At 59.1% G+C, this 55,119-nt stretch carries 59 protein-coding genes and 1 tRNA gene (2 of these 60 running past the window's edge); 26 read left to right on the top strand and 34 right to left on the bottom strand.

Annotated elements, in window-relative coordinates; translation table 11 throughout:
* On the top strand, positions 1-1,616 hold the 3' portion of the coding sequence (gene aspS, locus ACR0L1_RS02985) for an aspartate--tRNA ligase (protein WP_480857059.1). Its footprint begins 160 nt before the window's first position; the window shows 1,616 of its 1,776 coding nt (coding positions 161-1,776); the start codon falls outside the window, past its left edge; the stop codon is at positions 1,614-1,616.
* 63 nt (positions 1,617-1,679) lie between these two features.
* Here the strand turns inward: aspS and ACR0L1_RS02980 are convergent, their stop codons facing one another.
* Positions 1,680-1,814, bottom strand: a complete 135-nt coding sequence (locus ACR0L1_RS02980) for a hypothetical protein (RefSeq protein ID WP_269149750.1) — start codon at positions 1,812-1,814, stop codon at positions 1,680-1,682.
* A gap of 1 nt (position 1,815) precedes the next feature.
* Entirely contained in the window at positions 1,816-2,532 is a 717-nt protein-coding gene (locus ACR0L1_RS02975; RefSeq protein ID WP_480857057.1) for a response regulator, read from the bottom strand.
* Between the two features lie 134 nt (positions 2,533-2,666).
* Here ACR0L1_RS02975 and mce point away from each other — a divergent pair, with 134 nt between their 5' ends.
* Together mce and ACR0L1_RS02965 are read left to right on the top strand one after the other, a co-directional pair.
* Positions 2,667-3,071: a methylmalonyl-CoA epimerase gene (mce, locus tag ACR0L1_RS02970; RefSeq protein ID WP_170352375.1), complete on the top strand. Its 405-nt coding sequence runs from the start codon at positions 2,667-2,669 to the stop codon at positions 3,069-3,071.
* Between the two features lie 16 nt (positions 3,072-3,087).
* Entirely contained in the window at positions 3,088-3,363 is a 276-nt protein-coding gene (locus ACR0L1_RS02965; protein WP_170769058.1) for a DUF1467 family protein, read from the top strand.
* A 3-nt stretch (positions 3,364-3,366) separates the two neighbouring features.
* Here the strand turns inward: ACR0L1_RS02965 and ACR0L1_RS02960 are convergent, their stop codons facing one another.
* Together ACR0L1_RS02960 and ACR0L1_RS02955 are read right to left on the bottom strand one after the other, a co-directional pair.
* Positions 3,367-4,056: an EI24 domain-containing protein gene (locus ACR0L1_RS02960; protein ID WP_480857054.1), complete on the bottom strand. Its 690-nt coding sequence runs from the start codon at positions 4,054-4,056 to the stop codon at positions 3,367-3,369.
* Positions 4,053-4,631, bottom strand: coding sequence for a nitroreductase family protein (locus ACR0L1_RS02955; protein ID WP_480503274.1), 579 nt, complete (start codon positions 4,629-4,631; stop codon positions 4,053-4,055). The genes ACR0L1_RS02960 and ACR0L1_RS02955 overlap by 4 nt, the downstream gene beginning before the upstream one ends.
* Before the next feature lie 136 nt (positions 4,632-4,767).
* Here ACR0L1_RS02955 and ACR0L1_RS02950 point away from each other — a divergent pair, with 136 nt between their 5' ends.
* On the top strand, positions 4,768-5,043 hold the full coding sequence (locus ACR0L1_RS02950; protein ID WP_480857052.1) for a DUF167 domain-containing protein: 276 nt from the start codon (positions 4,768-4,770) through the stop codon (positions 5,041-5,043).
* Here ACR0L1_RS02950 and ACR0L1_RS02945 read toward each other — a convergent pair.
* A complete protein-coding gene (locus ACR0L1_RS02945; RefSeq protein WP_170769820.1) occupies positions 5,040-5,279 on the bottom strand; it encodes a hypothetical protein in 240 nt (79 codons plus the stop codon). The two genes, ACR0L1_RS02950 and ACR0L1_RS02945, sit on opposite strands and share 4 nt — an antisense overlap.
* 122 nt (positions 5,280-5,401) lie before the next feature.
* Here ACR0L1_RS02945 and ACR0L1_RS02940 point away from each other — a divergent pair, with 122 nt between their 5' ends.
* From ACR0L1_RS02940 to ACR0L1_RS02920, 5 genes are all read left to right on the top strand, one after another.
* The gene (locus tag ACR0L1_RS02940) at positions 5,402-6,109 is read left to right on the top strand and encodes a M48 family metallopeptidase (RefSeq protein WP_170788198.1); all 708 of its coding nucleotides are present in this window, start codon (positions 5,402-5,404) and stop codon (positions 6,107-6,109) included.
* Positions 6,106-6,474 (top strand): YigZ family protein, encoded by a 369-nt coding sequence (locus tag ACR0L1_RS02935; protein ID WP_170783879.1) that lies wholly within the window; start codon positions 6,106-6,108, stop codon positions 6,472-6,474. Before ACR0L1_RS02940 ends, ACR0L1_RS02935 begins: the two co-directional genes overlap by 4 nt.
* A 68-nt stretch (positions 6,475-6,542) precedes the next feature.
* On the top strand, positions 6,543-6,806 hold the full coding sequence (locus tag ACR0L1_RS02930) for a DUF6455 family protein (protein ID WP_170769064.1): 264 nt from the start codon (positions 6,543-6,545) through the stop codon (positions 6,804-6,806).
* Positions 6,806-7,075, top strand: a complete 270-nt coding sequence (locus tag ACR0L1_RS02925) for a DUF6455 family protein (RefSeq protein WP_269149751.1) — start codon at positions 6,806-6,808, stop codon at positions 7,073-7,075. Before ACR0L1_RS02930 ends, ACR0L1_RS02925 begins: the two co-directional genes overlap by 1 nt.
* Before the next feature lie 2 nt (positions 7,076-7,077).
* Positions 7,078-7,335 carry a DUF6455 family protein gene (locus tag ACR0L1_RS02920; protein WP_170788199.1) on the top strand — a complete coding sequence of 86 codons (258 nt, stop codon included), beginning with the start codon at positions 7,078-7,080 and terminating at the stop codon, positions 7,333-7,335.
* Here ACR0L1_RS02920 and ACR0L1_RS02915 read toward each other — a convergent pair.
* The gene (locus tag ACR0L1_RS02915) at positions 7,332-7,574 is read right to left on the bottom strand and encodes a CDGSH iron-sulfur domain-containing protein (protein WP_170769066.1); all 243 of its coding nucleotides are present in this window, start codon (positions 7,572-7,574) and stop codon (positions 7,332-7,334) included. The two genes, ACR0L1_RS02920 and ACR0L1_RS02915, sit on opposite strands and share 4 nt — an antisense overlap.
* Positions 7,575-7,772: 198 nt before the next feature.
* Between ACR0L1_RS02915 and ACR0L1_RS02910 the strand changes: the two genes are divergently transcribed.
* A complete protein-coding gene (locus ACR0L1_RS02910) occupies positions 7,773-7,961 on the top strand; it encodes a hypothetical protein (RefSeq protein WP_170769067.1) in 189 nt (62 codons plus the stop codon).
* Between the two features lie 126 nt (positions 7,962-8,087).
* Entirely contained in the window at positions 8,088-8,444 is a 357-nt protein-coding gene (locus tag ACR0L1_RS02905) for a diacylglycerol kinase (RefSeq protein WP_170769068.1), read from the top strand.
* A 9-nt stretch (positions 8,445-8,453) separates the two neighbouring features.
* Here ACR0L1_RS02905 and ACR0L1_RS02900 read toward each other — a convergent pair whose 3' ends face one another.
* Together ACR0L1_RS02900 and rimO are read right to left on the bottom strand one after the other, a co-directional pair.
* Positions 8,454-8,858 (bottom strand): hypothetical protein, encoded by a 405-nt coding sequence (locus ACR0L1_RS02900; RefSeq protein WP_480503270.1) that lies wholly within the window; start codon positions 8,856-8,858, stop codon positions 8,454-8,456.
* Between the two features lie 109 nt (positions 8,859-8,967).
* The gene (rimO, locus tag ACR0L1_RS02895; RefSeq protein ID WP_480857048.1) at positions 8,968-10,356 is read right to left on the bottom strand and encodes a 30S ribosomal protein S12 methylthiotransferase RimO; all 1,389 of its coding nucleotides are present in this window, start codon (positions 10,354-10,356) and stop codon (positions 8,968-8,970) included.
* 95 nt (positions 10,357-10,451) lie between these two features.
* Here rimO and ACR0L1_RS02890 point away from each other — a divergent pair, with 95 nt between their 5' ends.
* On the top strand, positions 10,452-12,410 hold the full coding sequence (locus tag ACR0L1_RS02890) for an AsmA family protein (RefSeq protein ID WP_480503268.1): 1,959 nt from the start codon (positions 10,452-10,454) through the stop codon (positions 12,408-12,410).
* Between the two features lie 30 nt (positions 12,411-12,440).
* On the opposite strand, the gene ACR0L1_RS02885 is transcribed toward ACR0L1_RS02890, so the two are convergent.
* Genes ACR0L1_RS02885 through ACR0L1_RS02870 form a run of 4 tightly spaced genes read right to left on the bottom strand, consistent with a single transcriptional unit; the run spans position 12,441 to position 17,000 of the window.
* Entirely contained in the window at positions 12,441-13,937 is a 1,497-nt protein-coding gene (locus ACR0L1_RS02885; protein ID WP_480857046.1) for a phosphomannomutase/phosphoglucomutase, read from the bottom strand.
* A 15-nt stretch (positions 13,938-13,952) separates the two neighbouring features.
* Positions 13,953-14,786: a 3-deoxy-8-phosphooctulonate synthase gene (gene kdsA / locus ACR0L1_RS02880; RefSeq protein ID WP_170788204.1), complete on the bottom strand. Its 834-nt coding sequence runs from the start codon at positions 14,784-14,786 to the stop codon at positions 13,953-13,955.
* A gap of 5 nt (positions 14,787-14,791) precedes the next feature.
* Positions 14,792-16,363, bottom strand: coding sequence for a KpsE/RkpR family capsule polysaccharide export protein (locus ACR0L1_RS02875; protein WP_170788205.1), 1,572 nt, complete (start codon positions 16,361-16,363; stop codon positions 14,792-14,794).
* A complete protein-coding gene (locus ACR0L1_RS02870; protein WP_480503264.1) occupies positions 16,341-17,000 on the bottom strand; it encodes an ABC transporter ATP-binding protein in 660 nt (219 codons plus the stop codon). The genes ACR0L1_RS02875 and ACR0L1_RS02870 overlap by 23 nt, the downstream gene beginning before the upstream one ends.
* A 223-nt stretch (positions 17,001-17,223) precedes the next feature.
* Here ACR0L1_RS02870 and ACR0L1_RS02865 point away from each other — a divergent pair, with 223 nt between their 5' ends.
* Both ACR0L1_RS02865 and ACR0L1_RS02860 read left to right on the top strand, forming a co-directional pair.
* Positions 17,224-17,811, top strand: a complete 588-nt coding sequence (locus tag ACR0L1_RS02865) for a uracil-DNA glycosylase family protein (protein ID WP_480503263.1) — start codon at positions 17,224-17,226, stop codon at positions 17,809-17,811.
* On the top strand, positions 17,804-18,592 hold the full coding sequence (locus ACR0L1_RS02860; RefSeq protein ID WP_480857043.1) for an SseB family protein: 789 nt from the start codon (positions 17,804-17,806) through the stop codon (positions 18,590-18,592). Before ACR0L1_RS02865 ends, ACR0L1_RS02860 begins: the two co-directional genes overlap by 8 nt.
* 37 nt (positions 18,593-18,629) lie before the next feature.
* Here the strand turns inward: ACR0L1_RS02860 and yghU are convergent, their stop codons facing one another.
* Positions 18,630-19,508, bottom strand: coding sequence for a glutathione-dependent disulfide-bond oxidoreductase (gene yghU / locus ACR0L1_RS02855; protein ID WP_480857041.1), 879 nt, complete (start codon positions 19,506-19,508; stop codon positions 18,630-18,632).
* Positions 19,509-19,755: 247 nt separating this feature from the next.
* Between yghU and ACR0L1_RS02850 the strand changes: the two genes are divergently transcribed.
* The gene (locus tag ACR0L1_RS02850; protein WP_480857039.1) at positions 19,756-20,274 is read left to right on the top strand and encodes a YHS domain-containing (seleno)protein; all 519 of its coding nucleotides are present in this window, start codon (positions 19,756-19,758) and stop codon (positions 20,272-20,274) included.
* A gap of 54 nt (positions 20,275-20,328) precedes the next feature.
* On the opposite strand, the gene ACR0L1_RS02845 is transcribed toward ACR0L1_RS02850, so the two are convergent.
* Complete coding sequence (locus ACR0L1_RS02845; protein WP_480857037.1) at positions 20,329-20,982, bottom strand: J domain-containing protein; 654 nt, start codon at positions 20,980-20,982, stop codon at positions 20,329-20,331.
* Between the two features lie 156 nt (positions 20,983-21,138).
* The gene (gene metF / locus ACR0L1_RS02840) at positions 21,139-22,005 is read right to left on the bottom strand and encodes a methylenetetrahydrofolate reductase [NAD(P)H] (RefSeq protein ID WP_170769821.1); all 867 of its coding nucleotides are present in this window, start codon (positions 22,003-22,005) and stop codon (positions 21,139-21,141) included.
* 93 nt (positions 22,006-22,098) lie between these two features.
* Here metF and ACR0L1_RS02835 point away from each other — a divergent pair, with 93 nt between their 5' ends.
* Both ACR0L1_RS02835 and ACR0L1_RS02830 read left to right on the top strand, forming a co-directional pair.
* Positions 22,099-23,004, top strand: coding sequence for a LysR family transcriptional regulator (locus ACR0L1_RS02835; protein ID WP_480503258.1), 906 nt, complete (start codon positions 22,099-22,101; stop codon positions 23,002-23,004).
* A gap of 96 nt (positions 23,005-23,100) precedes the next feature.
* Positions 23,101-23,886 (top strand): inositol monophosphatase family protein, encoded by a 786-nt coding sequence (locus ACR0L1_RS02830; RefSeq protein ID WP_170788212.1) that lies wholly within the window; start codon positions 23,101-23,103, stop codon positions 23,884-23,886.
* 105 nt (positions 23,887-23,991) lie between these two features.
* Here ACR0L1_RS02830 and ACR0L1_RS02825 read toward each other — a convergent pair whose 3' ends face one another.
* Complete coding sequence (locus tag ACR0L1_RS02825; RefSeq protein WP_170783911.1) at positions 23,992-24,735, bottom strand: rhomboid family intramembrane serine protease; 744 nt, start codon at positions 24,733-24,735, stop codon at positions 23,992-23,994.
* 135 nt (positions 24,736-24,870) lie between these two features.
* Here ACR0L1_RS02825 and ACR0L1_RS02820 point away from each other — a divergent pair, with 135 nt between their 5' ends.
* A complete protein-coding gene (locus tag ACR0L1_RS02820; RefSeq protein ID WP_480857034.1) occupies positions 24,871-25,437 on the top strand; it encodes a tetratricopeptide repeat protein in 567 nt (188 codons plus the stop codon).
* Between the two features lie 48 nt (positions 25,438-25,485).
* On the opposite strand, the gene ACR0L1_RS02815 is transcribed toward ACR0L1_RS02820, so the two are convergent.
* From ACR0L1_RS02815 to ACR0L1_RS02785, 7 genes are all read right to left on the bottom strand, one after another.
* Positions 25,486-27,375, bottom strand: coding sequence for a PhoX family protein (locus tag ACR0L1_RS02815; protein ID WP_480857032.1), 1,890 nt, complete (start codon positions 27,373-27,375; stop codon positions 25,486-25,488).
* 207 nt (positions 27,376-27,582) lie between these two features.
* Entirely contained in the window at positions 27,583-28,575 is a 993-nt protein-coding gene (locus tag ACR0L1_RS02810; protein WP_170783917.1) for an ABC transporter ATP-binding protein, read from the bottom strand.
* Positions 28,572-29,606 (bottom strand): Gfo/Idh/MocA family protein, encoded by a 1,035-nt coding sequence (locus tag ACR0L1_RS02805; protein ID WP_480857030.1) that lies wholly within the window; start codon positions 29,604-29,606, stop codon positions 28,572-28,574. Before ACR0L1_RS02805 ends, ACR0L1_RS02810 begins: the two co-directional genes overlap by 4 nt.
* The gene (locus ACR0L1_RS02800) at positions 29,603-30,442 is read right to left on the bottom strand and encodes a carbohydrate ABC transporter permease (RefSeq protein WP_170352414.1); all 840 of its coding nucleotides are present in this window, start codon (positions 30,440-30,442) and stop codon (positions 29,603-29,605) included. Before ACR0L1_RS02800 ends, ACR0L1_RS02805 begins: the two co-directional genes overlap by 4 nt.
* Positions 30,443-30,452: 10 nt before the next feature.
* Positions 30,453-31,367 (bottom strand): carbohydrate ABC transporter permease, encoded by a 915-nt coding sequence (locus tag ACR0L1_RS02795; RefSeq protein WP_170352415.1) that lies wholly within the window; start codon positions 31,365-31,367, stop codon positions 30,453-30,455.
* Positions 31,368-31,433: 66 nt separating this feature from the next.
* A complete protein-coding gene (locus tag ACR0L1_RS02790; protein ID WP_480503253.1) occupies positions 31,434-32,687 on the bottom strand; it encodes an ABC transporter substrate-binding protein in 1,254 nt (417 codons plus the stop codon).
* A gap of 17 nt (positions 32,688-32,704) precedes the next feature.
* Positions 32,705-33,598 carry an N-acetylmuramic acid 6-phosphate etherase gene (locus tag ACR0L1_RS02785; protein ID WP_480857027.1) on the bottom strand — a complete coding sequence of 298 codons (894 nt, stop codon included), beginning with the start codon at positions 33,596-33,598 and terminating at the stop codon, positions 32,705-32,707.
* Between the two features lie 167 nt (positions 33,599-33,765).
* Between ACR0L1_RS02785 and ACR0L1_RS02780 the strand changes: the two genes are divergently transcribed.
* The 8 genes from ACR0L1_RS02780 to ACR0L1_RS02745 all read left to right on the top strand — a co-directional run bounded on the left by ACR0L1_RS02780 (position 33,766) and on the right by ACR0L1_RS02745 (position 42,665).
* Positions 33,766-34,641, top strand: coding sequence for a glucosamine kinase nucleotide-binding domain-containing protein (locus tag ACR0L1_RS02780; RefSeq protein ID WP_480857025.1), 876 nt, complete (start codon positions 33,766-33,768; stop codon positions 34,639-34,641).
* Positions 34,628-35,377, top strand: coding sequence for a GntR family transcriptional regulator (locus tag ACR0L1_RS02775; protein WP_170769091.1), 750 nt, complete (start codon positions 34,628-34,630; stop codon positions 35,375-35,377). The genes ACR0L1_RS02780 and ACR0L1_RS02775 overlap by 14 nt, the downstream gene beginning before the upstream one ends.
* Positions 35,378-35,396: 19 nt before the next feature.
* Positions 35,397-36,425 (top strand): SIS domain-containing protein, encoded by a 1,029-nt coding sequence (locus ACR0L1_RS02770; RefSeq protein ID WP_480857023.1) that lies wholly within the window; start codon positions 35,397-35,399, stop codon positions 36,423-36,425.
* Positions 36,422-37,543, top strand: a complete 1,122-nt coding sequence (nagA, locus tag ACR0L1_RS02765) for an N-acetylglucosamine-6-phosphate deacetylase (protein ID WP_480857021.1) — start codon at positions 36,422-36,424, stop codon at positions 37,541-37,543. The genes ACR0L1_RS02770 and nagA overlap by 4 nt, the downstream gene beginning before the upstream one ends.
* Before the next feature lie 121 nt (positions 37,544-37,664).
* A tRNA-Gly gene (locus ACR0L1_RS02760) sits at positions 37,665-37,739 on the top strand.
* A gap of 127 nt (positions 37,740-37,866) precedes the next feature.
* On the top strand, positions 37,867-39,687 hold the full coding sequence (locus ACR0L1_RS02755; protein ID WP_170788223.1) for an ABC transporter transmembrane domain-containing protein: 1,821 nt from the start codon (positions 37,867-37,869) through the stop codon (positions 39,685-39,687).
* Between the two features lie 151 nt (positions 39,688-39,838).
* Positions 39,839-41,728 carry an acyl-CoA synthetase gene (locus tag ACR0L1_RS02750; RefSeq protein ID WP_480857018.1) on the top strand — a complete coding sequence of 630 codons (1,890 nt, stop codon included), beginning with the start codon at positions 39,839-39,841 and terminating at the stop codon, positions 41,726-41,728.
* A 13-nt stretch (positions 41,729-41,741) separates the two neighbouring features.
* Positions 41,742-42,665 carry an alpha/beta hydrolase gene (locus tag ACR0L1_RS02745; RefSeq protein WP_170783932.1) on the top strand — a complete coding sequence of 308 codons (924 nt, stop codon included), beginning with the start codon at positions 41,742-41,744 and terminating at the stop codon, positions 42,663-42,665.
* Here ACR0L1_RS02745 and ACR0L1_RS02740 read toward each other — a convergent pair whose 3' ends face one another.
* The 11 genes from ACR0L1_RS02740 to ACR0L1_RS02690 form a co-directional block, all read right to left on the bottom strand.
* Positions 42,666-43,502, bottom strand: a complete 837-nt coding sequence (locus tag ACR0L1_RS02740) for an alkaline phosphatase family protein (RefSeq protein WP_480857016.1) — start codon at positions 43,500-43,502, stop codon at positions 42,666-42,668.
* 138 nt (positions 43,503-43,640) lie between these two features.
* The gene (locus ACR0L1_RS02735; protein WP_170788227.1) at positions 43,641-45,278 is read right to left on the bottom strand and encodes an ABC transporter ATP-binding protein; all 1,638 of its coding nucleotides are present in this window, start codon (positions 45,276-45,278) and stop codon (positions 43,641-43,643) included.
* Positions 45,275-46,090, bottom strand: a complete 816-nt coding sequence (locus ACR0L1_RS02730; RefSeq protein ID WP_480503367.1) for an ABC transporter permease — start codon at positions 46,088-46,090, stop codon at positions 45,275-45,277. Before ACR0L1_RS02730 ends, ACR0L1_RS02735 begins: the two co-directional genes overlap by 4 nt.
* Positions 46,090-47,046 (bottom strand): ABC transporter permease, encoded by a 957-nt coding sequence (locus tag ACR0L1_RS02725; RefSeq protein WP_480503247.1) that lies wholly within the window; start codon positions 47,044-47,046, stop codon positions 46,090-46,092. The genes ACR0L1_RS02730 and ACR0L1_RS02725 overlap by 1 nt, the downstream gene beginning before the upstream one ends.
* Positions 47,047-47,061: 15 nt before the next feature.
* On the bottom strand, positions 47,062-48,648 hold the full coding sequence (locus ACR0L1_RS02720) for an ABC transporter substrate-binding protein (protein WP_480503246.1): 1,587 nt from the start codon (positions 48,646-48,648) through the stop codon (positions 47,062-47,064).
* Positions 48,649-48,766: 118 nt separating this feature from the next.
* Positions 48,767-50,758, bottom strand: coding sequence for a CocE/NonD family hydrolase (locus ACR0L1_RS02715; protein ID WP_480857013.1), 1,992 nt, complete (start codon positions 50,756-50,758; stop codon positions 48,767-48,769).
* A gap of 51 nt (positions 50,759-50,809) precedes the next feature.
* A complete protein-coding gene (locus ACR0L1_RS02710) occupies positions 50,810-51,913 on the bottom strand; it encodes a glycerate kinase type-2 family protein (protein ID WP_480857011.1) in 1,104 nt (367 codons plus the stop codon).
* Entirely contained in the window at positions 51,913-52,350 is a 438-nt protein-coding gene (dtd, locus tag ACR0L1_RS02705) for a D-aminoacyl-tRNA deacylase (RefSeq protein WP_480857009.1), read from the bottom strand. The genes ACR0L1_RS02710 and dtd overlap by 1 nt, the downstream gene beginning before the upstream one ends.
* A gap of 30 nt (positions 52,351-52,380) precedes the next feature.
* Entirely contained in the window at positions 52,381-53,049 is a 669-nt protein-coding gene (locus ACR0L1_RS02700) for a nitroreductase (protein WP_170788232.1), read from the bottom strand.
* Positions 53,050-53,137: 88 nt separating this feature from the next.
* A complete protein-coding gene (locus tag ACR0L1_RS02695; protein ID WP_480503240.1) occupies positions 53,138-54,226 on the bottom strand; it encodes a TFIIB-type zinc finger domain-containing protein in 1,089 nt (362 codons plus the stop codon).
* 20 nt (positions 54,227-54,246) lie between these two features.
* A protein-coding gene (locus tag ACR0L1_RS02690) for an SPFH domain-containing protein (protein WP_170788234.1) crosses the window boundary here: on the bottom strand, positions 54,247-55,119 show its 3' portion. Its footprint extends 276 nt past the window's final position; 873 of the gene's 1,149 nt are visible here — the last part of the coding sequence; its start codon lies off the right edge, out of view — the gene reads right to left on this strand; its stop codon occupies positions 54,247-54,249.

Here is a 55,119-nt window from a genome sequence, read left to right as displayed (position 1 = left end):
GCGACAGCGCCGCCTTTGCCGAGCTGGAAAAAGTACGCTCCGAATGGTGTATCCGCATCGACGGTACCGTCAAAGCGCGCGACCCGGAACTGGTGAATCCGAAACTGCCCACCGGTGAGGTCGAGGTTTACGTGCGCGAGCTAGAAGTGCTGGGCGCAGCCGACGAACTTCCGTTGATGGTGTTCGGTGATCAGGAATATCCTGAGGAAACCCGCCTGCGCTATCGCTATCTGGACCTGCGCCGCGAGGCGATGCAGCAGAACATGACCCTGCGCTCGGACGTTGTCGCCTCGATGCGCCGCCGCATGTGGGATCAGGGCTTCCGCGAATACCAGACGCCGATCATCACGGCGTCCTCTCCCGAAGGCGCGCGCGACTTTTTGGTGCCCTCGCGCCTGCATCCGGGCAAGTTCTATGCTCTGCCGCAGGCCCCGCAGCAGTTCAAACAGCTGATCATGGTGTCGGGCTTTGACAAGTATTTCCAGATCGCGCCGTGCTTCCGCGACGAAGACCCGCGCGCCGACCGCTCGCCCACCGATTTCTACCAGCTTGACCTTGAGATGTCCTTTGTCGAGCAGCAGGACGTGTTTGACACGATCCAACCGGTTCTGACTGGTGTGTTCGAAGAATTCGGCGGTGGCCGCAAAGTGGATCAGGAATGGCCGCAGATATCCTACAAGGACGCGGCCCTGTGGTACGGCAGCGACAAGCCCGACCTGCGGAACCCTATTAAAATGCAAGTGGTCTCCGACCACTTCCGCGGGTCTGGCTTTGCGATTTTCGCAAAGCTGTTGGAGCAGGAGGGTACCGAAATTCGCGCTATCCCGGCGCCGACCGGCGGCAGCCGCAAGTTCTGTGACCGTATGAATGCGTTTGCGCAGAAAGAGGGTCTGCCGGGAATGGGCTACATCTTCTGGCGCAATCAGGGCGATGGGATGGAAGCCGCAGGTCCACTGGCCAAAAACATAGGCCCCGAGCGCACCGAGGCGATCCGTCAGCAACTGGGCCTGGGTGTCGGGGACGCGGCGTTCTTCCTGGGTGGCAAGCCGAAGGCCTTTGAAAAGGTGGCTGGTAAAGCTCGTGACGTGATCGGTGATGAGCTGGGTCTTACCGAAAAAGACCGCTTTGCCTTCGCCTGGATCGTCGATTTCCCGATCTATGAGCAGGACGAAGAAACCGGCGCGATCGACTTTGAACATAACCCGTTCTCGATGCCGCAGGGCGGTATGGAGGCGCTAAACGGCAACCCTCTGGACGTGCGCGGCTATCAGTACGATCTGGCCTGTAACGGGTATGAGTTGGTCTCGGGCGCGATCCGGAATCATAAGCCCGAGATCATGCTGAAAGCTTTTGAGCTGGCAGGCTATGGCGCGGATGAGGTGAAATCTCGCTTTGGTGCTTTGTTCAATGCGTTCCACTATGGCGCGCCGCCGCACGGTGGCTGTGCCGCGGGTATCGACCGGATCGTGATGCTGTTGGCTGATGAGGCCAACATCCGCGAGGTCATGATGTTCCCGATGAACCAGCGCGCCGAAGATCTGATGATGGACGCACCGTCCGACCCTAGCTCGGATCAGTTGATGGAGCTGGGATTGCGGATCATCCCGCAGGAATGACAAGAAAACCCGTCGCAACGCTTGCGGCGGGTTTTTTCTTTGGTCGGATGTTTCGCGAAGAGGTCAAAGCTGTCCGGTTTGCTCCAGTGGATCGTTGACCAAGGCTCGGGCGGCGCGAATGTTGCGGGCCGCCGCGCGGGTCTGGCAATAGATCCAAAGGCTCAGCAGCGTAGCCGTCGCGAAATAGGCTGTTGCCATCTCAGATCGCCTCACGCTGTTCCAGGCGAGCTTGAACGATCCCGGCGACCTGAGCGGCCAATGCGGTGACGGGCGTCCCTTCGGCGCGGGACGCGGCCAAGCGTTTGGCCGCGTCTGCCAGCACTTTGTCATCGGCATCGCGGGTAACCCCCCGCAGGAACTGGGCGGCATAGTCCAGCGTGCGGTGATCATTCGGGCCAGCCAGCACATCGGCGATATGGGCCATGTCATCCTGATAGGCCAGCGGATCGGGGTTAATGACCTGATCCCGGACAGCGTTCAAGCTGCTGGGGCGGCGATCCTCGGGTAGGTGCTGCAGCACCATGGATTGAAAGTAAGAAAGCGATTTCAGCGGCTTGGCCAGAAAACCGTCAGCCCCGGCCTGCGTGGCTGCGTTTTCGGTATAGGTGTCGCCGGACATCGCCAGAATGGCCCCGATACGCGGCGATGCTTCGGTCAATTCGGCAATCAGCTCGGCCCCTGAGCCATCCGGCAGCCCCATATCGACCAAGATGACCGAGGGACGGTAGATCTGCAAATGCCGCCTTGCCGATTTCAGGCAATCCGCGCGTCGGATCCGGGCACCGGAATGCAGGCACATCAGTCGGATCGCGTCGCAAGCATAGCGGCTGTCTTCGACAACCAGAATGGTTTGTCCCAGCAAAGGCCGCATCGCCGTTGGCTGTGCGGCTGAGGTGAAGGGGCTCGAATCGTCCATGGCAGAACTCCTAGTCAGCAGATGCCTCACGCTAGGAACTTCTGGCTAACACGACGTTAACGGCAATTTGGCGCACTTGTTCTTTGATTGAACTGCCCCCATAACCGCTGCAACGCAGAATAGAGGAGAGTTCTATGATCGGTCGCCTGAACCATGTTGCCATCGCCGTGCCTGACCTTGAGGCCGCGTCCGCGCAATATCGCAATGCATTGGGAGCCAAGGTCGGCGCGCCTCAGGACGAACCCGATCACGGCGTAACCGTGGTGTTCATCGAACTGCCAAACACCAAGATCGAACTGTTGTACCCATTGGGCGATGATAGCCCGATCAACGGGTTTCTGGAAAAGAACCCGGCTGGTGGCATTCACCATGTCTGCTATGAGGTCGAAGATATCATCGCGGCCCGTGACCATCTGAAGGAAACCGGTGCGCGCGTGCTGGGCTCGGGTGAACCCAAGATTGGGGCTCATGGCAAGCCAGTGCTGTTTTTGCACCCCAAAGACTTTAACGGCTGTCTGGTCGAGCTAGAACAGGTCTAACCCAAGCGAGGCTGCCATGACGATCACCGCTGCATTGGTTCTGTTTGCCGTTATCTGGTTTCTGACATTGCTGGTCGTATTGCCGATCCGCATCAAGACGCAGGGCGATCTGGGCGAGATCGTTCCGGGCACCCATGCGGGTGCGCCGGAAGTGCATCATATGAAGAAAAAGCTGTGGATCACCACCGGGTTGACGGTGGTGCTTTGGGCGATCATCGCGGGGATCATCATTTCGGGCGTCATCTCAGTGCGGGATTTCGACTGGTTGAACCAGCTTGAGCCGCGCGGTTGAGCCTCAGACGGACAGCCTGTGGTAGATATGGGTGAACGTGGCCACTCCGACAATCGGGATGACAAGGTTCACCAGCGGCACGGTCAGAGGAATGGCCATCAAAGTGCCCGCCAGCCAGATCGTGACCATATGTTTGCCCCGTAGCTTGCGCGCGCCTTCGCGCCCGATCCGCCGCATCGCGACCAAAGTGAAATATTCCCGACCCAGTAGAAACCCGTTCATGCCCCAAAAGATGAACGGGGCCAGCGGCGTGAAGATTACATAGAGGATCAGTGCCAGCAAGTTGGCGACGATCAACACCCCCATAAAGCTGAGCGCATCGCGCAACCCGTCACTGATGGCAATTCCGTGCACCTTTGGCAGGGTGGGATAGTGTTTGTCCTCGACCGCCTGCGCGACCTCTTCCAGAAACAGAGAGATGATGGCCGAGGCGACCGGCATCATCAGGAAGACCGGCAGAATCACCACCGCAAAAATACCGGAATAATTCAACACGTCGTTCAGCCACGGAACGGCTCCGACGAAGGGCAAGGTGATTTCATCGCTGGACAGCCAGTTGATCAACCAGATCGCGCCTGCGCAGGCCGCGATCAGCAACACGATCGTCAGGCCCACGCCCCGGAACAGAACCGAACGGAATCTGGGATCTCCGATCTGTCCGATTGCCGCAAAAAATGCGTTGAGGATGATCATTCAGGAACCCATTCGGTCAGTGCGGCCACGTCCGGGCGGGGACGTTCTGGCGGGGCTGCGGATTCGGTGGCAATGTGGATCAGACCAGCGATCCGTTCATTGTCTTTCAGTCCAAAGGCGGTGCGGCAAAACTCGGCGTCATGTGACTGCCAACCCGACAGCCAGTTCGCGCCCCAGCCCGCCACTAAGGCTGCGTTCAGCAACGCCAGACACACCGCACCGGCGGAATAGGTCTGTTCAATCGCGGGGACTTTTTCGGATGGTTTTTGAACCTCGACCACTGCTACGGCCAGATGACCCATGTCGAACTGGCTGCATGCTTTGGCGATCTCTTCAGGCGACTTACCCAGCCGTTCGCCGCATTCCTGCGTCAGCGCTGACAAACGGGGCATCGCGCCGCTTTCCAGCACTATGAATCGCCACGGCTCCAGCTTGCCGTGATCGGGACTGCGGGCGGCGGCGGTCAGCAATGGGGTCAGTTCATCCCGCGTCGGGGCAGGAGCGATCAGTGTTTTCGCAGGGCGGGACCGGCGGGACAGCAGAAACTCAAATGCGGCCGGATTCTTCAAGGACATATGTTAACTTCCTTTACATGGGCTTTCTGTATCTGGTTGAGCCTCTGGCGGGTTTCAAGTGCAAAGGGCTGGGCTTGGTGGATCAATTCCATCCCGGGGCCAGCCGTGCAACAGTGTTTTGGGATCGGAGGATGAGATGGCTAAACCTAAACTGCGCAATCTGCCGGATCTGAGCGATCTGACCGACGCGGGGGCCGAGATTGCGGTTAAGGTGACGCCTAAGGCAGCTTCGGACCGGATCACGCGGGATGGGAGCGTAGTGCGCATCCATGTGACCACTGCGCCCGAAGACGGCAAGGCGAACGAGGCTGTGCGCCACATCCTCGCTGCGGCCATGGGGGTGGCCACGTCTTCGCTGACCCTGAAGCGCGGACATACGGCGCGGGACAAGGTCTTTGTCTACGATCCTTAATCCGGTGTTTCGTGGATTTGGTACACCCCCTCGGGCAAATCCAGCGCAGCGGCCAGATCGCGGACCTGTTCCGGCGACAGCGTGATTTTCTGGACCTGATCGGTTCGAGGATCAAACTGCTCTAGCGTCACGCATTCTGCGAAATTGTTGATCACCACATCCTCTTGCAAAGGCTTTTCGCCTTCGTCCACCAGCGTAATGACCGTCGAGTCGAATTCATGCTCAATCGAAAACATGATGGCAGAGTGCAGGGCGATGTTCCGCTTGGCAACCCGTACTATCGCATTCAACCGGTGGCAGTCCCAAGGGGTCTGCGCTATGGTCAGCCAAACGGCGTGACCGTTTCAAAGGATGATCCATGCACCGTTTGATGTACCTGTTATTTCCCGTGTTTCTGGCCGCCTGCGACGCCAATGCGCTGCGGGTTCAACCTGCCGAGGACTGGATACAGGGCGAGGGGGATTTCAGGGTCGAAGCCGCCACTTTCCAGCAGATCAGCCAAAGGGTCGGCGAACAGGCCAGGGTCGAATGTTTGCGACGTGCCAATGTCAAGAATTGCGACTTTACCACATTGGTCGATCTGGACCCGAAAGCCCCTGCCAACGCATTTCAAACACTGGATAAAAACGACCAGCCGGTGATCATTTTTACCCGCGCGATGATCGAATCCGCTCAGAACGCGGATGAGTTGGCCTTTGTGATGGGGCACGAAGCCTCCCATCACATCCTGCGTCATATTCCGCGCCAATCGGTGAATGCACGCGAAAGTGCCGAGATTTTCGGCGATCTGGCGCGATTGGCCGGTGCCGAAGGGGCCGCCGTGGAAGAGGCGCAGAAACTGGGCGCGCGGGTGGGGACGCAGGTCTATGTGCGTGACTTTGAACTTGAAGCTGATGAGCTTGGAACGATCATAACCTTTCGCGCCGGGTATAACCCTTTGATCGGTGCGAAATATTTCGACCGCCTGCCGGATCCCGAAGACAGTTTCCTCAGCACCCATCCCCCCAACGCCAAACGGGTCGAGGTGGTGAAGCAGACCGCCCGCGGGCTTGGGTTGACGCAATGACCGCAGTGAAAAAGCTGGGGGTGATCCTGACGGATCGGGGCTCGAAATACGCAGTATCCGGTGCGCCCGTGTCATCGCGGACCGAGGTCGACGCTGTGCTGCATGCGCTTAAGGCGGATAAATCATATGCCAAGGCCACACATAATACATGGGCGGCGGTACTGCCCACTGGGGCGCTCAAGGCGGATGATGGGGAAAGTGGCGCGGGGATGGTGATCCTTCGGATGATGGAACGGGCCGACGTGCAGAACCACGTCGTAATAGTCACCCGCTGGTATGGGGGCAAAAAGCTGGGCGGGGACCGCTTTCGGCGGGTGCAGGACGCAACGCGAACCTATCTGGATCAGATCGACACCGGGGCTTGACCTGTATCAAGGGCCTGCGCCGCCGCATCCGCTAACCTGATCGAAACGCATCAGGGAAAGGGTGCCATATGTCCAACAGAGAGACCCTGAAGCATCACGCGGGCCTCGTCGATCAGATGGCAACGCGAGTAGGCATCGACCTGGAAGACGCAGCGCTTCGGGGTGATGTCTCGATCGATGAGATATCCGAAGCGGTTCTGCGCTGCACAGGATGCGCCAATCCCGGACATTGCGAAGCGCTGCTGGCGCAAGTGGCGGTATCGCAGGACACGCCGGAATATTGCCGCAACAAAGGCCTGTTCGCCCAGATCAAGCCACGTAAGGGGCGGTGATGCAAACGCTTGGGGCTGTCATGACGCACCTACGGCTTGTCCTGCGCATGGGGCAGGCAACAGGCGCGGACGTGGTTTCAGCGCATCGGCAGGGCCGCTTGAGCCAGGAGGACTGGGCCAGCATGGTACGGGCCTGTCAGGGATGCGCTTGGGCCAGATGCTGCCCCGATTGGTTGGATCAAAACAAGGGCGCGACCCAGGCACCTCGAACCTGCCCGAACCGGGCCAGATTTGCCACGCTTAGGTCCGGGAAAACTCGAGAGGGTTGAGAATGAAAGATATTCTTGGGGACGTCGAAAAACACTTCTGGCTGACGCGGTCCGTCGCGCGCTGCATGAATCTGTCCCTGACCGAGGCGATGACCGAAGGGCGTCTTAGCGCCGAACGCTACGCGGAAATGGTCACGAAATGTCGCGCTGCCGATTGCAGCGAGACATGTGCGATATGGTTGGCCGAACAGCAGGCCAAGGCGGACAAAGCGCCTGAGTTTTGCGTGAACGCGCAGGCTTTGAATGCGCTGAAACCCTAAATTTTGGAATGCGAGCCGTCACATAGCGGCGGGTTGGCGCTGTGTTTGCATCCGCAAAAGAACACTTTCTTGTCTGCCTCTGCGGTGTATTTGACCGGCTCAATCCCCGTTCCCTTATGTGAACCGTCACAAAAAGGCTGACGCGAGGATTTACCACAGGCGCACCAGAAATAGTTTTTCCCCTCGGTCACTTCGACGGGATAGGGGGCTTTCTGAGAAATGATCGGTGCGTCTGACACGTGGCTTCTCCGGAGTTTGCTGATGTCTGCTGGTCAGACAGTTTAGCGTCCGATTTCCGTTCTGCCATGGCAGCATGGATTTGCCGTTTTCACATTCACGTGATCAGATTTGTTGCAAAAATGCCAGCGAAGTCGTATTTTGAGACTGGCCCCGAATTTCTGGGCAAAATCAGAAAATTATTAGAAGGAATGACGGACATGAAACTTAGATTTGCCGCCGTTGGTGCGTTTGCTTTGGTCGTTGCAGCCTGTTCTCAGCAGGAAGAACCAGCTCCGGTTTATATTACACCCGAATATGACAAGTTTGGTACGCCAAGCTGTCCGGCCGGAACCGCATTGGCCACGACTGAGGCAGGCCAGACTGTCTGTAACCCGGTCGCGCAATAACAAACCTTCAGGCGGCTCGCGCGCGGGCCGCCTGCTTTCAGATAGATGCCGCCCACTGGGCGGTTTTTTCTTGCCTGTATTTGCCGGTTTGGGCTTTTGTCTGCGAGAGCGCTGTGCAGGGAACACATGAAAAACTTTCTAATCCGTCTAAAACATCGCACAGTCTGGAGCTGGCAAGGGCTGGCCGCGACGTGGCGCGATGAGTACTCGTTTCGCGTATGGGGATGGGCCAACCTGATCTCGGTGGGGCTGGCAATTGGACTACCCCTCAGCGGCGGTATGCGCGCGTTGATTGTCATCATGGGAATTTTGGTTCTGGTCGCCGAACTTTTCAACACGGCGATAGAACGGGCCGTGGATCACACATCTACAGATCACAACACTTTGGCCGGCCAAGCCAAAGACGCCGCCAGCGCAGCGGTTGCGCTGACGGCCATTGCCGCTGCGGTGGCATGGATGGCGGGTCTTGTGGCTATGCTCTGACGGTCGTCATTACTTGATTCGATACCGCCCGTACCCGCGATGAGATCTGTGATACCGGACTCCTCGATAAGATCTTTGGTGCCGGAACGCGTGTTTCTTCGGCACATAGTACCGATGGTAACGTTTCTTGCTGTGTTTGAACTTCGACCGGTGGTGCTTTTTGACCGGCTTGGCATGATGCACCTTGGCTTTTGCGACCGGCTTGTGGACCTTTTTCTCATACACTTTGGGCGCAACGAAGTGTTTGTGAACACGATGTTTGCCGCGATAGTGGATGCCAAGGGATTTCCCTCCGACCAGCGTAAACTGAGCCGTGCTGCCCGAGCGCACTTCTGCAAAAGCAGGCGCTGCAAATAGTTGTACCGCCAGGAGCGCGACGGCGCATTTCGTTGCGAAAGGACGCAATTTAGACATGGTAACCCTCCTTTTTAGACGTGTTTGGGTTCTGTCTAAATCTGGGGCCTGATGCGGGGGATCGCCAATAAACTTGGCTCACGCTTGCCCTATCGGTGGTTACATTGCCTCAGCGCAGCGTGCCCCACAGGTCATATTCCCCAGCCTCGTCCACCTCGACCGAGACGATGTCGCCGGGTTTGAGGTCTTCGAACCCTTCGTCGACGAACAGGTTGCCGTCAATTTCGGGGGCGTCGGCCTTGGTGCGGCAGATGGCAGCCTCGTCATCGACCTCATCCACGATCACGTCTAGCCTTTGTCCGACCTTTGCGGCCAGCTTCGCCTCGGATATCGCCTGCGCTTTTTCCATGAACCGTTCCCAGCGGTCCTGTTTGACTTCGGACGGGACATGATCGGGCAGGTCGTTCGAGCGCGCCCCGGCCACGTTTTCGTATTGAAAACAGCCGACACGATCCAATTGAGCCTCGTCCATCCAATCCAGCAGGGTCTGGAACTCGGACTCGGTCTCGCCGGGATAGCCGACGATAAAGGTCGAGCGTAGGGTGATATCGGGGCAGGTCGCGCGCCATGCGGCGATCTCGTCCAGCGTTTTGGCGGCCGCCGCCGGGCGGGCCATGCGTTTCAGAACGTCTGGGTGGGCGTGCTGGAACGGAATATCCAGATAGGGCAGCACGTTGCAGCCCGCATCGGCCATCAGCGGAATCAACTCGCGCACATGCGGGTAGGGATAGACATAGTGCAGGCGCACCCACGCATCTAACTGACCCAACTCGCGCGCCAGATCGGTGATGTGGCTGCGGACCTCGCGATCTTTCCACGGGTTCACGTCATATTTGCGATCCAGCCCATAGGCAGAGGTGTCCTGAGAAATCACCAGCAGCTCACGCACGCCATTGTCGACCAGCTTTTCGGCCTCACGCAGCACGGCGTGGGCGGGGCGGCTGGCCAGTTTGCCGCGCATGTCAGGGATGATGCAGAACTTGCACTTGTGGTTACAGCCCTCGGATATTTTCAGATAGCTGTAGTGGCGCGGGGTCAGTTGCACGCTAGCGGCGGGCAGCAGGTCTACAAACGGGTCGGGATCGGGTGGAACGGCTTGATGTACGGCGTCCAGCACTTGTTCGTATTGATGCGGCCCGGTGACGGCCATGATGCGGGGGTGATGCTCGCGGATGTAATCCGGTTCGGCACCCAGACAGCCGGTGACAATGACCTTGCCGTTTTCCACTAGTGCCTCACCAATCGCGTCCAGCGACTCGGCCTTGGCGCTATCCAGAAACCCGCAGGTGTTCACGATCACGGCATCTGCGCCTGAATAATCGGGCGAAATCCCGTATCCTTCGGCCCGCAGGCGCGTCAGAATACGCTCACTATCCACCAAAGCCTTGGGGCAGCCCAAAGACACCATACCAATGGTGGGCTGGTTCGGACGGGGCGTGTCGGTGATCCGGGCGGCAGGCGCCAGGTCGGGGCGGAGGTTCGGCGGGTTCGTGGTCATGGCGCGGCATATAGTGGGGAACGCTTCCCCTTGCAAATGGCCGCTGGGCTTAGAATGATAATTTCAACGCATAACAAAAAGCAAAGAGCGGTAAAATGAAGTGGCTGGTGCGCATTCTCTTTCTCATCGTGGCCGTGATCGGGCTGGTTATCGGGGCTTTGCTGATGATGCCCGGCGACAAGCTGGCGCGTATCCTGGCCGAGCAGGTCAAGGCCGAAACGGGCCGGGATCTGACCCTGACAGGAGATGTGAAACTGTCATTCTGGCCAGTGCTAGGGATGGAGACCGGGCCTGTGACGTTCAGCAATGCCCCTTGGGCCGGGTCCGAGCCGATGCTCAGCGCGGATCATCTGGCCGTTGGTGTGGATGCGGCGGCGTTGATGTCAGGGGATTTGCGTATCCGGCGGGTGATTGCGGAAAACCCGACGCTGCGGTTGGAACTGTCTGACGGGCGCGGCAATTGGGAGTTTGGCGCGTCAGCGCCTGCGGCGGCGTCCTCGGGATCTGGCACCTCTGCCGCCCCGCAGGGGCAACCGGGTGTCGTAACGCTGGATAGGCTGGAATTAACAAATGCGCGTCTGCTCTATCTGGAAAACGGGGCGGTGACGTTCGATTTCTCGCAAGTCGACCTGTCGGCAAGCTGGCCCGAGGTCACAGCACCGTTGTTGCTGGAGGCGAAAATGGCGGTGCCAGGGGGCGCGGTTGAGGTGGATATGAAAATCCCAGATCTGCCCGCTTATGCAACCGGCGCGGCCACCCAGTTGGATCTGTTGCTGCGCGCGCCCGGGGGTGAAGTCGACTTTGACGGTCGCGTGAATCTTGCCGGAGAGATGGACGGCGACCTGCACCTTAAAACCCAAAATACCGAGACATTGCTGGCCGCTTTCGGACAGCCCGGTACAGCCGTGCCTTTGGGTCTGGGTCGCCGCGCGGAACTGGTCGGTCGTATGACCTATACGCAGGACGGGCGTCTGTCGGTGCGTGAATTGGTGGCGCAACTGGACGACAACCGCCTGACCGGCGAGGCGGATATCGTGATCTCGGACCCACCACAGATCACCGCGCGGTTTGACGCGGGCGATTTGGATCTGTCCCGATTCAACGAGTCTAATGGAGGCTCGGGCGGTGATGGCGGCGCTGCGCCAAGCCAATCCGATGGCTGGTCGACCACACCGATTGACGCCTCGGCGCTGGCTTTGGCGAATGGGCAAATCCGGCTGAAGGCGAATTCGATAGCAGTGCCCGACCTGACCCTTGGTCCCAGCGATCTGACCTTGAATCTGGACCGGTCACGCGCGGTGTTGCAGATGAACCCGGCCACCTTGTTCTCGGGTCAGTTGACCGGTCAGGTCGTCGCGAATAACCGCAACGGGCTGTCTGTCGGTGGCAACATGAAGGCAGACGGGATCGACATCCAACAGGCCCTGATGACGCTGGCCGATATTGACCGATTGTCCGGCACGGGCACCGGTTCGTTCGAGTTTCTGGGCGTTGGGCAAAGCGAGGATCAGATCATGCGTTCACTCAGCGGCAAGGGTCGTGTGGATGTGGGGCAGGGGGTGATCAACGGGTTCGACCTGGACCGCCTGATGGGGCGGGGCGAAGGGTCAGGCGGCACTACTGTGTTCAACAGTCTTGCCGCTAGTTTCACCATTGATCAGGGTGTTCTCAGGAATGATGACCTGCTGATGTCACTGGATAATTTCCGTGCCGATGGCGCCGGTCGCGTCGGCTTGGGCGAGCGCAATATCGACTATCTGTTCACCCCCACAGCGTTGCGGGCAAATTCTGGTCAGGGCCTGTCGGTGCCGGTGCGCATTGTTGGACCGTGGAGTAATCCGTCGATCAAACCCGACCTCAGTAAAGTGATCGAAGCGGCCGCCGAAGGCAAAATCAAAGAACTTGAGGACGACGCCAAACAACAGGTGCTGGACAAGGTCAGCGACGAGCTTGGGACTGCCGTGACAGACACCGAAAGCATCGAGGATGCGGTGAAGAACAAATTGCAGGAAGAGGCCACGAAAGGGCTGCTGAAATTGCTGGGCGCGGATTGATCGGCGGGGCGCAAGACGCGCCCCAAGGCTCTAGATTGTCTGATCGTAGTCGCCCACGCCGGGTTCTGTACGGATGACAGCGTCGATATCGGCAAATATCGCGCGCATTTCATCCTCGCTTTCGCTACTTTCGCATACCACAACCAGATTGGGCGTGTTCGAGGATGCCCGCACCAGACCCCAGCTGCCATTGTCCAGAATGACCCGAGCGCCATTGACGGTGACGACCTCTTTGATCGCGCGTCCGGCAAAGGAATCTCCCGCCTCGGATTTGGCCACCAGCTTGTCGACCAGACGGGCGAGTATGTCATATTTCTCGGTATCTGCCGCATAGGGCGACATGGTGGGCGTCGACCATGTCTTGGGCAGGGCCTTGCGCAGATCAGACATGCTCTGATCGGGGTTGCGGTCCATCAGTTTGCAGATCTCAACCGCCACGCGCATCCCGCAGTCATAGCCGCGCCCGATAGGTTCAGCCAGAAAGTAGTGGCCCGACTTCTCGAACCCGGCCAGCGCATTGATTTCCTTGACCCGGCGCTTCATGTGGCTGTGTCCGGTTTTCCAGTAATCTGCCTTGACCCCATGGGCCTGCAACTGCGGATCACTTGCGAACAGACCGGTTGATTTCACATCAGCCACAAAGGTCGCGTTCGGGTACAGTTTGGCCAGATCGCGAGCCATGATCACACCGACCTTGTCGGCGAAAATCTCTTCGCCCTCGTCATCGACAACACCACACCGGTCGCCGTCGCCGTCAAACCCCAGCGCCAGATCGGCACCGCTGGATTTCACGCTGTCGGACATGTCGTGCAGCATCTCCATTGCTTCGGGGTTCGGGTTGTAATTGGGGAACGTGTAGTCCAGCCGGATGTGGCTGGGCACAACCTCGACCCCCATTCGTTCGAATATCTCGGGCGCAAAGGCCGAGGCGGTGCCGTTCCCGGTGGCGCAGACCACTTTCAGCGGGCGAGACATTTTGAAATCGCCGACCAGATCGTCGATATAAGCCTCTTTCACGCCGTCCACGAACTCATACGAACCGCCCACATGCGGTTGTCCTTCGCCATTCAGGACGATGTCGCGCAACTCGGACATCTCATCAGGGCCATGGGTCAGAGGACGCTCAAATCCCATCTTGACCCCGGTCCAGCCGTTGGGATTGTGGCTGGCAGTGACCATAGCAACCGCCGGCACGTCCAGATGAAACTGCGCGAAATAGGCCATGGGGCTGAGCGCTGGGCCGATATCCTTGACCTGAATGCCGGCCTGCATCAGCCCCAGGATCAGTGCGTTCTTGATGGCCAGCGAATAGTCGCGGTAGTCGTTTCCCACCGCGATCACCGGTGCAATCCCGCGCCTGCGCATCTGCGTCCCAAGCCCCAGACCCAGCGCGGTCATGCCGGGCAGGTTGATTTCCTCGGGGTATTTCCACCTGGCGTCATATTCACGGAAACCCGTGGGTTTGATCATGGCATCGCGCAGAAAGCTCCAGGTGTTCGGGGTCACCTCGGGGATTGGTTTGGTCATAGAAAATCTCAATCGTTAAATCTGAATGGGGTTTGCCTTGGCCAGCGCATCAAAGCGCATCAAAGTGTCAATAAGTTGCGGCATCTGGTCAAGATAGATCATATTGGGGCCGTCAGATGGCGCATTGTCAGGGTCCTGATGGGTTTCAATGAACACAGCTCCGACACCCAATGACACTGCCGCACGCGCCATGACCGGCGCAAACTCCCGCTGACCGCCAGAGGACCCACCTTTGCCACCTGGTTGCTGTACCGAATGCGTTGCGTCCATCACGACCGGGTAGCCCGTTTTCGCCATTTGCGGCAGGCCGCGCATATCAGCAACCAGTGTGTTGTATCCAAAAGATGTGCCGCGTTCCGTCAGGAGGATATTCGTGTTTCCCGTGCTTTCGATCTTGTCAACGATGTTGCCCATTTCCCAAGGCGCAAGAAACTGACCTTTCTTGACGTTAACGGCTTTCCCGGTTTCACCAGCAGCCAGCAACATATCCGTCTGGCGGCAGAGGAAGGCGGGAATCTGCAAGACGTCTACGGCCTCGGCCGCTAGGGCACATTGGGATTCAGTATGAACATCAGTCAGAACAGGAATACCCATCGAGTTGCGAATATCGCTCAGAACTTTCAATCCAGCGTCAATACCCAGGCCACGGACACCGGACAAGGAAGTACGGTTAGCTTTGTCATATGACGCCTTGAAAACGTACTGTGCTCCGGCCGCATCGCAGGCCTCTTTCATTTTGCCGGCGATCATCTGGGCATGATCGGCGCTTTCAAGCTGACATGGACCGGCAATGATTGTCAGAGGCAAATCATTGCCGACCGTGAGATCGGAGATTTTTACATGTTTCATGTGTCTTACGAGGATACCTGTTCACGAAGGACCGACGCGGTAAGCGAGATCAACAGGTAGATACCAGCAAACAACAGGAATGCCAAAATCGTATTTTCGAATTTCCTCGGATAGGTCGGATCCTGGCTGGGAACCGGGTTCACTGAGACGGTCAGATACCGCACCTTGCGGTTGGCCTCGGTCCGGGTGGTTTCCATTTGCTGCATGGCTGCTTGCAGCATCATGTCCCGTGCGGCCAGATCAGCCTGCGCAGTCTGGATTCGCAAGGTCAGACGCACCAGCGAGTTTTCGCCAGCCGAGACATCCAACATCTCGGCGTTCAGCTCCTCCAGCACTTCTTCGAAGCGCGCAATTTCGGCGCGTACACCGTCCACTTTGGCCTGATTGGGCCGCAGATTGTCTAAAAGCGAAGCCAGTTGCAGTTCTTTATCCTGCAATTGCGCCTCAAGCGTGTTTATTCGGCCGCGTAGGCCGGCAAGCACGTTTTCTGGGTCTAGCAGAGCGCCTTGCAGCTGCGCTTCGATCAGGGCTTCCTGCGCTTTGTTGCGTGCCTCCTGCGCCAGTTCGAAACTGGCCACGGCGTCGCGCATCTGGTCTTCGCGTTTCAGTTCGGACAGTCCGTTGATGGTGTCTTCGGCATAGGACAGCAACCTGTCCGAGATCGCGACTGCGATATCAGGTGTGGGCGCGGCGACCTCCATGCGGATGATGCCGTCGCTGGGGTCATAGCCGATGGTGATCATCCGCATGTACAGCTTGTGGGTCTCTTCCAGACTTGCGTCGGGCGACAGACGCTGGATCGGATCAATCCAGTCCTGTTTGAATATCTCGGAAAACCCCATATCGCGCTCAAGCCGTAGCAGAGCGTCCTTGGATTCCAGAAATTCCTGCGTGGCAACCGAATCCTGCGCGGTTGCGTATTGGGTGCCCGCCAAGAAACCTCCGAATGAGGCTCCGCCGCCATCCGCTTGAAGTATGGAGAAGGCCGAATCGCTGGCATACATCGGCGTTGCAAAGCGATAGAAATAAGTCCCGACCACAAGCGTCGGCAGCAATACAAACACTGCCAAACGCGCAAACAGAGCAAACAGTTTGCGTCTGCGGCGGCGCGCGATGTCCTTCTGAATTTGCCCGATCTCATAGTTGCGCCGTTCCGCGGGGCTCATCTCGGGGCCGGGCAGAGTTTCGGGCGATTGCAGAATGGGCTGAGGCAGTTGGATCGTCACCTTGTCTTTGGTTTCATCTTCGACACGCTTTTTCTCGGCGGCAAGGTCCAGCAGACTGCTGCGTTCGAATGGGTCGATACCCTTTTTGCGCAACAAGCGCACAGCATCATAATCCGAGTCCGCCTCGACCCCGTTTTTCTGCGCCAGCTTTCGCGCAATGCGAAGCTGCCGACCGGTTAGCCCCTCAGCCTTGATCTTTTCCAGCTCAGAGGTCTGTGCATCATTGGCCGCCTCGGGTGGTTGCGTCGCTTTGCGAATGCGTGAGATCGCGTCGGCGCGGGCCTCGGCATCTGCCGGACCCTGACGTTTGCGTCGCCAGTTGTATATTCTAGCCTTGGGTTTGGTAGTCATACAGTTGTTTTGCCTCTTCCAAGGAGTCGAACACATGCAGTTGCCCATCGACAAGGACAGCGGCCTGCTGTGCAAATTTTTCTAACACGGTCGGGTTGTGCGACACGATCACCAATGTCGTCGTCCGAAGCCTTTCTTGCAGGATATCCCCTGCTTTCCTGTTAAATTCGATATCCGTCGTGGCGGGCATGCCCTCGTCAATCAGGTACATGTCGAAGTCCAGCGCCAGCATCAGCGCAAAAGTAAACCGCCCCCGCATCCCCGAGGAATAGGTCGCCATCGGTTGATCGAAATACTCGCCCAGACCACATAGCCACTTGCAATAGGCTTCGACATAGTCGGGGTCCATACCATAGATCTTGGCGATATAACGCGCGTTTTCCAGTGCCGACAGTTTGTTGGCCACGCCACCCGTAAACCCCATTGGAAAGGACACCCGGCAGGATTTGCGGATGACGCCTTCGTCCGGCTTTTCCAACCCCGCCATCATGTTGATCAACGTGGTTTTGCCCGTCCCGTTCGGGGCGAGAATGCCGATTGAGGTGCCAAGTTCGACCCGGAACGAGACCCGGTCCAGGATTACCTTGCGGCGTGTCCCGGTCCAAAAGGACTTACTGACATTCTCGAACTCAAGCATTTTGGGCCTGTCTGCTTATTCTTGCCGCAGCCGGACGGCGTGATCTCATGAGTCATGTCCGGCCATGTTGGCGGCATTATGTCCAGTTTTGCACATGATGATCAATCCGCGCTGCCGCAGGCTGTTGTTATTGTGACTTTTCCATCTGTTGGTTCTCGCCACTGCGGTGACTATCTTTGTTGCCAGGTGTCAACCACTGTGCTTCAGGAAACCTTGCGATCTGATGAATTCCCTCGAAAAAGACATCGCCGCCTGCCGAATCTGCGCCGACAGGTTTGCCGCAACCGAAACGGCGCATGAACCACGCCCGGTCGTCTGGTTTAGACAAGGTACCCCGATCCTGATCGCAGGGCAGGCGCCGGGCGCGCGGGTTCATGCCTCGGGCCGTCCGTTTACGGACCCCTCGGGGGATCGTCTGCGCGACTGGTTGGGGATCGGGGAAGACGTGTTTTATGACCGCGCCCGTGTCTCGATCGTGCCGATGGCCTTTTGCTTTCCGGGCTATGACGCGCGCAAGGCCGATCTGCCGCCGCCACCGATCTGCGGGCAGACGTGGCATGACAAGGTGATGCAGACGCTGGGTGATGTGCCGCTGACTGTGTTGGTCGGGGGGCATGCGCATAAATACCACCTCAAGGCGCGCGGGTCCGTGACCGAGACGGTACGCAACTGGCAGGACCATGCGCCGCGCGTCTTTTCCTTGCCTCATCCGTCGTGGCGGAATACGGCATGGATGAAGAAAAACCCGTGGTTCGAGGCCGACCTTCTGCCGGTCCTGCGCGCGCGGGTGCACGAGGTTCTGAATGACTGACATGACCGCTCTGGACTCGGCCCATTCCGGGATGGAGGCCGCGCCGCAGGACGATGCCGCCCGGTTGCGGTTCTTTGAGCGGCTGGCCGATAGCGAACTGTTCCTGCTTCTGACCGAAGAGGCAAAGGGCGAAAACATCTCGCCCGAGTTGTTTGACGTGGCCGATGGCCGCTTTGTTCTGGCGTTCGACCGCGAGGATCGTTTGGCGCGCTTTGCTGAACGTCCTGTTCCCTACGTCGCCCTGTCAGGGCGGGTGTTGTCGAATATGTTGGCCGGGCAGGGCATCGGATTGGGCCTGAATCTTGAGGTCGCACCGTCCTCGATGCTGATCCCGTCCGAGGCGCTGGGCTGGTTGGCGACCACCTTGCAGCACGCGCCGGAAGAGGTGCAGCAGCACTTGTCGGAATTCCTGCCCCCAGTCGGTTTGCCCGACGATCTACTGACGGCTTTGGATGCCAAACTGGCAACGGCCGTTGGTCTGGCGCAATCCGCCTATCTGGTCGGCACCAAGACATCTGAGGGGGGGACCGGCCACCTTCTGGGTTTTGTCGGCGCGGTTGAAGGGGCGGAAGCGGCCTTGGCCAAGGCCGCGTCCGAAGCGCTGACTTTTTCAGGGATCGAGGCGGGCGCAATGGATGTGGGTTTTTTTGCAGCCCACGACGCTGCCGCGTCCGCTCTGGCGCGGGTGGGGCTACGGTTCGATTTACCGCAGCCGAAAACCTCTAAGTTCCAACGGATCGCGCCGGGCAGTGACCCGGAAAAGCCACCGATCCTCAGATAAATAGGGCCTCACCAGATCCCGGCGAGGCCCGACAGGTTTATTCCGCAGCAGCTTCCAGCTTGTCCTGCGTACGGGTTTCAAAGTCGCTGGCTTCGTGGCGCTCATGAAGCTGCAAGTGCTTTTCGCCAAAGGGGCGGTTCACCATGCGTCCGCGCAGAACGGCTGGGCGTGCGTCGATCGCTTTGGCCCAACGCATGACATTCTTGTAGGATTCGACGTCCAGGAATTCGGCCGCATCGTAAAGGCGACCCAGAACCAGTTGCCCATACCAGGGCCAGATGGCCATGTCGGCAATGGTATAGTCTTCACCAGCAATATAGGTGTTCTCCGCCAGTTGCTTATCCAGAACATCAAGCTGACGCTTGGTTTCCATTGTAAAGCGGTCGATCGGGTATTCGAATTTCTCGGGCGCATAGGCGTAGAAATGGCCAAATCCGCCGCCCAGATAGGGCGCGCTGCCCATCTGCCAGAACACCCAGTTCATTACCTCGGTCCGCTCGGGTCCTGACTTGGGCAGGAAGGCGTCAAACTTTTCGGCCAGATGGAACATGATCGAGGCGCTTTCGAACACGCGTACCGGCTTGTCGCCCGATCGGTCCCACAACGCAGGGATTTTCGAGTTTGGGTTGGCTTCGACAAAGCCCGACCCGAACTGATCGCCTTCGCCGATATTGATCAGCCACGCATTATACTCGGCTTCTTCATGACCCAGGGCCAGCAATTCTTCCAGCAGTACCGTGACCTTCACGCCGTTTGGCGTGGCCAGTGAATACAGCTGCAGGGGGTGGCGTCCGACAGGCAAATCCTTATCGTGGGTTGCACCGGCGATGGGGCGGTTGATATTGGCAAACTGCCCGCCATTCTGACTGTCCCATGTCCAGACCTTCGGGGGGGTATAGGTCGATTGCTCGCTCATCTCTTGCCTTTCTCAGCAAATCTGGGGTGAATTGTCCGTCCGTCACAACAGCTAATATTGCAAAGCGCCGAGTCCAACCCCGGTTGTTTGCTTCTTTCTGTAACATTCGGCAGGAATAGTCTCACGTTTCTTCATTCGACGTCACAGGCCCGCGAGCAGGACTGCTCTGTCGGCTGGAATCACCTATTGTCTGAGCAGGCCCGGAACACGGGTGCCCCTTAAACCTGAGGACAAAAGGACGACCTATATGAAACGTTTTGCCCTAACCGTTGCAGTGACCCTGGCTTTCGCTGTTCCCGCTTTTGCCGGTGATCAGTATGTAGACGGTACCGGATTCGCTGTATCGGGTTACGATGTTGTAGCCTACCGCAGCCTGGATCAGGCCCCGGTTGGTCAGTCCCAGCCAGAAGGTGTGCGTGGCCGTTCCGACATCACCGCAGAATATAACGGTGCGACATGGGCGTTCTCGACTGAAGAGAACCGCGACAAGTTTCTGGAAAACCCCGCCTATTACGCACCGGAATATGACGGGCACTGTGCCTATGGTGTTTCGCGCGGCGGTAAGGTTCCGGCAAACCCGAACCTGTGGCGCATCGTTGATGACAAGCTTTACCTGAACATCACCGATGTAGTTGTTGGGTTCTTTGAAGAAGACATTCCGGGCAACATTAACCTGGCCGAAGGCAACTGGCCGGGGATCGAGCCTGCGAAAGCATCGACTGCAGTCATTCCGAAATTCACTTCGAAAGGCCCGATCTCGAACTAAGGGTCCACTCACAGAAAAGCCCGGCTGTTACTCGCCGGGCTTTTTTCGTTTTGATCAGCTTGCCAGGCAGAATTCGTCTCGCATCTGCTGGTCAGCATCGAAACGGATACGCACGCTTTTGGCGCCGGGGAATTTACGATCGCGGATCGTATCCGGAACGACAACCTCTCCACCGCCGGTTTCCTTGGCCTGAAAGCTCAGCACTTCGGTTTCGGTACGGCGTGCACCAGCCAGAACCGAAGTGGGCAAAGCCACCCGGTTTTGCCCCTGCCGAACGGGCGAGGACACGAAATAGGTCAGGTTACGGCCATGAAAGCCGACCGCCTCGGGGATGTGATCGGAATCGGCAATCGGGTCAGCGGTGCAAGTCTTGTCTGCGCCGCCGGCACCTTGCGGAAGCGCTTTGTTCAAAAGTGTCCGGCAGGCATCGATATCGGTAATATCCAGCGAGATGACCCGCTTGCGCAATTTCGGACGTCGTGGTTTGCCGGGCTGCGCGCCCTTGCTGACCAAGCCTTCCAGCCGCAACAGGTCATAGGCTTCTTTCGCACGGGTAAATTCCGAGCTGTCGCCCCTGGTTCGATCAGAATGCACATTGAACGCAATGTTGCGCCACGCTTGTCTGATATCCTCAGAACCGGCGGTCTGATCTAGGCCAAGGGCGGCCATCGCCGCAGCGCGGGCCTTCATCTTTTCAACAGCTTCCATACCCAAAACACTCGTTAAAACAACAACGTGCTCTTAGTGTTGGGATGGCCGCATTTTTGTCAAATTTGATGGTTTTTTGAGGCTAAACGTAGAACAATCCCGCCATGCACTGCAGGATTGTTCTGGTGAATGTGCTTGTGAGAGCCGACTTTTCGCTCAGGCCACGTTTTGCAGATCGGCTTTAGGCGTAATGCCCAAGGCGAAACAAACGTCGCGGGTCAATTCGGGGCGATTCAGCGTGTAGAAATGCAGCTTGTCCACACCGCCCTCGATCAAATCCGAGCAGAGCTCGGTGCACAGTGCGGTTGCCAGCAAGTCTTCGCGGTCGTCGCGGATCGCCTTATCAAAAGCCTGTTCAACCCACGCGGGGATACGTGTGCCGCAGCGTTTGGCAAAACTGCGCGCGCCCTTCCAGTTTTCGATGGGCAGGATGCCCGGCACGATGGGCTTGTCGATGCCCGCCTTGGCGCACGCATCGCGGAAGCGAAAGAACGTCTCGGCTTCGAAAAAGAACTGTGTCAGCGCCTCGTCAGCTCCCGCGTCCAGCTTGGCTTTCAGCCAGTCAATGTCCGTACGGGCGCATTGGGCCTCGGGGTGGATGTCGGGATAGGCACCCACGCGGATGTTGAAGTTTCCAGTGTCAGCCAGTGCCTTGATCAGCTCAACCGAATTGGCAAAACCTTCCGGGTGAGGCACGAACTTTTCCTGTCCTTTGGGGGGATCGCCGCGCAAGGCCACGATGTCCCGCACGCCTGCTTTTGCAAAGGAATCGGCGATTTTCAGGGTTTCTTCGCGCGTGGCATCCACACAGGTCAGGTGCGCGGCAACCGGCAGGCCGGATGATTTGTGCAAGGTGGCGACCGCGTCGCGAGTCAGCTCACGTGTTGTGCCGCCTGCGCCGTAGGTGACCGAGACGAATCGGGGCTCAAGCGGGGCGAGCGTTTGAACCGTATCCCAAAGGCGGAACGAAGCTTCGAGCGTTTGGGGCGGGAAGAACTCGAATGAAATCTCAGGTTGGGTCATCATGGCCTCGCATATTCCAGTTGTGGGTCTTGTGCCATGTGACGCATTGTGAGACAAACTCATATTCCTCAAGAACAACATGAGTTCCATTGAATGCATATCGAATTTCGGCACCTGCGCACAATCAAGGCGATTCATGAGTGCGGCGGGTTGGCCCGCGCGGCGGATCAGTTGAATATCACTCAGTCGGCGCTGAGCCATCAGATCAAAGGTCTTGAGGATCAGGCCGGCGTGGAATTGTTCCTGCGCCGCTCCAAACCGATGAAACTGTCTGCGGCGGGGCTGCGCCTGTTGCGGCTGGCCGAACAGATTCTGCCGCAGGTCGAAGCGACGCAGCAGGAGTTCTCCTCGCTGCGCGATGGGCGCACTGGTCGAATGCATATCGCCATCGAGTGCCATGCCTGCTTCGAATGGCTTTTTCCGGTGCTGGAATCCTTTCGCAAATCCTGGGGCGATGTGGATGTAGATATCCGCCCCGGTCTGGCCTTTGACGCTTTGCCCGCGCTGCAAAAGGAAGAGGTCGATCTGGTCGTCTCGTCCGACCCTGAGGACCTGCCGGGGGTCGAGTTCATCAAACTGTTCGACTATGACGCGGTGTTTGTTGCGGCCTCGGCACACCCATTGGCGCAGAAGAATTTCATCGAGGCCGAGGATTTTCGCGGCCAGACCCTAATCACGTACCCGGTCGAGCGCACCCGGTTGGATGTATTCAGCCAATTGCTGATCCCGGCGCGGGTAGAACCAGCCGCTATTCGGCAGGTGGAACTGACGGCGGTGATCTTATTGCTGGTCGCATCAAATCGCGGAATTTCGGTGTTGCCAGACTGGGTGGTGAGGGAAGTGAAGTACAATTCAGACTATGTGACCCGCCCGCTGACCAAGGATGGGATCACCCGTAGCTTGTATGCGGCAGTGCGGGCTGAGGACCTTGAAAAACCCTATGTGCAGGAATTGATCGACCTTGCCGGAACCGAGGCGCGCAAGCTGCAATCGCAATAGGCGGGAAACGCGGGTCTGCTATGCGCATCAAGCCTCTTGGCAAGGGCGCATTGCATCAGTATACGCGCGGTTTGACCGAACAGGAGCCGTGGGACAATGGTAGGCAGTGCAAACCTCAACATCATGATCAAAGCCGCGCGCAAGGCGGGGCGGTCTCTGGTCAAGGACTTTCGTGAAGTCGAGAACCTGCAAGTCTCGATGAAAGGCGCGGGCGATTTTGTCTCCAAGGCCGATATTGCTGCTGAAAACATCCTGAAAGAGGAACTGCTGGGTGCCCGCCCGACCTATGGCTGGCTGGGTGAAGAAGGCGGCGGGCAGGCCGGTGAAGACCCGACACGCCGCTGGATCGTTGACCCGCTGGACGGCACCACCAATTTCCTGCACGGGCTGCCGCATTGGGCGATTTCTATCGCTTTGGAACACAAGGGCAAGATCGTTGCCGGCGTGATCTATGACCCCGCCAAGGATGAGATGTTCTTTGCCGAAAAAGGTGAGGGCGCGTGGATGAACGACACCCGCATCCGCGTTTCGGGCCGCCACCGCATGATCGAGTCCATTTTCTCGACCGGTTTGCCCTTTGGCGGACGTTCTGATTTGCCTGCGACCCTTCAGGATCTGGCGCGGATCATGCCCACTTGCGCAGGCGTGCGCCGCTGGGGCGCTGCGGCGCTGGATATGGCCTATGTGGCTGCAGGCCGTTACGAGGGCTTCTGGGAACGCCGCCTGAACGCGTGGGACGTGGCTGCTGGTATCATCATCGTGAAAGAAGCCGGTGGCTTTGTGCAGGCTCTGAACCCCGAAGGTAGCGTCTTGGAAGATGGCGAGGTTATCTGTTCGAATGAACCGATCTTCGACCAGTTCTCGAAGGTGATCCGGGGCTGACTTGCAGAACCCTGAGACGAACAAGCGCGCCCTGTCCGAGGCGCGCTTTTTTGTTGTCGGCAGCACAGGCGATCAAGGCCGCCAATGTCGTGCAAGGATATGCATCTACCGGCGCGGGATTCGGGGGATGCGGGATTGTGACAGTTTGTATGTATGCTCGGGGTGCGGCGGGTGGCCATGTGTTCGGTTCCAATACCGCGTACCGCCCCGCCGCGCCCAAAGCGGTATGCACAAAAGCAGACCGACAAAGAACCCGCCGGTATGAGCCCAATAGGCAACGCCGCCTTCGTCCGGGTTGCTGGCAAGGCTGCCCAGGAATTGCATCCCCAGCCAGACCCCCAGCATGACGAAGGCCGGGATGGTGAAAACCCGCACATAGACGATCAGGATCAGCAGAATATCCACGCGGGCCTTAGGGAACATCAACAGGTATCCCCCCATGACCCCGGCGATTGCACCAGAGGCCCCGATGGTCGGCACCACTGATCCCGGGGCCGTCAGGACGTGGATCAGGCCTGCTCCGATACCGGCCATCGTATAGAAAAGCAAAAAGGGCAGGTGGCCCATCTCGTCTTCCAGATTGTCGCCGAATATCCAAAGGAACAGCATGTTCCCTGCCAGATGCATCCAGCCGCCGTGAAGGAACATTGAGGTGAACAGCGTCTCATACGCGACCCCGTCTTCGATCCGGGCCGGGATGACCGCGTAGTCGAAATAAAGCCGGTTGAGCAACCGCGCGTCATCCATGATGCCCACATAGCTGAGGAAAATCAGAATGTTCGCGGCCATCAGCAGATAGACGACGTATGGGGTGCGCCCCGAGGGGTTATGGTCACGGATCGGAAACATGGCGCGACGCTGGGCTTTCGGGCGGGCAAGGTCAAGGTACGTTTACGCAGCATACGGCATGGTGGCGAGGTGTGTGACGAAGACTTGAACGAGCCCAAGGGTTGACGCAGCCTGTCTGCGCGTCACCATAGACACATGAAACAAATCGCCTCAGCCTTTGTCCTGCTGGTCGCAGGCACCATCGCTGCCCATTCACAGGACTGTCCCGCCGCTCCGGATCACTCGGACGGGGTGGCCGGGATTATCTCTCAAATTCAACAGGCCGAGACCGAGCGCGCCGCGCAGGTTTTGTCGGGCAAGCTTTGGGAGTTTTGGACAGATGCACCGGATAGCAAGGCACAAGTCGCGCTGGACAGGGGGATGACACGTCGTAGTCAAAGCGATCTGCTGGGCGCAATCGAAGACTTCAACTCGCTGATAGATTACTGCCCATCTTATGCCGAAGGGTATAACCAGCGCGCCTTCGCCTATTTTCTGGGCCGGGATTATCAGGCCGCTCTGCCGGATCTGGATCGGGCAATCGAACTGTCGCCCAATCATGTGGCAGCAATCAGTGGGCGTGCACTGACTTTGTTAGGGCTTGGGCGGATCGACGAAGCTCGCGAGGCTTTGGAACAGGCGCTGGAGCTGAACCCGTGGCTCTCTGAACGCCACTTGATGGACCCCGGAGGGCCCTTGGCACCACAAGGCCAAGACATCTGAAATACAAAACCCCCGACCAAACAGGCCGGGGGTTTTCGATCTTGGGACTTAGCCGACAAGACCGTTATCGGCGCGTTTGATCGCAATGACCGACGAGCGCGGCGTGCCGCCGTCGGGCCAGTTGCTGCCGGGGTGCTGGATGCCGACAAACATGGTCCGCAGGTCTGTGGACCACGCCAGACCGGTCACCTCACAGCCGTTCGGGCCAGTCATGAAGCGTGCAATCTCACCGGTCACGGGATCACCAACCAGCATCTGGTTGTTGCCGTTGCCTGCGAAATCTTCCTCGTTGTCGTCATTCCCGTCTGTCTGGATCCAGATCAGACCGGTCGAATCGATCACCATACCGTCGGGCGAGTTGAACAGGTTGCCCTCGTTCACGTTGGGCGAACCGGCGCGGTCATCGGAATGCACGGTGGGGTTGCCTGCCATGACGTACAGGTCCCAATCGAACGCTTGGGCGGCGTGGTCGTCATTGGCCGGACGCCAGCGAACGATCTGACCATACTTGTTGGCTTCACGCGGGTTGGCCGCGTTGACCGAGGTATCATCACCACCGGCGTTTGGCTTGACGCCGCGGTTCTTGTTGTTGGTCAGGCAGCAATAGGCCTCGACCGCGACCGGGCTGGAGGCGACCCATTCGGGGCGGTCCATGGTGGTGCCGCCCGCTTTGGAGGCGGCCATGCGGGTAAAGATGCGAATCTCGGCATCGTCCATTCCGGTGGTTTCCGGGGTCAGAGCCAGCCATTCACCCTTCATGTCGTCGTTGAACTTGGCGACATAAAGCGTGCCGTCGTTCAGCAGGCTCTCGGTTTCACCACCGGGCTGATAGGTGCCGTTCGAGACGAACTTGTACAGGTATTCACCACGTTCATCGTCGCCCATGTAGACAACCACGCGACCGTCGGCAGCCAGGGTGACTTCGGCGTTTTCGTGCTTGAAACGACCCAGACCAGTGTGTTTGACAGGGGTGCTGTCAGGCTTGGTTGGGTCAATCTCGACGATCCAGCCTGCGCGATGCGGCTCGTTGGGGTTCTTCGAGGTGTCAAAGCGCGGGTCAAAGAACTCGTAACCGTTCCAGCTTTCGGCCTTGATACCGTAGCGCGCCATACCGTCCGAGACCTTCTGGTCATAGGCGGCATTTTCATCCGACGAGCCGAAGTAGCCATTGAAGTTCTCTTCGCAGGTCAGATAGGTGCCCCAGGGCGTCTTGCCCGCACCACAGTTGTTCATGGTGCCCAACGAGGTGGTGCCGGTCGGATCAGCCTCGGTTTTCAGCAGGTCATGACCGGCTGCGGGGCCAACGATTTTCATCGGAGTGTTATGATGAATACGGCGGTTGAAGGGGCTGTCTTTGACAACCGACCAGCCCTCAGGGCCCTCGGTGATTTCCATGACTGTCACGCCTTGGATGTTCTGCAGCTTTAGAACATCACCTGCGTTTGCCGGAACACTTTCCGCAGCGGCCGGCAGGTTGATCTTGCGGTTGGGGTATTCGTGGTTGATCGCGATCAGTTCATGACCCTGGAACGAGAAGGTTTCCATCCCGTCAGTGTTCTCACCAAAGATACGGTCGGATTTTTCGACCGAACCACCATCGGCGATGTCATAGCCGTCGGCATCCGAGAACAACGGATCGCCCCAGCGCATCATGACTTTCCATTCGTACCCTTCGGGGACGTGAACGGTGCCGTCAGTCTGGGCTGCGATCGGGGTAAAGGCAAAGCGCGACGCGTCAGCGGCCTGTGCCGAGGTCGAGCTGAGCAGACCTGTGCCCATTGCGGCAGCGCCCGATCCAAAGGCCACCACACCGGCCAGAAAACCACGGCGGGAAATGGCGCTTTCGACCACGCGGTCAAAGTCGTTTTCCTCGGAGCGGGGGAAGTGCAGCTCGTCCCAGTCGTCTGCGGAAAGTGTGGTGTTGTCGACGTCTTTCATGGATGGCTCCTGGCTAAAATGAAAGTTGATGAACGGCATTTAAGAGGTCTTTGTGACAGGTTCTTAACAGCGCCATTAAAGCCGCTGTATTTCGACCTGAAAATAGATTCATTTTTGATGCGCTGAAACGCGCTAAAGCCCTGCCTGCGCGATGCAGACAGGGTGTTACAATCATCCGAACAGATTGATCACATCGTCGTGATTGGGTTAGCGCAGCCGCTGCCCATCAGCATTGAACCGATACGCTTTTTCGGGCGCGAACCCAAGACGCAGGTCTTGGCCTTCGGAAATTGCGTGTTGCCCGAACAAGCGCGCCGTCACCGAATGGTTCTGAACGGTCGCAATGACGTTGGTATCACCGCCCAGCTTTTCGACATGGCTGACCTGCGCTGACAGGGGGCCGTCGTCAGACAGGAACAGATCCTCTGGCCGAATACCAAGGGTGTCTGACCCCTGATCCAGCAGGCTTTCGGGCAGGAAGTTCATCGAAGGAGATCCAAGGAATCCCGCAACAAACTGGTTGGCGGGGTTATTATACAGCTCCATCGGGCTGCCAATCTGTTCGACCCGCCCATCGCGCAGAACGACGATCTTGTCGGCCAGCGTCATCGCCTCGGTCTGGTCGTGGGTGACATAGATCATCGAGGCATCCAGTGCCCGGTGCAGGTTTGCAATCTCAATCCGTGTGTTCATCCGCAGCGCCGCGTCGAGGTTCGAGAGCGGCTCGTCAAACAGAAACAGTTTCGGCTCACGCACGATAGCCCGCCCGATGGCGACGCGTTGGCGCTGACCGCCGGACAGCTCAGATGGATAGCGGTCCAGATATTCCTCAAGGTTCAGCATCCGGCTGGCGCTGGCGACGCGCTCCTCGATCACCGCTTTGGGCTGCTTCTCTTGTTTCAGCGCCAGTGTCATGTTCCCGCGCACGTTCAGATGGGGATAGAGCGCATAGCTTTGGAATACCATCGCGATGCCACGTTTCGACGGCGGCACCAGATTGACGGTCTGGCCGTCGATATTGATCTCACCCGAGGACGCATCCTCCAACCCTGCGATCACCCGCAGCAGGGTGGATTTGCCACAGCCCGAGGGGCCGACGAAAACGACAAACTCGCCTTCTTCGACCTCAAGCGAGATGTCTTTGAGGACATGCACCTCGCCAAAGGATTTGTTCACATTGGTCAGGGTCAGAGCAGTCATGTTGCGGGCTCCTTAAGCGAAACGGGCTGGCCAATGCGGATGCTTTCATCGGCGGCCAGACAAATGGCGAGGGATTGGACGGCGTCATTCATGTGGCGCGTCAGGTCGATATCGTCTGCGATGGCGCGCAGCATATACGCCTGCTCGGCGTCACAAAGCTCCTGATGGCCGGGCTCATCGGGCATCTCAACCGTACGGTCACCGCCCGGCGTGTGGATCAGTAGACCACCAACCTTGGTGTGGCCGTCGATATCCGCCGACGCGCCCTTGTTGCCATCGGTGATCGAGACCGAGCCATTGGGCGAGACGATGTCTTTCACGAAGAACGCGGTTTCGGACATCATCGGGCCCCACCCGGCCTCATACCAGCCGACCGAGCCGTCCTCAAAAATCACCTGAAATTGGCCGTAATTGTACATGTCCTCGGCGATTTCGTCGGACAGGCGCAGGCCCATGCCATGCACGCGGACGGGCTGCGCATCGGTGATCTGGCACATCACATCCACATAATGCACACCACAATCCACGATGGGGGATGTGGTCTGCATCAGCGCCTTATGCGTCTCCCATTCAGCGCCTGAGGATTGCTGGTTCAGGTTCAGGCGGAACACATACGGTCCGCCCAGATCGCGCGCCTCGGCAATCAGGCGCATCCACGAGGGGTGATGGCGCAGGATATATCCGACGACCAGTTTGCGGTTCAGGCGAGTGGCGGTTTCGACCACGCGCCGTGCATCGGCCACGTTGGTGGCCAGCGGCTTTTCGACAAACACATGCGCGCCAGCCTCCATTGCGGCGCAGGCGAAATCGGCGTGGCTGTCGGAATAGGTGGCGATGATCACCAGATCGGGATTGGTCTCGGCCAGCGCGGTGTGGAAATCCGAATAGGCGGGGTATTGGCCCAGCTCGGGGTGATCCACGTGGCCCGAGCGGTTCACCAGCCCCACGATCTGCGCGTCCGCGTGGTTGTGATGAGCCAGCGCGTGGCTGAGACCCATATTGCCAAGGCCAGCGATCAGAACTTTGGTCATTTGACAGCTCCCGAAGTGATGCCGCGGATCAGTTGGCGCGAGAAGATGACATACAGAACCAGCACTGGCAGGATCGCCATCGACAGGGCCGACAGAACCGCGTTCCAGTCGGTGACGAACTGTCCGATAAAGACCTGACTGCCCAGCGTGAGCGTCTTGGTTTCTTCAGCCGGGGCGAGGATCAGCGGGAACCACAGGTCATTCCAGATCGGGATCATGTTGAACACGGCCACGGTCGCCATCGCGGGCCTGACCAGAGGCAGAACCAGCCGGAAAAAGATCGTATATTCCGACAGCCCGTCGATACGGCCCGCGTTTTTCAGATCATCACTGACCTGTCGCATGAACTCCGACAGGATGAACACGGCCAACGGCAGCCCTTGCGCGGTGTAAACCAGGATCAGCGCCCAAAGCGTGTTCACCAGCCCGGTGGCCACCATCATCTCAAGGATCGCCACAGTGCCGATGCGTATCGGGATCATGATCCCCAGCGCCAGATACAGCCCCATCAGCAGGTTGCCCTTGAACTGATATTCCGACAGCGCATAGGCCGCCATGGCCCCGAACAGCAAGATGAAAAACAGCGATGCGACGGTGACGATCATAGAGTTCTGGAAGTAGAGGAAGAAATCCCCCTGCTTCATTACCGTCTCATATCCGATCATGGAAAAACTGTCGGCATTCGGCAGCGCCAGCGGCTCGCGGAAGATCGCGCGGCGGGATTTGAAGCTGTTGATGATGATCACAAAAACCGGGAACAGGGCGATCAGCGTGTAAAGGATCAGCGCCCCGTGCATCGCGGCGGTATTCAGCGGGTTATGACGTGCTTTGTTCATCGCTGGCCCCTCACAGTTGATACCGGCGCATCCGGGTCTGGATGCCGAACAGGTAAATGCAGACGCCCACAAGGATGATCGCGAACATGGCCCCGGCGATGGCGGAACCCATATGCGGGTCGCCCAATTGCAGTTGGAACCCAAAGAAGGTGCGGTACATGAAGGTGCCTAAGATATCGGTCGAGAAATCCGGCCCCGCCAGCGCGCCTTGGGCGGCATAGATCAGGTCGAACGCGTTGAAATTGCCCACGAAAGTCAGGATCGAGATGATCCCGATCGAGGGCAGGATCAGCGGTAGTTTGATCTTCCAGAAGGCCGAGGCCCCGGTGATGCCGTCGATCTCTCCGGCTTCAAGGATTTCCTCGGGGATGGTCAGCAGGGCGGCATAGATCAGCATCATCGGGATGCCCACAAATTGCCAGACCGAGATCAGCGCCAGCGTGGTGAGCGCATATTCCTCTTTCCCCAGCCACGGCGCAAACAGGGATTTCAGGCCCACGGCATCCAGCATCGACGGCGCGATGCCCCAGATGGGCGACAGGATCAGTTTCCATGCAAAGCCAACGATCACAAAGCTCAGGATCGTTGGGATGAATATCGCCGACCGATAGAGCGCCGAGAACCGCAGGCGCGGGTGGCTGAGCAGGGCTGCCAGTGCGATCCCGATGGGGTTTTGAACAAGCATATGGATCAGGAAGAACCAGAAGTTGTTGCCCAAAGCGTTCCAGAACTGCTCGGACCAGATGGGATCGAAAAACAGCGTTTGAAAGTTCTGCAAGCCCACGAACACGCGGCTCTGATCCACTTCGGAATAGAGCGCCAGCCGCAGCGTGTTGAACAGCGGGAAGATCATCACCGCCGTATAGACCAGCACAGCAGGGGCCAGAAACACGACGATATGCCAGCGGAAGCGGGGGCGGTTCATGGGTCAGCTTTCAAAGGGGTGTCAGGGGGTACTCGGGCGGGATGAGCCGCCCGAGTAGGGGTCAGTTTACTGGTGCGGCGCGTACCAGGAGGCGAGGCCTTCCTGCAACTCGGCGCCCAGTTCTTCGGGCGATTTGGCGCCCTTGATGGCGGCGACCGATGCGCCCCAGGTCTCATTCTCGAGGTTCGGCGTGCCGCGCGACAGGATTTGGTAGGTCGAGCGGATGGTCGATTCACACTCATCACGCCAGCCGACGATTTCCTTGGCTAGCGGGTCTTGCAGCTCGACCGGGGTGCTGGACAGCGGGAAAAAGCCGGGCAGGGCGTTGCCGAAGATTTCCGCGAACTCGGGGCTTGCGACCCAGGCCAGGAACGTCTCAGCCGCTTCGGGGTTCTCGGTGGCGGCGTTCATGCCGATGCCGATATCGGTGTGATCCGAGATATAGCAAGTATCGCCCGCGTTGCGGACCGGCGGCTTGAATGCGCCCATCTCGAAATCGGCCTGCGTGTTAAAACCCGAAATCTCCCACGAACCGGCGGGATAAATCGCCGCGCGGCCTAGCGTGAAAATGTTCTGGCTGTCGGGATAGGTCTGTGCCTCATACCCGTCGCCCATATACTCGCCCCAACGGGCCAGTGTTGCGTAAGGTGCGGTCCAGGCCTCATCCGTCAGCTTCTGCTCACCTTTGATAAGCGCTTGACGGCCTTCTTCACCTTTCCAGTAGTTCGGGCCGATGTTGTTGTAACCCATTGTGGCGGCTTCCCACTGGTCATTGGTGCCCATCGCGATCGGGATATAGGTGCCGTCTTCCTTGATCTTATCCAGCGCGGCAAAGAACTCATCCTCGGTGGTGGGCACGTCTATGCCTAGCTCGTTGAAGGCGTCCTTGTTGTAGATGAAGCCGTGGATCACCGAGGCCATCGGAACGCAGAAGCTGACCGCGCCGTCATCGGTCTGCCACGCGGATTTGGCGACGTCCGAGAAATTGCTCATGGCTTCAACGCCCGAAAGGTCCGTCAGGTGTCCTGCCTCATACAACGCCAGCGAAGCATCGAAGGGGCGACAAGTGATCAGATCACCGGCCGAGCCCGCATCCAGTTTCGAGTTCAGAACAGCGTTGTATTCGGCGGGCGCCGATGGGGTGAACTGGACCTTGATGCCGGGGTTGGCGGCCTCGAATGCGGGGATGATCTGGTCTTGCCACAGGGTCAGGTCATCGTTGCGCCAGCTTTCGATGGTGATCGTCACGTCTTCGGCCAAGGCCGATGTTGCCACCAAGGTTGTGCCCAGCAGGGCCAGTTTCAGGCTTTTGTGTTTCATTTCAGTCTCCAAGTTGGTTAGCGGTTGTTATCTGTTGTAAGAACGGTGCTGAGGTTTCCGCCCGAGTTGCCCAGTTGGGTCATGGCCTCGGGCAATGACAGGCCGAGCGCCGCAATTAGGATCGCTGGTTTGACCTCACCCTTGGCTGTGTCCAGCGCGGATTGCGCGACAGCGGTGTCTACATTTGCAATACGCGCTACGATTCCTGCGGCGCGGGCGCGCAACTTGTCATTGTCGGCGCGCAGGTTGACCATCATGCCGCCATGCACATGCCCCAACTCTAGCGCCATAAGGGATGACAGCATGTTCAGGGCTATCTTCTGCGCCGTACCAGCCCCCATGCGGGTCGAGCCCGAGATCAACTCCGGCGGCGTGGCCAGCAGGATCGGGATGTCCGCATTCAGCAGCAGGGGGCTGCCTGCATTGTTGGCGATGCCGATCACCTTGGCACCTTTGGACTGTGCGATGGTGCTGGCGATTAGGGTGTAGGGTGTCGATCCACTGGCCGACACAGCGATGACAGTGTCATGCGGGCGCAAGTCTTGCAACGCGTCGGCAAGGCCCGCATCCGCGTCTTCTGCTGCGCCGGGCATTTCAACCCCGGTGGGCTGGCCTCCTGCCATGTGAATGCGCAACCGCGAGGGTGAGATCGAAAACGTGCCGCCCAGCTCTTGGGCATCTGCGGCGGCCATCAATCCTGACGAGCCCGCCGCCACATAGTGCAGCACCCCGTCCGTACGCAAAGTCTCTGCCATTGCCAGTGCAGCCTGCGCGATGCTGTCGACGGCCCCCTCAACCGCCTGCGCCGCAGCGATTTGACCAGCGGCCAAGGCGCGGGCGGAGCCTGCCAGATCGCTCGGGTCAAGTCGTGCGGCATCAGTGTGCAGTTGTTCAGTCGACGGCAGCGTCAAGAGAATCCCCCTTACAGTTCCTTTACAATACCTATCTAATACCACCTGTCCATAACTTTCTTATTGCGACCGAGATGAACGATTTTTTCGCATAAATCTCTCTAAAATTGCTGATCATAGCAGGTTTGATCTTTTCTGATGGCAAAAGGTATTATAATGGTATTGTCATGAGTGAGTCTGAAAACCACGCAGTTTTGGCCGTTGATGGCGGTGGAACCCGATGCCGGGTTGCCTGCGATGTGGATGGTGAAGTCCATGCGGTCGAAACAGGTGCGGCCAATGTCTCAACCGATTTTGAGGGTGGTGCCGACCAGATCAGGACGGGCGTCGCGCGTTTGGCCGAACGTCTCGGACGGCCCGCCGCTGACCTGTTCGATTGGCCCGCTTTCGTAGGCTTGGCTGGAGTGACTGGGGATGCGGTAGCTGGGCGCTTGCAGGCTGTTCTGAATTTGACGAATGCCCGGGTGGAAGATGATCGGCCAGCCGCCGTCCGAGGGGCCTTGGGCGCGACAGACGGCCTTGTCGCGCATTGCGGCACGGGCTCATTCCTTGCGCTCCAGACTCGTGGTCGCACGCGGTTTGCTGGGGGATGGGGGTCAGTCCTTGGGGATGAGGCCTCGGCCCAATGGGTCGGACGTCGCGCCTTGGCCGAAGCGTTGAATGTTGCAGATGGTGTTCAGGAAAGCTCGGGCCTGACCCGGGCCCTGTCTGATCGGTTGGGTGGTACCGCAGGCATTGTTGCATTTGCAGGCCAAGCGTCGCCGGGAGAGTTTGGCACGTTGGCGCCGCAGGTTACGTCGGCGGCGGTCGATGGAGATATCGTTGCCCGGAAAGTCCTGCAAACAGGTGCGGATTACCTTACGGATATGGCCGCCCGTTTGGGTTGGAAACCCGGTCTGACGCTATGTCTGACCGGGGGAATTGCACCGCACTACGCCGACTACCTGCCCGGCGAAATGCAAGAGGCAATCCGCCCGCCGCAGGGGGAACCGCTGGCAGGTGCGTTGGCTTTGGCAAAGGAGGTGGCAGATGAGCATCGCTGAATTCCTGCGCGCCGATGCATGGCTAAGCCCTGAAAACGGCCCTCGATACGTACAGCTGCGCCGCCGGTTGCAAGAGGGGATCGACACCGGTGTGCTGGCCCCCAATGCGTCGCTGCCGTCAGAACGGGAATTGGTGGAAATCACCGACCTGTCCCGCGTCACCGTACGCAAAGCAATCCAGGAGCTGGTGCAAGAAGGCGTGATCGAACAGCGTCAGGGGTCGGGTTCGTTCATCCGCGAGCGCGTGCCTCGGGTCGAGCAATCGCTGACCCATCTGACATCATTCACCGAAGATATGTCGAGCCGGGGGATGCAGACCACCTCTAAATGGCTGGAACGTGGCGTGTTCGCCGCAACACCACACGAGGTGGCCGCGCTGAACCTGTCGGACGGCGCGCAAATCGCCCGTATCTATCGTCTGCGCGAGGCGGATGGCCGCCCGCTGGCGCTGGAAAAAGCGGCCTTGCCCTTGGACATCCTGCCAAACCCGATCGAGGTGACGACCTCGCTCTACGAGGTGCTGGATGGGTTGGGTCATCGTCCGGTGCGGGCGGTTCAGAAGATCTCGGCGCTTAATCTGGCAGCGCGCGAGGCCGAGTTGCTGGACGTGCCTGAAGGGGCGGCGGGGCTGAATATCGAACGTCTCTCATTTCTCAAAAACGGTCGGGTCGCAGAGCTGACCCGCTCGCTCTATCGCGGTGACGCCTATGATTTCGTCGCCGAGCTACGGCTATAACCGGAAGGATCAAAGGCCGATGTCCGAACATACATCCAAGATGCGTCAGGAAATTCTGGAAATTCCCGATGCGGTCGACCGGCTGCTGGGCAGTGGCGCGGCCAATATTCAAAACGCCGCAGGGCTGGTCCGCGACGCCGATCCGCGGTTTATGATCACCGTGGCGCGCGGGTCGTCGGACCATGCGTGCAGCTATCTGAAATATGCCAGTGAGTTGCTCCTTGGTCTGCCTGCGGCCTCGGTCGGGCCGTCGGTCAGTTCAATCTACGGGGCCGATCTGATGGCGCGGGGGGCGGTCTGTGTGTCCGTGTCGCAGTCCGGCCAAAGCCCTGACATCGTCGGGTTGACGCGGTCCTTGCGGTCTTCGGGCGCGGTGGCACTGGCGATCACAAACAATTCAACCTCGCGTCTGGCGGAAACTGCTGATGCGGTGCTGCCGCTGCACGCCGGTCCTGAACTGAGCGTTGCGGCTACCAAGACCTTCGTAACCTCGCTTGTCGCGGGTCTGTGGATGCTGGCCGAGGTCAAAGGGGATGCCGACTTGCTGGCGGCTATCCGGGCTCTGCCCGCCCAATTGGACCGCGCAGCCCGTTGCGACTGGTCCGCAGCGGCGTCGGCGATCACGGGTCGGTCTCTGTTTACGCTGGGCCGGGGGCCGTCCTTTGCGGTGTCGGGCGAGGCGGCATTAAAGATCAAGGAGACCTGCCAGATTCACGCTGAAAGCTATTCGGCTGCCGAAGTGCTGCACGGCCCCGTCTCGATCGTTGAAGAGGGGTTCCCTGCAATCATTTTCGCTGCTCAGGATGCGGCGGAGGAGACAACCGCACAGGCTGCTGATGCTTTGGCTGAAAAAGGCGCGGTGGTGTTTGCGACGACGGATCGGGTCACGCGAGCGCAGTCTTTGCCGGCCGAGCGCACGGATCACTGGATTACCGATCCGATCACGGCGGTCACCGCCTTCTACAGCATGGTCGAATCGGTTGCCAGTATGCGAGGAATCGACCCTGACGCGCCGCGCCACCTCAAGAAAGTGACCGAGACGGTATGACAACGGACAGGGTGATCTTTCGAAACGGGGCAATCTTTGATGGCAAGCGGTTGCTGTATGATCATGCGTTGATCTTTGACGGCGATGCCACCGGGAGGATTGTGTCCGATGCGAATATAGCGACCGGTGACTATGTCGATCTGAACGGAGACATCGTCAGCCCCGGTTATGTAGACTTGCAGGTGAATGGTGGCGATGGGGTCATGCTGAATGACGTCCCCTCGGTCGAAACGATCCGGCGCATCGCGCAGGCTCATCGCCGGTTGGGGGTCGCCGCGCTGCTGCCGACTTTGATCACGGATACGGCCGATAAGACCCGTGCCGCGATTGATGCTGCCATTCACGCCGTCAATGAGGGCGTGCCGGGCGTCGCCGGGTTACATCTGGAGGGGCCCCACCTGTCGGTTGCGCGCAAAGGGGCGCATGATGGCGATCTGATCTGTCCGATGTCTGATGCAGACCTCGCTGCCTTGATAGAGGCGGCGGGTCATCTGCCCTGTCTCAAAGTGACTGTGGCGCCCGAATCGGTCTCAGAGCAGCAGGTTCGCGCGCTAAGCGATGCGGGTGTACTGGTATCGTTGGGGCACACTGATGCGGATTTCGCCACCTGCCAGCGCTATGCCGCCGCTGGTGCGCGATGTGTGACCCATCTGTTCAACGCCATGAGCCAGTTGGGCAACCGCGAACCCGGATTGGTCGGCGCGGCGCTGTCGAATGGTGGGTTTTCGGCCGGGCTGATTGCTGATGGCATCCATGTCCACCTGCAGGTCATGCGGGCGGCGTGGGCGGCTAAAACCGGACCGGGGCAAATCTATCTGGTCAGCGACGCGATGGCGGTTGCAGGAACGGATCAATCCGAGTTTCGTCTGGAAGGGCGCAGGATCACCCGCACTGACGGGCGGCTGACGCTGGAAGACGGGACGCTGGCTGGCGCGGATCTGGATTTGACGACTGCCATCCGGGTGCTGGTCACGCAAGTGGGCGTGCCTTTGCCTGCGGCGCTGGTCGCTGCCACCACCTATCCTGCACAGTTGATCGGGCGAATGCCGGGCGCTGCCATCACCCGAGACAGCATGATCCGCATCAGCGGAACGCTCGACAAGTGCGCGTGGCTGTAGGCAGTCGCGCCCTTTTTCTGCCGCACCGGGCGGGAGATTATTTTCCAGGAATGATTTTGAAATCCGGCACCGAACGGCGCTTGACGCCATCTGACGCATCGCTTAAACCGACCTCCGCTGAGCGGGCGTCGTATACTGGCTATTACCTCAGCCTTCCAAGCTGATGAAGCGGGTTCGATTCCCGCCGCCCGCTCCAAATCAGCCCTTACATTCTGCGTCAAAAGGCCCGTTTGAGGCTGCATTTCTGCCGTGCAGCTTGACCCCACCTGCACTGACCGCCAAGAAGCGCATTAGTAAGTTTGAACACGACGTAGGGCCCAGTCATGGCAAGAAACGCCTCAGCCAGTCCATCCGCAAAAGCTGCGCCCGGCGCTAGCGAAGAGCGCGCGCGATCCCGGAAAATAGGCGTTCTGGCCTCACTTTGGCCCTTCATGAAGCCGTACCGCCTGTTGATGATCGGGGCGACGCTGGCATTGATCCTCACGGCCAGTATGACGCTGACCCTGCCACTGGCCGTGCGCCGAGTGGTCGACAATTTCCGCATCGAAGATGGCGAGCTGCTGGATTGGTATTTTCTGGCCGCGCTGGGCATTGCTGGAATTTTGGCCATCGGTACAGGCATCCGCTATTCGCTGGTGACGCGGCTGGGTGAACGCGTGGTGGCCGATATTCGCAAGGCCGTCTTCGATCGCGTCATCGGGATGAGCCCCGAATTCTACGAACGGATTATGACCGGAGAAGTTCTAAGCCGGATCACCACAGACACCACGTTGATCCAGTCGGTGCTGGGTTCATCCGTGTCGATTGCACTGCGCAACATGTTGATGTTTGTCGGCGGATTGGTGCTGATGTTGCTGACCTCGGCCAAGCTGACAGCGATGGTCCTTCTGCTGATCCCGCTGGTCGTAGTACCGATTCTGGTTCTGGGTCGCCGTCTGCGGGTCATCAGCCGCGAAAATCAGGACTGGATCGCCGCCTCATCCGGCAATGCAGGCGAGGCACTGAGTGCGGTTCAGACCGTTCAGGCGTTTACCCACGAACAGGCAAGCCGCGCTCAGTTCGGTGAGATGACAGAAACTTCGTACGAAGTTTCTCTGCGCCGAATCCAGACTCGTGCGGTGCTGACGGTGATCGTGATTTTTCTGGTCTTCTCCGGCATCGTGGGCGTTTTGTGGATGGGGGCGAATGACGTCCGTAACGGCGTGATGACCGAGGGCGTTTTGATCCAGTTCGTGATCTATTCGATCATCATGGCAGGCTCGGTCGCTGCCCTGTCCGAGATCTGGAGCGAACTTCAGCGCGCCGCGGGGGCGACCGAACGCCTGGTTGAATTGCTGAATTCACAAGACACGGTGAACGATCCAACGGCGGCCAAAGCGCTGCCTGCACCCGTGCGTGGCGAAATCAGGTTTGAAAACGTAACCTTCCGTTATCCCGCGCGCCCCGATGTTGTTGCGCTGGACCAGATGTCGTTGACCGTAAGTCCTGGCGAAACAGTTGCCTTTGTTGGTCCTTCTGGTGCAGGCAAAACGACTGTCATTCAGATGATCCAGCGGTTTTATGACCCAGACGCTGGTGGCGTTAGTCTGGACGGTGTCGACCTGCGCAACCTGAACCGGGCTGAATTCCGCCGCCACATGGCGCTGGTGCCGCAGGACCCGACGATCTTTGCCGCATCGGCCCGCGAGAACATTCGCTTTGGTCGTCTGGACGCAACAGATGCCGAGGTCGAGGCCGCCGCCCGCGCCGCTGCCGCGCATGATTTCATCTCGGTGTTGCCAGAAGGCTATGACAGTTTTGTCGGCGAGCGCGGGGTGATGCTGTCGGGCGGTCAGAAACAGCGCATCGCCATCGCGCGCGCCATCCTGCGCGATGCACCGGTTCTGCTGCTGGACGAGGCGACCTCGGCGCTGGATGCAGAAAGTGAGCGCGCGGTGCAGGGGGCCGTGGATCAGATGCGCGCCGGACGAACCACTCTGATCGTGGCGCACCGTCTGGCCACCGTCAAAAAGGCCGACCGTATCGTGGTGATGGAGGCAGGCCAAATTGTGGCACAGGGCACCCATGACGACCTGGTAGCACAAGATGGGCTATATGCACGTCTGGCGCGACTTCAGTTCACAGACGGGGTCGCGGCTGAATAGGCTGACGCGAGGGAAAGGCCTAACCGCCGCAGCGTCATTTTGTTTTTCTGACTCTGTGCCGCTAAGCCCTTGCTTGAACCAGCGCGGTTTTGCACCCATCCTACTGTGGAATAATCCGCGCGAAGCGTGCGGCACAATAGGGAGGAGACGCATGGCCTTTGAGGGGATCGACGACAAGGTAAAACTTGAACAAGAAATGCCGTGGGAGGATCGGGATATCCCGGTCACGTTCCACCAGATGCTGTCTCGTACAGCGGCCCGGTATCCGAATAGCAGCGCGGTTAGTTTCCAACTGTTTTCCGGCCCTACGGACAAGGCCGAGACGCTGACATGGTCGGGTTTGCTGGGCAAGGTCAATCAGGCCGCCAACCTGTTTCGGTCGCTGGGCGTCGGGGAAAAGGATGTGGTCGCTTATATCCTGCCCAATTGCAACGAAACGCTGATCACCATGATGGGTGGCGCAGTTGCGGGGATCGTCAACCCGATCAATCCGCTGCTGGAGCCTGAACAGATTGCAGCCATTCTACGGGAAACCGGCGCCAAGTTGGTTGTGACGCTCAAGTCCTTCCCTAAGACCGATGTGGCGCAAAAAGTGGAAGAGGCCGTGCGCCATGCGCCCAAGGTCAACACCATCCTTGAGATTGACCTGAACCGCTATCTGACGCCGCCCAAGTCATGGATCGTTCCTTTCCTGCGCCCCAAAATGGGCGACAAGGAACATCTGGCTCACGCGGATTACAAAAGCTTCAACGCCGAACTGGCCAAGCAACCAGCCACGCTGACATTCGAAGACAGCAAGGAAGACCGCGTTGCCTGCTATTTCCATACCGGCGGCACAACGGGCATGCCCAAAGTGGCGCAGCACAAGTACTCGGGCCTGATCTATAACGGTTGGCTGGGCGATACGCTGCTGTTCTCGGAAGAGGACGTGGTCATGTGCCCGCTGCCGATGTTCCATGTATTTGCAGTGCATGTGATTATGATGGCAGCCGTATCTTCGGGCGCGCATGTGATCTTCCCAACGCCGCAGGGCTATCGTGGTGATGGTGTCTTTGACAATTTCTGGAAGCTGATCGAACGCTGGAAAGTGACGTTCATCATCACCGTGCCTACCGCGATTGCCGCCAAGATGCAGCGCCCCGTGGATGCCGATATCTCAACCGTCAAAACCGCGTTCTCGGGCTCAGCCCCCTTGCCCGTGGAGCTGTTCCGTAGATTTGAAGAGGCCACAGGTGTCACCATTGTCGAAGGGTACGGCCTGACCGAAGCGACATGCCTTGTGTCTTGCAACCCGGTGGATGGTGAGAAAAAGATCGGCTCGATCGGGATTCCGTTCCCCTATACGGACGTCAAAATATTGACCGACGGACCGAATGGACCAGTGGAATCTGCGGCCAACGAAATCGGTGAAATTTGCGTTTCCAATCCCGGCGTTTATGCAGGCAATACCTATACCGAATCGGAAAAGAACGTCGACCTCTACCACTTTGACTCATATCTGCGCACGGGCGATCTGGGGCGATTCGATGAGGATGGCTATCTGTGGATCACCGGACGTGCCAAGGATCTGATCATCCGGGGTGGACACAACATCGATCCCGCTGAAATTGAAGAGGCCCTTCTGGGCCACGACGCGGTCGCCTTCGCTGGGGCCATCGGTCAGCCCGATGCCTACGCAGGCGAGGTGCCTTGCGCCTTTGTCGAGCTGGTTGACGGTGCCTCGGTCACCGAGCAGGAGTTGATGGAATACTGCGACGTTCACGTTCACGAACGTGCCGCGCAGCCCAAGCATATGACCATTCTGGACGAATTGCCCAAAACTGCCGTGGGCAAGGTGTTCAAGCCTGAACTGCGAAAACAGGCGATCACCCGCATCTATAATGGCGCGCTGGAAAAGGCGGGCGTGGATGCGCGGGTCGTCTCGGTGCTCGATGATAAAAAGCGTGGGCTTGTTGCACAGCTTGACGCGAACGGCTCCTCAGAGGACGATGTCAGCAAAGTGCTGGGCGCATTCACCCGGCCATGGGAATGGGCTGCCTGATCGCGGAGGGGACATGGATTATGAACGCCTGATTGATGAAGAAACTTGGGCGTTCATAAGCAGGACCGCCGAAAGCTATCCCGATGATGCGGTCGATCTTTCGATCCAGGATCAGCGCGGGGTCTATGACGCGATGTGTCGTGACTTTCGGCAGCCGCGCCCGATGGGGGTCGAGGCTGAGGACAAGCACGCCGACGGCGTGCTTGTTCGCGTCTATACTGCCGGTGATCCGACGCGGACGGTGGTTTATCTGCATGGCGGTGGTTTTGTTGTCGGTGGGCTGGACAGCCATGACGACGTTTGCGCCGAGATTTGTGCGCAGACGGGATATCGGGTGGTGGCGGTAGACTATCGCCTTTGCCCTGAACATGTGCACCCCGCGCAGTTTCAGGACGCATGGACGGCAGTGAACTGGGCCGCGAAGGAATATGGTAACGCGCTGGTATTGGCGGGGGACAGTGCAGGAGGCAATCTGGCTGCTGCCGTCACCCATCATGCACGGCGTCGGCTGGATACGATTTTGGGGCAGGTTCTGATCTATCCCGGTTTGGGTGGTGATCGGACCAAGGGATCGTATCTGGAACATGCCCACGCGCCGCTTTTGACGCTGGATGATATAGTTTTCTACGAAAAGGTGCGGTGCAGCGGAGAACCTCCTCAGAGCGATCCGACTTACGCGCCGTTGCAGGACAGCGATTTCTCGAACCTGCCTCCGACCGTGGTTGTGACTGCTGATTGCGACCCGCTGCGCGATGACGGGCCCGACTATTGTGCCCAGATCACGCAGGCCGGAGGGCTTGCCCATTGCATCAACGAACCAGGCCTTGTGCATGGCTATCTGCGGGCGCGCACCTCGGTTAAACGCGCCGCAGACAGTTTTGAGCGGATATCCGTCGCTATTGAGGCATTGGGCCAACAGATCTGGCCCTACGACTGATTACTTCAAGAACGGCTTGGCTTTCATCGTCTCGGCGATTTGTGCGCCCATCCGGTTCAGGATCGTGGGTGCCAGTTGCAACTGGTCGATCACCGTATCAGCCTCGGGGCCTTTGGCATCGCCGAAATAATACAGTGCTGTTTCCTGTTGCAGTGGTCCGCGCCCGCCGTGATGACCTCGTTCATCCTGCCCGTGGTCGGCGGTGACGATCACTTCATAGCCCAACTGCCGCCAGCGGGGGATGAATGGGGCCAGCATCTCGTCTGCGACGAAACAGGCGTGGTCCATTTCCTCGCAATCATGGAAGAACCGGTGCCCCATGCTGTCCAGGGTACAGGCGTGTAGAATGCCGTAATCCAGTCCGAAGCGCAGGCACAGGTTGGTCAGGGTGGCATAGAGATCGACATCGGACGGCGTCATCTGGTTCGCCTTGCCGTAGCCGGTCATTGTGTGGAACCGACCGTGATTGATTGTGGTGCTGTCCGGCTCGTCATATTCCACGTCCCGCACATAGTCGAAGGGATGGCGGTTGAAGAACTGCGACCAATAGCTGTGGGTGACAGCTCCGGTGACGCCTCCGGCCTCGCGAACCTGGCTGAACACGTCTTTGTGGCTCAAGCGGAAGACATTGCCGTTACCGGTGCAGCCATGTTCCTGTGGTGTCACCCCGGTGTGGATCGAGGCATAGCAACTGGCCGAGGTCGATGGCAGCACCGAGCGCAGCTTCCATACGCGCGCCTCGCCGCTGTCGACCCAGCCTTCAAGGTTGCCGAACAGACGGCGGAAATTGCGCCAGGGAACACCGTCGAGGATGATGAGAAGAAGTTTGCGGTCCATGGTTCGGCCTTTTCATGGGATCTTTCGGCGACCCTACGAGATTCGCAGGGCAGGGGCAGCTTTTTCACGCCCCAAATAGCAAAATCCCGACACCTGTTTATGACAAGCGCCGGGATTTTTTGATTATTTTGCGCGGGATTAGTTCCCGGCGCTTTCCATCTTGCGGTGGGCGACCACCTCTTCCAGCCAGCCCAGATGCATTTCGGGCACCGAGCTGAGCAGAAGGTCGGTGTAGTCGTCGAACGGTGGGCTCAGAACTTGTGATTTCGGGCCGTAGCGGACCACGCGACCCTGATACATTACCGCGATACTGTCGCTGATCGCACGGACTGTCGCCAGATCGTGGGTAATGAACAGATAGGCCACGTCCTCGATCTTTTGCAGGTCCAAAAGCAGTTTCAGGATGCCGTCCGCCACCAGCGGGTCCAGTGCCGAGGTGACCTCGTCGCAGATGATCATCTTGGGCTTGGCCGCCAGTGATCGCGCGATGCAGACACGCTGTTTCTGCCCACCAGACAGTTCTGCGGGATAGCGGTCGATGAACTTCTCGCCCAGCTCGATTTCATCCAGCAGTTCCACGATCCGCTTGCGTTTTTCCGCACCGCGCATATTGAAGTAGAACTCCAGCGGCCGGCCGATGATGGTGCCCACGGTTTGACGCGGGTTCATCGCAACGTCGGCCATCTGGTAGATCATCTGCAACTCGCGCAGGTCCTCTCGGGTGCGTCCCTTGAGGTCGGGCGACAACTTACGCCCGTTGAACGTGATCTCACCTTCACGAGGAGGCAGCAAGCCAGTAATCACCCGCGCCAACGTGGACTTGCCCGAGCCGGATTCGCCCACAACTGCCAGTGTCTGCCCAGGATGGAGGTCAACATTGACGTTGTGCAGCACGTCGAAATTCAGCCCCTTGTAGCGCGCAGTGATGCCGGCAATGCTCAGCACCGGTTCCGCTGTGGGCTGTTTCTCGTCATGCTCGATGGACCGGACCGAGACAAGCGCCTTGGTATAGTCTTCCTGCGGGTTGTTGATGATCTGGTCGGTATTGCCGTATTCGACCGTGTTGCCCATGCGCAAAACCATGATGTCATCGCTCACCTGCGCAACGACGGCAAGGTCATGGGTGATATAGAGCGCGGCAACGCCGGTATCCGCGATGGCTTCCTTGATAGCCATCAGAACGTCGATCTGCGTGGTCACATCCAACGCCGTGGTGGGTTCGTCGAACACCACCAGATCAGGCTCGGGGCACAGGGCCAGTGCCGTCATGCAACGCTGCAACTGCCCGCCCGACACCTGGTGCGGGTAGCGGTTACCAATATTGTCCGGGTCCGGCAGACCCAGCTTGGCGAACAGCTCACGCGCGCGGGCTTCGGCTTCTTTCCGGCTGAACTTTTTCTGCTCAACTGCGGCCTCAACCACCTGATCCATGATCTTCTTGGCTGGGTTGAAGGACGCCGCGGCAGATTGGGACACATATGTGACCTCACCCCCGCGCAACTTGCGGATATCGCCGTGCGACGACTTGAGGATATCACGCCCGTTAACCCAGACCTCGCCCCCGGTGATCTTTACACCGCCCCGGCCATAGGCCATCGAGGCAAGACCGATGGTAGACTTGCCGGCCCCGGATTCACCGATCAACCCCAGCACCTTGCCGCGTTCGAGGTCAAAATCGACTCCGTGCACGATTTCGATGTCATGGGGCTTTTCGCCTGGCGGATAGACTGTCGCGCCAATCTTGAGGCCACGGACTTTGAGAAGCGGTTCACTCATCCCCGGCCTCCTTTCAGTGATGTGGTGCGGTTCAAGATCCAGTCAGCCACAAGGTTGACCGAGATCGCCAACGTAGCGATGGCCACAGCCGGATACAGTGCCGCGCCGATGCCGTAGACGATGCCGTCCTTGTTTTCCTTCACGATCCCGCCCCAATCGGCCAGCGGCGGCTGAACGCCCAGGCCCAGGAACGACAGGGTCGAGATGAACAGAACCATGAAGATGAACCGTAGCCCGAACTCGGCCACCAATGGCGACAGGGCGTTGGGCAGGATCTCGCGGAAGATGACCCAAGAGCGTCCTTCTCCGCGCAGCTTGGCGGCCTCGACATAGTCCATGACGTTGATGTCCACCGCGACCGAGCGCGACAGGCGGTAGGGGCGCGTTGCATCCAGCAGGCCCATCACCAGGATCAGGATCGGAACGGTTACGGGCACGATGGCCAGAATGACCAAGGCCAGGATCAGCGTCGGGATCGACATAATCAGGTCAACCGTCCGGCTGAGAACCTGATCCGCCCAGCCACCAAGAACCGCAGCCAGCAGGCCCAGGGAGGTGCCGGTGAGAAAGCTGAGGATCGTAGCGGCCGCGGCGATAAAGATCGTCGTGCGCCCACCATAGATCATGCGGGTCAGCAGGTCGCGACCGATGTTGTCGGTACCCAGCAGATGCGCGGAGCTTGAAGGCTCCCACACATCGCCGACGACCTCGGCCATGCCATAGGGGGCGATCAGCGGGGCGGCGAAGGCGACGAAGAAATACAGGCCCGTAAAAAACAGACCGATCATCGCCGAAATAGGGATATTCTTCATCATTTCGGGTGCCTCAGTCTTGGGTTGGCAAGGATCGAGACGATGTCAGCCACCATATTCAGCCCGATATAGACGGCGGCAAAGACAACGCCGCAGGCCAGAACAACAGGCACGTCACGTTTTGTCACCGAGTCGACCAGATACTGGCCCATGCCGGGATAAACGAACACCACCTCAACCACGACGACGCCCACGACCAGATAGGCCAGGTTCAGCATCACGACGTTGACGATTGGTGAAATTGCATTGGGAAACGCATGCCGGGCAATGACCTGAAAGTTCGACAGGCCCTTCAACTCGGCCGTTTCGATATAGGCCGATTGCATCAGGTTCAGGATCGCGGCGCGGGTCATGCGCATCATCTGCGCCAGAACCACCAGAGTCAGCACGAAGGCGGGCAGGGCGATGGCGTTCAGTTTTTGACCGAATGACATCGACTCGTTAATCATCGCCAGCGATGAGAACCATCCCAGTTTCACCGAGACGAAGTAGATCACCACGTAGCCGATCAGGAATTCCGGTATCGAAACCGTGGTCAGGGTGATCGCAGAAATCAGTTTATCCGGCCAGCGATTGCGGAACCGGACGGCCAGAAGACCCAAAAAGATCGCAAGCGGAACCGACACGACTGCGGCGGCACAGGCCAAAAACAGGGTATTGCCCAAACGTTTGCCGATGCTTTCAGCGATATCCAGCTTGTTGGTCAGTGATTGTCCCAGATCGCCCTGTAAAATACCCCCTAGCCACTCGAAATAGCGGGTCAGGGCAGGGCGGTTGAGGCCCATTTCCTCGCGCAGGTTTGCCAGAGATTCAGGGGTTGCGGACTGCCCCAGGACGGCTTGCGCGGCGTCTCCGGGAAGGGCTTCGGTCAGGCCAAAAATCAGGGCCGAAGCGCCGAGCAGCAAGAGGAGTCCCAGCGCAACGCGCTGGGAAACCAATTTGACAATAGGATGCATGATCCGTGGTCCCTATCAGGCGAACCACATCTTACGCGACATCTGGCCGTTCATCAGCTCTTGGGTCGGGTCGGTCTCCCACCCTTCCAGCTGGTTGCTGACGCCTTCGACAAAGTCGTTGAACATCGGGCAGATCAGACCGCCTTCGTCGCGGACCATCTGGCCCATCTGACTGTAGATGTCTTTGCGCTTGTCAGTATCCAGTTCGGCACGGGCCTGGAACAACATCTCATCAAAGGCCGGAACCTTGAAGCGCGTGTCGTTCCAGTCGGCGCTGGACAGATACGCGGTCGAGTACATCTGATCCTGCACCGGACGGCCACCCCAATAGGATGCGCAGAAGGGCTGAACGTTCCAAACCTCGGACCAGTAGCCATCGTTGGGTTCACGCTTGATCTCCAGCGGGATACCGGCCTGAGTGGCGGTTTGCTGGAACAACGCGGCGGCGTCCACGGCACCTGGGAAGGCGCCATCGGCCACGCGAAGAATGATGGGCGAGCCGTCATGACCGGATTTCTTATAGTGCTCGGCCGCTTTTTCGACACTGAACTCACGCTGCGGGATCGATCCGTCGAACAGAGGGTAAGCTGCGTTGATCGGCATGTCATTCCCGATCGAGCCATAGCCACGCAGAACCTTGTCGACCAGTTCCTGCCGGTTGATCGCATATTTCAGCGCCAGACGCAGCTCGTTGTTGTCGAACGGCGCGGTGTCGCAATGCATGATGAACACGTAATGCCCGCGACCGGCGGTCGAATGCACGGTCAGATTGGGCGCGCGGCCCAACAAGCCAGCGACTTTGGGTTCGACCCGGTTGATCGCGTGAACCTGGCCCGATTGCAGAGCGGCAGTACGGGCAGTTGCGTCGTTGATCACGACCACTTCGACACTGTCGAAATTACCGAAATCGCTGTTCCAGTGGTTGGCGAATTTCTTGAAGACGTGGCGCACGCCCGGCTCATCTACCTCAAGCTGGTAGGGGCCTGTGCCGATACCGGCGGCCGGGTTGTCCATGCCGCCATCGGGCTGGATGATCAGGTGATAATCGGCCAGAAGATAAGGCAGGTCGGCATTCGCTTCGGACAACGTGACCTGGAAATACTCGCCATCGGCCTTCATCGACTCGATGCCCTTCATGATGCCCAAAGCACCAGACTTGGAATCTTCGTTCGAGTGGCGCTCCATGGTTTTCAGCACGTCTTCGCTGGTCATGGTCTTGCCGTTGTGGAACTCAACCCCCTGACGCAGTTTGAACGTCCAGACCTTGGCGTCCGCGCTGCCTTCGACGCTTTCGGCTACGCGCGGCTCAATCGAGCCATCGGGGGCAACTTCGATCAGTGTGTCGCCGAACTGTTTGCCGTTCGCAAACGGAACCGAGCTGGCATATGTGGCCGGGTCTAGCGAGTTGGTGGATTCGCCGCCCTGAAGGCCCAGCTTCAGATCACCGCCCTTTTTCGGGCCCGCCGCGCGCGCCGCGTCGGCAAAAATGGTGCTGGCCATGGCTGCCGAAACACCCAGAGCCGCTGCTTTCCCCATGAATTCGCGGCGGGTCAGCTTGCCCGCGGTGACCTGTTTGGTCATGTGAGTGAGTTGTTCGTTCATTATGGTCTCCCGGTTGATTGGATTCTGCCCTTGAGGGCTTTTTATTGACGCATGAGTCAAAATAGGCGGAATTCGTCCTGACGGGCAAGGGTTAATCTTGGCCCCGGCAGGTGCCGCGTCACATGTGATTGCGCGGAATTTCATCCTCCAGCTCTTTCGAAAAGATCAGGTCTTGCCCTTCGTAGGCCTTTAGCTCGGCACGGAGGTAGAAGTTTTCCGCGTCCGACCACATCGTACAGGATGTTTCTGTCCGCAGGAGGATGTCATCACGCTGCATTTCTTGCGTCCAAAGGCAATGGCCGCGTGCTGACAGCGGGTCGTCGGGATGGATCGACCACCGTTCTGTGGCCGTGCTACCATGGGTCAGGTCGTGATGGTTGTCGGTGATCAGGCCGAAATCATCTTCGATGATCAGATGGGTTTCGCCGGTGTTCATGTCCACCTCGACCCGTCGCGCATTTTTGTCGGGACGTAAAGTGGTGACATCGCGCGGAGTTTCGGATTCGGGCGGTTGAAACACCCATTCGTCAACGGTTGAGGGGCGGACGGGGATGTCAATCGTACCTTGAGTCAAATGCAACTCGGCGGCTTCGGGCGTGGGCCAAATCAAGGGCCAATAGGCGCTGGAGATCGCAACCCGCAACCGGTGCCCCTTGGGCACGCGGTACGCAATGTGATCCAAATCCAGCTTGACCTCATAGGTTTCACCGGAGGTCAACGGCGACGGCGTTGCGTGGCTATCTCGATGGGACAGGTTCAGCACCCCATAGGTGATGCGCGTCGAGGCACCGTCGGGGTGGATATGGTTCAGTCGCACAGCCAACTGGGCGTGTGGCCGGTCTGCGCTTATCCGTAGCCGCAGGTGGGGGGCACCCACAACATCCATATCGTCGGCCAGCGGGGCACTGTCAAAACAGGCGGACAGCGCGTCGTCCGCGCGTTGATCGCCGGACATGTCGGGGCCCAGCCAGATCGCGCAGTATTCGCCGCTTTCCATCCCGCAAGTTTGTGGAGACCGGATGCGTGCGTCCAGAGGGCCAGGTACGCCAAGACCGTGATCACTCAAGTCCAGCGTTTGAACCGGCAGATGCGTGGTTGCGCCTTTGTCTTCGGTTATCCAGCGGCCGGGGCGCTCGGTGTACCAACGTTGCGGTCGCACCCCATCCATCAGATAGGCGCGATAGTCGGGGTCCTGATCCACGCCGGTATCCGCACCTTTCAGCCAGTGGTCCCACCACCGCAGCGCCTCTTGCAGGAACCCGATCCGGGGTTCGGGCACCGCGAAATGGGGGTATTTATGCACCCAGGGGCCGACGATGCCTTTGACCGGGGCGGCAAGCTGTTCGACCAGCAGAGGTACCGTATTTTTGTAGGCATCCCCCCAGCCACCGACCGCTAAGGTTGCCGCACGGATGGCGCTGAAATCTTCGCAAACCGATCCGTGCTGCCAATAGCTATCCCGCGTCTGATGGCGCAGCCAAACCGAGGGCAAGAAGGGTTCATTCTCAAGCCGTTCAAGCCATAGCTCGCGCCAGTTCGAGCGCAGCGCCGGGTCGGGCGCGCGCGAGGAATAGGACCACATGGTGGCCCCCCAGCCCAAGTTTTCATTCAGCAGGCAACCGCCCTTATAGTGAATGTCATCCGCATATCGGTCGGCAGTCGAGCAGAGGGTTATGATCGCCTTCAGCGCCTCGGGCTGCATGGCGGCCACTTGCAACGAATTGAAACCGCCCCAGCTGATCCCCATCATTCCCACATGGCCGGTGCACCAAGGTTGTTCGGTCAGCCATTGGATGGTCGAAACCGCGTCGTCCAGCTCTTGCTGGGTGTATTCGTCCTCCATCAACCCTTCGCTGTCGCCATTGCCGCGCATGTCCACGCGGATGCAGGCATAGCCGCGCTTGGCAAACCACGGATGGGTCAGCGCATCGCGCGTCGCGGTGCTGTCGCGTTTGCGGTAGGGAAGGAATTCCAGAATGGCCGGGACCGGTGCATCATGGGCATCCACCGGACACCAGACCCGCGCCGAGAGGCGGCAGCCATCAGGCATTTGAATGCCAACATCGGGAAGGTCTTCGATCTCGCGCAACGTGTTTGAAGGGCTGGTCATGGTCTGAGTGTCAGGGCCTTGGGTTTTGGGTGTGTCATGAAAATCGTCAATTCAATCGCGGATTGCGACAAGCAGGTCCATAACATTCGTCCCGGTCGGACCTGTCACCAACAGCGCCCTGGCCTTTTCCAGAAAGCTGCCGCTGTCGGCATCGCGCAGCGCCTGTTCCGCGTCATCGCCCCATGTGGTTCCGTCGACGATGCCCCCAGCGGCCTGTGTCGGGCCATCGGTGCCATCGGTACCGCCAACGATTACCGTCAGCCCCTTGGCCCCCGCGATCTCCTTGGCCAAAGCCAACGCAAGCGCCTGATTGCGCCCACCGCGCCCGGGGGTTTCGGGCAGGACGACGGTCGGTTCGCCCCCTAACACCATCACGCCTGTCGGCATATCGCGCAGGCGAGGGCCAAGAGCTGTCGCAACCGCCTGATAGTCGTCATGCAGCGCTTCTTCATTGGCGATGACACGCGCGCCCTCGGCCTCGGCCTGCCTGGCCGCCGCCGCGCGGGCATGGGCGTTGGAGGCCACGATCTGCGCCGTTGCTTCAAAATCGCGGGTCACGGGCAAGACGCCGATCCCCGAGCCGATCACATTCAGATCGTCGCCGGGCACGTCCGAGATCGCCAATACAGTCGCCTTGCGACCCGTGAAATGGGACAACAACCCGCCGCCCTTGATCCGCGAAAGCTTGCGGCGCTGGGCGTTCATCGCGGTGATGTCTAGCCCCTGCGACAGCAGTTGTTTGTTGAGCTGAGCCAGATCGTCCAGCGTTTTGCCCGGCACCAGATCCTCAGCCAATGAGGACGCACCGCCCGAGACCAGCAGCAGCAGATGCGCATCAGTCGACAGACCCTCGACCGATTCGCGTAGCGCACGCCCGCCTTCCAGACTGCGCGCGTCGGGCACTGGGTGCGAGGCTTCGATGACCTGCACGTGGTCGGGCAGGTCGCCTGCATGGTCATCCTTGGTTACGACCAGCGTCGGGACTGTGCCAAAATGCTCCAGCGCAGCAAGCGCCATCGACGCCGCAGGTTTTCCCACGGCTAGTATCTGATCAGGCTTTTCGATATCGCCCAGAACCGCCTTCGTCGCGGCATAGCCACCCACGGCCTCCACTCCGGCGTTCCAGATCCGCAGGGCTTTTTCTGTTCGCTCCATCAGCTTTCCATCCAAATCGTGACCGGCCCGTCATTGACCAGCTCAACAGCCATATCCGCGCCGAACTGACCGGTTTCAACGGGGATGCCGTGATCGCTCAGTTGTTGCGCGAAGGTTTCATACAGGTGCTTTCCAAGCTCGGGCGGGGCAGCCTCGGAAAAGCCGGGCCGGTTCCCGCGCGACGTATCAGCGGCCAGCGTGAACTGGCTGATCACAAGGGCCGAGCCACCGATATCCAACAACGACCGGTTCATTTTACCCGCGTCATCCTTGAATATCCGCAGTTTCGAGATTTTGGCGGCAAGCTGGCCGGCCCGCGCCTCGTCATCGCCCTGCATGGCGCAAACCAGTATCATCATCCCTTGACCGCACTGCCCGATGACAGTGCCATCGACTGAAACGCTGGCATGGCTGACCCGTTGTAGAACTGCGCGCAAAATTTTTCTCCGTAGGTATTAGTATCGCGATTACCCGACCCAGTTCACAAATGCCTCGGGGGCGGCGCGGGTGGTTCGGAAGCAATTTGCGGGGTGATCGGTGTCGGCATAGCCAAACGAGATCGCACACAGGATCAAGCGGTCGTCGGCAATATCGAAATAACGGTGCAGGAACGGGCTATAGCTGGCCAGTGCCGCCTGTGGAATGGTCGCCACCCCCAAGGCCTGCGCCGCAAGGGTGAATGCGGTAACGAACCCGCCACAATCCAGCGCGCCGTAAGATCCAAGCTCGAGCGGGCTTGAAATGATCGCGCAATGCGGCGCACCAAACAGCGCGAAATTCTGCATCATCTGTTCGGCAGATGCGGCGCGGTCGCCGCGCTGTACCCCGACTGCCTCGTACAGCGCCCAGCCACATTCGCGTCGGCGGTCCCGATAGACGCCGGAATAAGAGGTCGGGAACGGCAGGTCGGGTTCGTGTGAGGCAGTTTGAACCTCGTCTTGCAACGCCTTGCGGAAGGCGTCGGTTTCAGCCCCGCTGGTGACAGTGACCTGCCAGGGTTGCGCATTGCACCAGCTGGGCACGCGGGCTGCGCTGGTCAGGATCTGTTCGATCTGCTCTTTCGGAACGGGATCGGAGCGAAACGCACGGCAGGAATGGCGCTGGTCCAGCAATCTGTTCAGATCGGATAGCGTCACACTGACCTCCCCTTCGGTGTTGACGACGCGCAAGATGACGCCTGCGCTTGGGATGTTCAAGCGATTAAAACACCGACCCGGTTGTTTGCTATTGCTGGCCCGTTGCCACCAAGTAACCGACCCCGGCCGCAACCAGCAGGCCCAGTGTAACAGCAATCGTGACCTTAATCGCAGACCAGGGGCGTTCGCCTTGAACGCGCCCAGTGCGGCCGTTCACGACAAACCGATAGGTCTTGCCCCGGAACTTATACGCGGCCATCCAGACCGGCAGCAGGATATGTTTGAAGGTGACATCGCGCACATCGGTGTCGACCGCATGGATGCGCTGACGGTCGCCGCCGATATCAAACCGCACGTCGCGTTCGATCACGCGGGCCATATGCGCGCGGGCCTGCCCATAGCCTTCACGCAGCTCGACCGTGTAGGCCTCTGCCCGAAATCCAGCCAGATACTCAGGCTGGTAAGGTTCAAGCGCGGGCAGATCCCATGGTTCCAAGGCGTCGGTATATGATTTGGGCAAGGATTGAGACGCCAAAACCAGCACATCGTCAAAGAACCGCGCGACACGGCCGGATTTCGGCGACCACCGCACCTTGGCCACCCGCTGCTGCACGCGCTTGCCGTCGCGCATGACCGTTCGGGTTTCATAGTAAACCGTGCCCCGCTCACCCCGATAAGAGGATTTGGTGTCCGCGTCAAAGGTCCAGTAGGGTACATAAATTCCCTGCATCTTACGCCCCTTGCGGGCATAGTCTTTCAACCCGTTGGGCGCAAACCACAGCCGGCCCAACCATTCGGTCATGGCAGCGTGGGCGGCGCGTTCCTCCAGTGCAAAGGGCAGAACGCCGCGCGGCTTGATATGTCGGTTCACGCCGGTATCCGTCACCACCGGCGTCGCACAGAACGGGCATTCCGCCGCGTGGGTGTCTGGATCAAACTCGACCTGAGCGGCGCAGTTCGGGCAGGACAGAACGCGGGTTTCCTCGATCTCGCTGTCAGGCAAGCGGTCGGCGATGGCGGCGTCGAAATCCAGTTCTTTCAGACTGGCCCCGCCCCACGGTCCTGCGCCGATGGCCTCGGAATGGCCGCAATGGTCGCAGGTCAGGGATCCGTCGGTCGGGTTGAAACGGTAATCCGCGCCGCATTGGTCACAGGGGAAACGGTGTTCTTCTGTCATTTAACAGCCCTACGAAAAATTCACGCCCCCGGCGGTGGGGGCGGCAGGATCGTGAACAGCTGCGCCAGCTCCTGCACGTCACCGGCCTTTTTCCAGCCATCCTGACCGGCGGTCCAGACGTAGGTGTCGCGCGTTAGCTCTCCGTCAGCGGCCATGCGACCCATCTTGGCTTTGGAAAACGGTCCGCTGGTTTGACCATCCACGGCGATATGCCAGACATGCTCGACCGGCGGCGGAGGCGGGGGTGTCACATGCGCCGAGGGTTGCGGGGCAGCGGGGGCGGAACTGCCCCACGGGCCGCCCGGCTGACCCGCTGCCATGTTTGACATCTGCTGCGCCATGGCCATTCCCATTCCCATGCCAAGACCCGCGCCCATGCCGCCGCCCTGACTAGGGTTGTTGGCAGCTGCCGTCATAGCCTCGGCTGCGGAATACTGGGTGAACTTGCCCAGATCGCCCGCCAACCCCATTGAGGTTCGCTTATCCAGCGCCGCCTCGACCGCCGGCGGCAATGAGATGTTCTCGATGTAAAACTCAGGCATCTCCAGCCCATAGCCATCCAGCACGGGCGAGACTTCGGCGGCGATCAGTTTACCCAGATCGGCGGTGTTGGCGGCCATGTCCAGAACCGGAATGCCCGAGCCCGCAATCACGCGGCTGAATTCCTGCACGATGATGTTGCGGATCTGAAAGCTGATCTCATCCATGGTGAATTCGCCATCTGTGCCCACAATCTCGACCATGAACTTTGCGGGGTCCTTGATCCGAACCGTATAGGTACCGAAAGCCCGAATGCGCGTGGGTCCGAACTCGGGGTCGCGCAGCATGATCGGGTTCTTGGTGCCCCATTTCAGGTCGTTGAACCGGGTCGTGTTGACGAAATAGACCTCGGA

It is taken from the genome of Ruegeria sp. J8 (genome assembly GCF_056531925.1).
This window is presented reverse-complemented; position numbering and strand designations above follow the sequence as displayed.

Bases quoted from the DNA above. Each gene is read 5' to 3' on its own strand.
- ACR0L1_RS02955 (WP_480503274.1), bottom strand. From the start codon at position 4,631: ATGTCCTTGAAGAATCCGGCCGCATTTGAGTTTCTGCTGTCCCGCCGG.
- ACR0L1_RS02790 (WP_480503253.1), bottom strand. From the start codon at position 32,687: ATGAAACACAAAAGCCTGAAACTGGCCCTGCTGGGCACAACCTTGGTG.
- ACR0L1_RS02740 (WP_480857016.1), bottom strand. From the start codon at position 43,502: ATGGACCGCAAACTTCTTCTCATCATCCTCGACGGTGTTCCCTGGCGC.
- ACR0L1_RS02775 (WP_170769091.1), top strand. From the start codon at position 34,628: ATGAGCATCGCTGAATTCCTGCGCGCCGATGCATGGCTAAGCCCTGAA.
- ACR0L1_RS02770 (WP_480857023.1), top strand. From the start codon at position 35,397: ATGTCCGAACATACATCCAAGATGCGTCAGGAAATTCTGGAAATTCCC.
- ACR0L1_RS02730 (WP_480503367.1), bottom strand. From the start codon at position 46,090: ATGAAGAATATCCCTATTTCGGCGATGATCGGTCTGTTTTTTACGGGC.
- ACR0L1_RS02695 (WP_480503240.1), bottom strand. From the start codon at position 54,226: ATGACAGAAGAACACCGTTTCCCCTGTGACCAATGCGGCGCGGATTAC.
- nagA (WP_480857021.1), top strand. From the start codon at position 36,422: ATGACAACGGACAGGGTGATCTTTCGAAACGGGGCAATCTTTGATGGC.
- ACR0L1_RS02735 (WP_170788227.1), bottom strand. From the start codon at position 45,278: ATGAGTGAACCGCTTCTCAAAGTCCGTGGCCTCAAGATTGGCGCGACA.
- ACR0L1_RS02875 (WP_170788205.1), bottom strand. From the start codon at position 16,363: ATGACTACCAAACCCAAGGCTAGAATATACAACTGGCGACGCAAACGT.
- ACR0L1_RS02715 (WP_480857013.1), bottom strand. From the start codon at position 50,758: ATGACCAGCCCTTCAAACACGTTGCGCGAGATCGAAGACCTTCCCGAT.
- ACR0L1_RS02925 (WP_269149751.1), top strand. From the start codon at position 6,806: ATGCAAACGCTTGGGGCTGTCATGACGCACCTACGGCTTGTCCTGCGC.
- kdsA (WP_170788204.1), bottom strand. From the start codon at position 14,786: ATGAAACATGTAAAAATCTCCGATCTCACGGTCGGCAATGATTTGCCT.
- ACR0L1_RS02980 (WP_269149750.1), bottom strand. From the start codon at position 1,814: ATGGCAACAGCCTATTTCGCGACGGCTACGCTGCTGAGCCTTTGGATC.
- ACR0L1_RS02890 (WP_480503268.1), top strand. From the start codon at position 10,452: ATGAAGTGGCTGGTGCGCATTCTCTTTCTCATCGTGGCCGTGATCGGG.
- ACR0L1_RS02900 (WP_480503270.1), bottom strand. From the start codon at position 8,858: ATGTCTAAATTGCGTCCTTTCGCAACGAAATGCGCCGTCGCGCTCCTG.
- ACR0L1_RS02860 (WP_480857043.1), top strand. From the start codon at position 17,804: ATGACTGACATGACCGCTCTGGACTCGGCCCATTCCGGGATGGAGGCC.
- ACR0L1_RS02830 (WP_170788212.1), top strand. From the start codon at position 23,101: ATGGTAGGCAGTGCAAACCTCAACATCATGATCAAAGCCGCGCGCAAG.
- ACR0L1_RS02750 (WP_480857018.1), top strand. From the start codon at position 39,839: ATGGCCTTTGAGGGGATCGACGACAAGGTAAAACTTGAACAAGAAATG.
- ACR0L1_RS02905 (WP_170769068.1), top strand. From the start codon at position 8,088: ATGAAAAACTTTCTAATCCGTCTAAAACATCGCACAGTCTGGAGCTGG.
- ACR0L1_RS02920 (WP_170788199.1), top strand. From the start codon at position 7,078: ATGAAAGATATTCTTGGGGACGTCGAAAAACACTTCTGGCTGACGCGG.
- ACR0L1_RS02820 (WP_480857034.1), top strand. From the start codon at position 24,871: ATGAAACAAATCGCCTCAGCCTTTGTCCTGCTGGTCGCAGGCACCATC.
- ACR0L1_RS02975 (WP_480857057.1), bottom strand. From the start codon at position 2,532: ATGGACGATTCGAGCCCCTTCACCTCAGCCGCACAGCCAACGGCGATG.
- ACR0L1_RS02865 (WP_480503263.1), top strand. From the start codon at position 17,224: ATGAATTCCCTCGAAAAAGACATCGCCGCCTGCCGAATCTGCGCCGAC.
- ACR0L1_RS02960 (WP_480857054.1), bottom strand. From the start codon at position 4,056: ATGATCATCCTCAACGCATTTTTTGCGGCAATCGGACAGATCGGAGAT.
- ACR0L1_RS02780 (WP_480857025.1), top strand. From the start codon at position 33,766: ATGAGTGAGTCTGAAAACCACGCAGTTTTGGCCGTTGATGGCGGTGGA.
- metF (WP_170769821.1), bottom strand. From the start codon at position 22,005: ATGACCCAACCTGAGATTTCATTCGAGTTCTTCCCGCCCCAAACGCTC.
- ACR0L1_RS02835 (WP_480503258.1), top strand. From the start codon at position 22,099: ATGCATATCGAATTTCGGCACCTGCGCACAATCAAGGCGATTCATGAG.
- ACR0L1_RS02910 (WP_170769067.1), top strand. From the start codon at position 7,773: ATGAAACTTAGATTTGCCGCCGTTGGTGCGTTTGCTTTGGTCGTTGCA.
- ACR0L1_RS02850 (WP_480857039.1), top strand. From the start codon at position 19,756: ATGAAACGTTTTGCCCTAACCGTTGCAGTGACCCTGGCTTTCGCTGTT.
- ACR0L1_RS02810 (WP_170783917.1), bottom strand. From the start codon at position 28,575: ATGACTGCTCTGACCCTGACCAATGTGAACAAATCCTTTGGCGAGGTG.
- ACR0L1_RS02930 (WP_170769064.1), top strand. From the start codon at position 6,543: ATGTCCAACAGAGAGACCCTGAAGCATCACGCGGGCCTCGTCGATCAG.
- ACR0L1_RS02935 (WP_170783879.1), top strand. From the start codon at position 6,106: ATGACCGCAGTGAAAAAGCTGGGGGTGATCCTGACGGATCGGGGCTCG.
- ACR0L1_RS02725 (WP_480503247.1), bottom strand. From the start codon at position 47,046: ATGCATCCTATTGTCAAATTGGTTTCCCAGCGCGTTGCGCTGGGACTC.
- ACR0L1_RS02720 (WP_480503246.1), bottom strand. From the start codon at position 48,648: ATGAACGAACAACTCACTCACATGACCAAACAGGTCACCGCGGGCAAG.
- ACR0L1_RS02845 (WP_480857037.1), bottom strand. From the start codon at position 20,982: ATGGAAGCTGTTGAAAAGATGAAGGCCCGCGCTGCGGCGATGGCCGCC.
- ACR0L1_RS02825 (WP_170783911.1), bottom strand. From the start codon at position 24,735: ATGTTTCCGATCCGTGACCATAACCCCTCGGGGCGCACCCCATACGTC.
- ACR0L1_RS02710 (WP_480857011.1), bottom strand. From the start codon at position 51,913: ATGGAGCGAACAGAAAAAGCCCTGCGGATCTGGAACGCCGGAGTGGAG.
- ACR0L1_RS02800 (WP_170352414.1), bottom strand. From the start codon at position 30,442: ATGAACAAAGCACGTCATAACCCGCTGAATACCGCCGCGATGCACGGG.
- ACR0L1_RS02870 (WP_480503264.1), bottom strand. From the start codon at position 17,000: ATGCTTGAGTTCGAGAATGTCAGTAAGTCCTTTTGGACCGGGACACGC.
- mce (WP_170352375.1), top strand. From the start codon at position 2,667: ATGATCGGTCGCCTGAACCATGTTGCCATCGCCGTGCCTGACCTTGAG.
- ACR0L1_RS02755 (WP_170788223.1), top strand. From the start codon at position 37,867: ATGGCAAGAAACGCCTCAGCCAGTCCATCCGCAAAAGCTGCGCCCGGC.
- ACR0L1_RS02965 (WP_170769058.1), top strand. From the start codon at position 3,088: ATGACGATCACCGCTGCATTGGTTCTGTTTGCCGTTATCTGGTTTCTG.
- yghU (WP_480857041.1), bottom strand. From the start codon at position 19,508: ATGAGCGAGCAATCGACCTATACCCCCCCGAAGGTCTGGACATGGGAC.
- ACR0L1_RS02815 (WP_480857032.1), bottom strand. From the start codon at position 27,375: ATGAAAGACGTCGACAACACCACACTTTCCGCAGACGACTGGGACGAG.
- ACR0L1_RS02805 (WP_480857030.1), bottom strand. From the start codon at position 29,606: ATGACCAAAGTTCTGATCGCTGGCCTTGGCAATATGGGTCTCAGCCAC.
- ACR0L1_RS02945 (WP_170769820.1), bottom strand. From the start codon at position 5,279: ATGTTTTCGATTGAGCATGAATTCGACTCGACGGTCATTACGCTGGTG.
- rimO (WP_480857048.1), bottom strand. From the start codon at position 10,356: ATGACCACGAACCCGCCGAACCTCCGCCCCGACCTGGCGCCTGCCGCC.
- ACR0L1_RS02745 (WP_170783932.1), top strand. From the start codon at position 41,742: ATGGATTATGAACGCCTGATTGATGAAGAAACTTGGGCGTTCATAAGC.
- ACR0L1_RS02795 (WP_170352415.1), bottom strand. From the start codon at position 31,367: ATGAACCGCCCCCGCTTCCGCTGGCATATCGTCGTGTTTCTGGCCCCT.
- ACR0L1_RS02940 (WP_170788198.1), top strand. From the start codon at position 5,402: ATGCACCGTTTGATGTACCTGTTATTTCCCGTGTTTCTGGCCGCCTGC.
- ACR0L1_RS02950 (WP_480857052.1), top strand. From the start codon at position 4,768: ATGGCTAAACCTAAACTGCGCAATCTGCCGGATCTGAGCGATCTGACC.
- ACR0L1_RS02885 (WP_480857046.1), bottom strand. From the start codon at position 13,937: ATGACCAAACCAATCCCCGAGGTGACCCCGAACACCTGGAGCTTTCTG.